52 protein-coding genes and 1 tRNA gene are annotated in these 50,693 nt (G+C 64.6%); 16 read left to right on the top strand and 37 right to left on the bottom strand.

Annotated elements, in window-relative coordinates:
* The 5 genes from VK92_RS43180 to VK92_RS31045 form a co-directional block, all read left to right on the top strand.
* Positions 1-341 (top strand): hypothetical protein (locus VK92_RS43180; RefSeq protein WP_231600473.1); only part of this gene is annotated, 341 nt, incomplete at its 5' end.
* Positions 342-464: 123 nt separating this feature from the next.
* A complete protein-coding gene (locus VK92_RS31060) occupies positions 465-1,682 on the top strand; it encodes a DUF2863 family protein (RefSeq protein ID WP_048020523.1) in 1,218 nt (405 codons plus the stop codon).
* 211 nt (positions 1,683-1,893) lie between these two features.
* Positions 1,894-2,730 (top strand): response regulator transcription factor, encoded by an 837-nt coding sequence (locus VK92_RS31055; RefSeq protein ID WP_021162834.1) that lies wholly within the window; start codon positions 1,894-1,896, stop codon positions 2,728-2,730.
* Between the two features lie 75 nt (positions 2,731-2,805).
* Positions 2,806-3,480, top strand: coding sequence for an energy-coupling factor ABC transporter permease (locus VK92_RS31050; RefSeq protein WP_048020521.1), 675 nt, complete (start codon positions 2,806-2,808; stop codon positions 3,478-3,480).
* Between the two features lie 139 nt (positions 3,481-3,619).
* On the top strand, positions 3,620-4,273 hold the full coding sequence (locus tag VK92_RS31045) for a BspC domain-containing protein (RefSeq protein WP_042977384.1): 654 nt from the start codon (positions 3,620-3,622) through the stop codon (positions 4,271-4,273).
* Positions 4,274-4,355: 82 nt separating this feature from the next.
* On the opposite strand, the gene VK92_RS31040 is transcribed toward VK92_RS31045, so the two are convergent.
* Positions 4,356-5,510, bottom strand: coding sequence for a M14 family metallopeptidase (locus tag VK92_RS31040; RefSeq protein ID WP_048020519.1), 1,155 nt, complete (start codon positions 5,508-5,510; stop codon positions 4,356-4,358).
* 137 nt (positions 5,511-5,647) lie between these two features.
* Positions 5,648-6,430 (bottom strand): peroxide stress protein YaaA, encoded by a 783-nt coding sequence (yaaA, locus tag VK92_RS31035; RefSeq protein WP_048020517.1) that lies wholly within the window; start codon positions 6,428-6,430, stop codon positions 5,648-5,650.
* 57 nt (positions 6,431-6,487) lie between these two features.
* On the opposite strand from yaaA, the gene VK92_RS31030 reads away from it, so the two are divergent.
* Positions 6,488-6,967 carry a putative toxin-antitoxin system toxin component, PIN family gene (locus VK92_RS31030; RefSeq protein WP_021162828.1) on the top strand — a complete coding sequence of 160 codons (480 nt, stop codon included), beginning with the start codon at positions 6,488-6,490 and terminating at the stop codon, positions 6,965-6,967.
* A 33-nt stretch (positions 6,968-7,000) separates the two neighbouring features.
* Positions 7,001-8,173 (top strand): pyridoxal phosphate-dependent aminotransferase, encoded by a 1,173-nt coding sequence (locus VK92_RS31025; RefSeq protein WP_027786880.1) that lies wholly within the window; start codon positions 7,001-7,003, stop codon positions 8,171-8,173.
* Between the two features lie 42 nt (positions 8,174-8,215).
* Here the strand turns inward: VK92_RS31025 and VK92_RS31020 are convergent, their stop codons facing one another.
* On the bottom strand, positions 8,216-8,872 hold the full coding sequence (locus tag VK92_RS31020) for a glutathione S-transferase family protein (RefSeq protein ID WP_048020515.1): 657 nt from the start codon (positions 8,870-8,872) through the stop codon (positions 8,216-8,218).
* A 203-nt stretch (positions 8,873-9,075) separates the two neighbouring features.
* Between VK92_RS31020 and VK92_RS31015 the strand changes: the two genes are divergently transcribed.
* A complete protein-coding gene (locus VK92_RS31015) occupies positions 9,076-9,867 on the top strand; it encodes an oxepin-CoA hydrolase, alternative type (protein ID WP_048020513.1) in 792 nt (263 codons plus the stop codon).
* 203 nt (positions 9,868-10,070) lie between these two features.
* On the top strand, positions 10,071-10,763 hold the full coding sequence (locus VK92_RS31010; protein ID WP_048020511.1) for a glutathione binding-like protein: 693 nt from the start codon (positions 10,071-10,073) through the stop codon (positions 10,761-10,763).
* 47 nt (positions 10,764-10,810) lie between these two features.
* On the opposite strand, the gene VK92_RS31005 is transcribed toward VK92_RS31010, so the two are convergent.
* The 28 genes from VK92_RS31005 to VK92_RS30870 form a co-directional block, all read right to left on the bottom strand.
* The gene (locus VK92_RS31005) at positions 10,811-11,287 is read right to left on the bottom strand and encodes a MaoC family dehydratase (protein WP_048020509.1); all 477 of its coding nucleotides are present in this window, start codon (positions 11,285-11,287) and stop codon (positions 10,811-10,813) included.
* Positions 11,284-11,745: a MaoC family dehydratase gene (locus tag VK92_RS31000; protein WP_042977379.1), complete on the bottom strand. Its 462-nt coding sequence runs from the start codon at positions 11,743-11,745 to the stop codon at positions 11,284-11,286. Before VK92_RS31000 ends, VK92_RS31005 begins: the two co-directional genes overlap by 4 nt.
* 37 nt (positions 11,746-11,782) lie before the next feature.
* Positions 11,783-12,916, bottom strand: a complete 1,134-nt coding sequence (locus VK92_RS30995; RefSeq protein ID WP_048020507.1) for an acyl-CoA dehydrogenase family protein — start codon at positions 12,914-12,916, stop codon at positions 11,783-11,785.
* A 19-nt stretch (positions 12,917-12,935) separates the two neighbouring features.
* The gene (locus tag VK92_RS30990) at positions 12,936-14,132 is read right to left on the bottom strand and encodes an acyl-CoA dehydrogenase family protein (protein ID WP_048020505.1); all 1,197 of its coding nucleotides are present in this window, start codon (positions 14,130-14,132) and stop codon (positions 12,936-12,938) included.
* Positions 14,133-14,235: 103 nt separating this feature from the next.
* Positions 14,236-14,658 carry a DUF1178 family protein gene (locus tag VK92_RS30985; RefSeq protein WP_048020504.1) on the bottom strand — a complete coding sequence of 141 codons (423 nt, stop codon included), beginning with the start codon at positions 14,656-14,658 and terminating at the stop codon, positions 14,236-14,238.
* Between the two features lie 133 nt (positions 14,659-14,791).
* Positions 14,792-15,382 carry an NUDIX domain-containing protein gene (locus VK92_RS30980; protein ID WP_021162820.1) on the bottom strand — a complete coding sequence of 197 codons (591 nt, stop codon included), beginning with the start codon at positions 15,380-15,382 and terminating at the stop codon, positions 14,792-14,794.
* A 36-nt stretch (positions 15,383-15,418) separates the two neighbouring features.
* Positions 15,419-15,715 carry a DUF2818 family protein gene (locus VK92_RS30975; RefSeq protein WP_021162819.1) on the bottom strand — a complete coding sequence of 99 codons (297 nt, stop codon included), beginning with the start codon at positions 15,713-15,715 and terminating at the stop codon, positions 15,419-15,421.
* On the bottom strand, positions 15,715-17,169 hold the full coding sequence (gene nuoN / locus VK92_RS30970) for an NADH-quinone oxidoreductase subunit NuoN (protein WP_027786870.1): 1,455 nt from the start codon (positions 17,167-17,169) through the stop codon (positions 15,715-15,717). The genes VK92_RS30975 and nuoN overlap by 1 nt, the downstream gene beginning before the upstream one ends.
* Positions 17,170-17,205: 36 nt before the next feature.
* Positions 17,206-18,696: an NADH-quinone oxidoreductase subunit M gene (locus VK92_RS30965; protein ID WP_048020502.1), complete on the bottom strand. Its 1,491-nt coding sequence runs from the start codon at positions 18,694-18,696 to the stop codon at positions 17,206-17,208.
* Between the two features lie 16 nt (positions 18,697-18,712).
* The gene (gene nuoL / locus VK92_RS30960) at positions 18,713-20,767 is read right to left on the bottom strand and encodes an NADH-quinone oxidoreductase subunit L (protein ID WP_021162816.1); all 2,055 of its coding nucleotides are present in this window, start codon (positions 20,765-20,767) and stop codon (positions 18,713-18,715) included.
* 17 nt (positions 20,768-20,784) lie between these two features.
* Complete coding sequence (gene nuoK, locus VK92_RS30955) at positions 20,785-21,090, bottom strand: NADH-quinone oxidoreductase subunit NuoK (protein WP_006478272.1); 306 nt, start codon at positions 21,088-21,090, stop codon at positions 20,785-20,787.
* A gap of 18 nt (positions 21,091-21,108) precedes the next feature.
* The gene (locus VK92_RS30950) at positions 21,109-21,759 is read right to left on the bottom strand and encodes an NADH-quinone oxidoreductase subunit J (RefSeq protein WP_021162815.1); all 651 of its coding nucleotides are present in this window, start codon (positions 21,757-21,759) and stop codon (positions 21,109-21,111) included.
* Positions 21,760-21,871: 112 nt separating this feature from the next.
* Entirely contained in the window at positions 21,872-22,360 is a 489-nt protein-coding gene (gene nuoI / locus VK92_RS30945; protein ID WP_009691265.1) for an NADH-quinone oxidoreductase subunit NuoI, read from the bottom strand.
* Positions 22,361-22,370: 10 nt separating this feature from the next.
* Positions 22,371-23,438: an NADH-quinone oxidoreductase subunit NuoH gene (gene nuoH / locus VK92_RS30940; protein ID WP_021162814.1), complete on the bottom strand. Its 1,068-nt coding sequence runs from the start codon at positions 23,436-23,438 to the stop codon at positions 22,371-22,373.
* Positions 23,439-25,769 (bottom strand): NADH-quinone oxidoreductase subunit NuoG, encoded by a 2,331-nt coding sequence (nuoG, locus tag VK92_RS30935; RefSeq protein WP_048020499.1) that lies wholly within the window; start codon positions 25,767-25,769, stop codon positions 23,439-23,441. It abuts the gene before it with no gap.
* A gap of 82 nt (positions 25,770-25,851) precedes the next feature.
* The gene (nuoF, locus tag VK92_RS30930; RefSeq protein WP_006478267.1) at positions 25,852-27,162 is read right to left on the bottom strand and encodes an NADH-quinone oxidoreductase subunit NuoF; all 1,311 of its coding nucleotides are present in this window, start codon (positions 27,160-27,162) and stop codon (positions 25,852-25,854) included.
* Positions 27,159-27,644 carry an NADH-quinone oxidoreductase subunit NuoE gene (gene nuoE / locus VK92_RS30925; RefSeq protein WP_006756903.1) on the bottom strand — a complete coding sequence of 162 codons (486 nt, stop codon included), beginning with the start codon at positions 27,642-27,644 and terminating at the stop codon, positions 27,159-27,161. The genes nuoF and nuoE overlap by 4 nt, the downstream gene beginning before the upstream one ends.
* A 185-nt stretch (positions 27,645-27,829) precedes the next feature.
* Positions 27,830-29,083: an NADH-quinone oxidoreductase subunit D gene (locus VK92_RS30920; protein WP_006478265.1), complete on the bottom strand. Its 1,254-nt coding sequence runs from the start codon at positions 29,081-29,083 to the stop codon at positions 27,830-27,832.
* A 9-nt stretch (positions 29,084-29,092) separates the two neighbouring features.
* Positions 29,093-29,695, bottom strand: a complete 603-nt coding sequence (locus VK92_RS30915; RefSeq protein WP_006478264.1) for an NADH-quinone oxidoreductase subunit C — start codon at positions 29,693-29,695, stop codon at positions 29,093-29,095.
* 21 nt (positions 29,696-29,716) lie between these two features.
* Positions 29,717-30,196: a NuoB/complex I 20 kDa subunit family protein gene (locus VK92_RS30910; RefSeq protein WP_006398799.1), complete on the bottom strand. Its 480-nt coding sequence runs from the start codon at positions 30,194-30,196 to the stop codon at positions 29,717-29,719.
* A gap of 62 nt (positions 30,197-30,258) precedes the next feature.
* Positions 30,259-30,618, bottom strand: coding sequence for an NADH-quinone oxidoreductase subunit A (locus VK92_RS30905; protein WP_006398798.1), 360 nt, complete (start codon positions 30,616-30,618; stop codon positions 30,259-30,261).
* A gap of 153 nt (positions 30,619-30,771) precedes the next feature.
* Positions 30,772-30,856, bottom strand: a tRNA-Leu gene (locus tag VK92_RS30900).
* A gap of 112 nt (positions 30,857-30,968) precedes the next feature.
* On the bottom strand, positions 30,969-31,349 hold the full coding sequence (gene secG / locus VK92_RS30895) for a preprotein translocase subunit SecG (protein ID WP_042977371.1): 381 nt from the start codon (positions 31,347-31,349) through the stop codon (positions 30,969-30,971).
* A 72-nt stretch (positions 31,350-31,421) separates the two neighbouring features.
* Positions 31,422-32,177 (bottom strand): triose-phosphate isomerase, encoded by a 756-nt coding sequence (tpiA, locus tag VK92_RS30890; protein WP_021162811.1) that lies wholly within the window; start codon positions 32,175-32,177, stop codon positions 31,422-31,424.
* Positions 32,178-32,318: 141 nt separating this feature from the next.
* Positions 32,319-33,362 (bottom strand): NAD(P)H-quinone oxidoreductase, encoded by a 1,044-nt coding sequence (locus tag VK92_RS30885; protein ID WP_048020533.1) that lies wholly within the window; start codon positions 33,360-33,362, stop codon positions 32,319-32,321.
* A 152-nt stretch (positions 33,363-33,514) separates the two neighbouring features.
* The gene (pnp, locus tag VK92_RS30880) at positions 33,515-35,662 is read right to left on the bottom strand and encodes a polyribonucleotide nucleotidyltransferase (protein ID WP_048020531.1); all 2,148 of its coding nucleotides are present in this window, start codon (positions 35,660-35,662) and stop codon (positions 33,515-33,517) included.
* A 290-nt stretch (positions 35,663-35,952) separates the two neighbouring features.
* Entirely contained in the window at positions 35,953-36,222 is a 270-nt protein-coding gene (gene rpsO / locus VK92_RS30875) for a 30S ribosomal protein S15 (RefSeq protein ID WP_006398792.1), read from the bottom strand.
* 118 nt (positions 36,223-36,340) lie between these two features.
* On the bottom strand, positions 36,341-37,600 hold the full coding sequence (locus VK92_RS30870; RefSeq protein WP_048020496.1) for a branched-chain amino acid ABC transporter substrate-binding protein: 1,260 nt from the start codon (positions 37,598-37,600) through the stop codon (positions 36,341-36,343).
* Positions 37,601-37,769: 169 nt separating this feature from the next.
* Here VK92_RS30870 and VK92_RS30865 point away from each other — a divergent pair, with 169 nt between their 5' ends.
* The 3 genes from VK92_RS30865 to VK92_RS30855 all read left to right on the top strand — a co-directional run bounded on the left by VK92_RS30865 (position 37,770) and on the right by VK92_RS30855 (position 40,890).
* The gene (locus VK92_RS30865; protein WP_048020494.1) at positions 37,770-38,282 is read left to right on the top strand and encodes a hypothetical protein; all 513 of its coding nucleotides are present in this window, start codon (positions 37,770-37,772) and stop codon (positions 38,280-38,282) included.
* 382 nt (positions 38,283-38,664) lie between these two features.
* On the top strand, positions 38,665-39,306 hold the full coding sequence (locus VK92_RS30860) for a carbonic anhydrase (protein ID WP_048020493.1): 642 nt from the start codon (positions 38,665-38,667) through the stop codon (positions 39,304-39,306).
* Positions 39,307-39,339: 33 nt separating this feature from the next.
* Complete coding sequence (locus tag VK92_RS30855) at positions 39,340-40,890, top strand: SulP family inorganic anion transporter (protein WP_027786862.1); 1,551 nt, start codon at positions 39,340-39,342, stop codon at positions 40,888-40,890.
* A gap of 71 nt (positions 40,891-40,961) precedes the next feature.
* Here the strand turns inward: VK92_RS30855 and VK92_RS30850 are convergent, their stop codons facing one another.
* From VK92_RS30850 to VK92_RS30825, 6 genes are all read right to left on the bottom strand, one after another.
* Complete coding sequence (locus tag VK92_RS30850) at positions 40,962-42,506, bottom strand: 2-isopropylmalate synthase (RefSeq protein WP_021162803.1); 1,545 nt, start codon at positions 42,504-42,506, stop codon at positions 40,962-40,964.
* 315 nt (positions 42,507-42,821) lie between these two features.
* The gene (pssA, locus tag VK92_RS30845) at positions 42,822-43,694 is read right to left on the bottom strand and encodes a CDP-diacylglycerol--serine O-phosphatidyltransferase (RefSeq protein ID WP_021162801.1); all 873 of its coding nucleotides are present in this window, start codon (positions 43,692-43,694) and stop codon (positions 42,822-42,824) included.
* A 15-nt stretch (positions 43,695-43,709) separates the two neighbouring features.
* Positions 43,710-44,354 carry a phosphatidylserine decarboxylase gene (locus tag VK92_RS30840; protein ID WP_027784995.1) on the bottom strand — a complete coding sequence of 215 codons (645 nt, stop codon included), beginning with the start codon at positions 44,352-44,354 and terminating at the stop codon, positions 43,710-43,712.
* A 127-nt stretch (positions 44,355-44,481) separates the two neighbouring features.
* On the bottom strand, positions 44,482-45,498 hold the full coding sequence (gene ilvC / locus VK92_RS30835; protein WP_021162800.1) for a ketol-acid reductoisomerase: 1,017 nt from the start codon (positions 45,496-45,498) through the stop codon (positions 44,482-44,484).
* A gap of 104 nt (positions 45,499-45,602) precedes the next feature.
* Positions 45,603-46,094, bottom strand: coding sequence for an acetolactate synthase small subunit (gene ilvN / locus VK92_RS30830; protein WP_011352712.1), 492 nt, complete (start codon positions 46,092-46,094; stop codon positions 45,603-45,605).
* Between the two features lie 111 nt (positions 46,095-46,205).
* Entirely contained in the window at positions 46,206-47,969 is a 1,764-nt protein-coding gene (locus tag VK92_RS30825; protein WP_048020490.1) for an acetolactate synthase 3 catalytic subunit, read from the bottom strand.
* A gap of 355 nt (positions 47,970-48,324) precedes the next feature.
* Between VK92_RS30825 and VK92_RS30820 the strand changes: the two genes are divergently transcribed.
* The 4 genes from VK92_RS30820 to VK92_RS30805 are packed head-to-tail and all read left to right on the top strand — an operon-like array spanning position 48,325 to position 50,623.
* Entirely contained in the window at positions 48,325-48,888 is a 564-nt protein-coding gene (locus VK92_RS30820) for an RNA polymerase sigma factor (protein ID WP_048020489.1), read from the top strand.
* Entirely contained in the window at positions 48,885-49,325 is a 441-nt protein-coding gene (locus tag VK92_RS30815) for a DUF3619 family protein (protein ID WP_048020487.1), read from the top strand. The genes VK92_RS30820 and VK92_RS30815 overlap by 4 nt, the downstream gene beginning before the upstream one ends.
* Before the next feature lie 26 nt (positions 49,326-49,351).
* Positions 49,352-50,110 (top strand): DUF3106 domain-containing protein, encoded by a 759-nt coding sequence (locus VK92_RS30810; protein WP_048020486.1) that lies wholly within the window; start codon positions 49,352-49,354, stop codon positions 50,108-50,110.
* A 6-nt stretch (positions 50,111-50,116) separates the two neighbouring features.
* Positions 50,117-50,623, top strand: a complete 507-nt coding sequence (locus tag VK92_RS30805; RefSeq protein WP_048020484.1) for an RDD family protein — start codon at positions 50,117-50,119, stop codon at positions 50,621-50,623.
* Positions 50,624-50,693 lie beyond the last annotated feature (70 nt).

Genomic DNA, 50,693 nt, shown 5'->3' with positions numbered 1-50,693 from the left:
TGATACTTTTGCTATCTGATCCGAAGATCAGCTCGCGTCCATCAAGCGCCCACACTTATCGGCTGTTAATTTTTAAAGAGCAATCTGCGAGGAACTTCGTGTTTCTCAGCAGCGCTGCGTTTTCAGCAGCAGAGAAGCGAGATTATGAACCGCGTTTCGCAGCTCGTCAACAACTTTTTACACTACATCGTTGCGACTGCGGGGTTCAACTTTCTTCGCCAGCCGCGCGCCCAAGACTGCAACACACCACCAGCTTTGCTTCCCTCTCCCGCGCCGCGTTTCCGTTAGCGCGAAAGAGGCGTGATTCTAAGCACCCTCTTCGAACTGCGCAAGGGGTTTGACGCAACTTTTTTACAAAGGCTGCGATCCGGCCGATCTGCCATGCCTCGGCACGAGACCGCTTATGGTGCAAAGAACGGACTAGAATGTGAGGTTCTTCGCCTCTTTCTATATACGTCTTTAATATGCGCCAGCGAATCGCCAAACGCCTCCCCCCCGATGCCGACAAACTGGTCGGTCTGTCGCTTGCGCTCTTCGCGTCGGGCAGCCGCATCGAGGATCGCTTCTGGGAAGCGAAGCTCGACGCGCTGCTCGCCAAGATTGTCCGCAACGGCAACCAGACCACGCTCGACGCAGCGCTCGACCATCTTCAGCAGAATCATCCCGACGCCTATGGCGCGCTCGCCGACATGGCCGAGACGCACAGCGAGTCGATGGTGATCGAGCACGACGGCCAACCGTTCGACGCGCTGCTGGTCGCCGTCCCGGTTCTCGCATGGACGCGCTACATGATTCCGTCCGGCCCGCTCAAGGGTGACGTTGCCGACGCGCTGCGAACGCACTTGCAGGCTCACGTCCTCGCGAACGGCACCCTCGTCGGCCTTGCACCGTTCCTTTACAGCATTGACCAGTTGCCGCGGCACCACGTCGAGACCTACCGGCTGGCCCAGCAGCTCGCTCATGCAGCGATCACCCAGCACCCCCCCAAGCTCAGCTTCGGCGACCTGCCTGAAACTTCGCCGATCCTGGCCGACCCGCGCTTCCTGCTCGCCGTCGTCGCCGCGCCCGCCGGCGCGCCGCTGTTCCGATGGCAGGAAGAGGAAAACGGCAGCCGGATCGAGCGTGGCCAGTGCCTCGAGCAATGGACGGCCCAGGGCGGCCCGAACCTGTCGATCGCCCTGCCCGGCTGCGAGTTCGAATGCCTGCTTCCGGACGCGTACTATTCGGCTTGCCGGGATGCGGACGAACGGGTGCGTCCGCACACGGTGCGAACCGCCATTCGTTATCTTTTCGACACACTTGGTGCGGCACCGCAAGAGCTGCGCGCGGTGGTCGCCGGCTTCGGCGAACGCCGTATCGACGAGTATCGTGTCGGCTTCACGCGGCGTGCCAGCAACGACGTAATCTACGGCGTCGTATGGCCGCTCTACGGTCGTGAAAACGGCGACGTGTCGATCGACAGCGCGACGCTCGAAGGCGAAGCGCCGATCGAAGGACCGCTCGAGGAAATCGTGAGCCTGCTGAAGGAATGCGGTGTAACCGACGTCCGGCGGCACGCAGGCCGCTTCGAACCCGAATACTGCGACGACTGCGGCGTACCGCTTTACGCAGACCCGCTCGGCGAAATCGTCCACGCGGAAATGCCGGAAGACGCATCACCCGCCCAACCGCACTTTCACTGACCCACACAGCAGTACCCTGACGGCCTGCCCGTCCGAAGCCGCTCACGGTTCCCGCCGGAGCGGCTTTTTTCTTGTCCGCCATCCCTCCGTCCGAAATTTCATACTTTTCCTAAGCCTTTCAGCCAAGCAGACATCGTGTAAGGTCTTTGTCATCATCAGACCCAAGGCATGCCAGACGGCAGATCAATGGCTCACATTACGGAGGTTGAATATGCGGTTCCTGATGCTCAATTCAGACGCCGAGCGGCGTGACGGACTGAAGGCCCTGTTGCGACAGATCGACCGTCACGCCAGCATCAACGATGCGCCCGACAGTTTTCAGGCGCGCAGGCTGCTGCGCAACCAGCGTTTCGACCTCGTCGCGATCGACTGGCTCGACGTCGGCCGACTCAGCGAGCTTCAGGCGCTCTGCAGCGCGTGCTCGCCGACACCCGTCGCCGTCCTGGTCGACGAAACATCGCCGGAAGCCATCCAGCGCTTCTTCAACTATGGTGTCGCCGGCGTGATCCCGCATTCCACGCGGCCGCACCTGATCGTGCGTGCGCTCGAGATCGTCCTGCTGGGCGGGCACTACATCCCGCCGATCGCGCTCCGTCTGCTGCCTTCCGCTGCTGCGGCGCGCTACGATGCCCATTTCCAGACACTCGCCGGGTCGCTTCCCCGCCGGCCGCCGAGCGGCCTCTTGTCGCCACGCCAAGCTCAGATCATGCGCTTCGTCCACATGGGCAGCACCAACAAGATGATCGCCCGTACGCTCGGCATCAGCGAAGGCACCGTCAAGATCCACCTCGCCAGCATCTTCCAGCAACTCGGTGCCGCCAACCGCGCCGCCGCGGTCGCGATCTACAACGGCTGGCTGTCGCCCCACCTCGAGGTGCTGCTGGCGAATCGCAACCGCACGCGCAAGCCGCCCATCGGCCAACAGGGCCCGGTTCCGCTGCGTACGCAACGGAAGGACCGCCCGTACCCGGTGCCTGCCTCGATCGACAGCACACAGGACCTGCCGATCGCCGCCGAACCGCCGGCGCGGTTTCGGCGCGAACGCTAGCCAGACAGTCTCGATATTGCGACGGTCGGCGTGTGTGGATTCCCACCTTTGATGCTCAACGAGTAATATGGACGAATGGGTTTTCTCTTCACACCGCTTCCGCTCTGGGTTGGCATCGGTGGCTGGATCGCCGCCGTGGCCCTGCTCGCGCTCGCGATCTGGAATCGCCCCTTCGTGCGCCTGCAGGACGCCACGCTCCAGCACGTGTGGCTCGCGCTCGTCACCGCCATTACGGTTCTCTGGGCCTCGAATGCGTGGCTCGAAGACGGCATCGTCATGCATCTGCTTGGCGCGACGCTGCTCGTCACACTGTTCGACTGGACACTCGCATTGATCGCGATGGGCGCCGTCACGGCGGTTGCCGCGATCATTTTCGACGCGCCCTGGCAGGGCATTGGCCTGACCTATCTGATCTACGGCGCGCTGCCGGTCGCCGTGTCGGCATTGCTGCAGCGCGCCGCACTCGCATGGTTGCCGCACAATCTCGCATCGTTCATCACCGGCCAGGGATTCCTGTCGCCGGCCATCGCAATCATCGCAGTCGCTGCTGCCGCGGCCGGGGTCCAGCTCGCGCTGGCGGACGGCGTGCCTGTCGTGATTCCGGCCGGCTACCTGCTGAACACTGCGCTGCTCGCACTCGGCGAAGCGTGGTTCACCGGTATGGCAACGGCACTCATCGCGGTCTATCGTCCCGCGTGGGTCACGACCTTCGACGTCCGGCGCTATCGCCTCGGCGGCCCGCGCGCCTGAATCGCCCTCCGGCGGCGACACCGCCATCACCCGCCGGCAGGGCATCGCGCGGTGCGGCAGAATGCGACATCTACTGCCGCACAACTTTTTTACGCTAAGATTGAACTCCGGTTCTTCATCGGGCATCTATACGTGCCCGATGTCTCATTCGCTCCTCACCAATAACCAGATGGACAGCTCTCCTGCGTCGCTCCGGATTTTCCGGGCGCTCGGCAAGCTGGCAGCCTGTATTGCGGGCCTGTCGCTTGCGCTTCCGACACCGGCATTCGCCGACCTGCTCGACCAGCGCTCCGAACTGATCAACAAATTCGTCAACGAAATGCATGCCGATCCGCTCGCCGCCGATTGTGCGGCGCACGGCAGCTTCATCGCCAGCACGTCGTCGGCGTTCGACCGCGTCGACTTCGCGCCGAACACATTCGACAGCGGCAACGCGACAATCACGCCATGGAACGACTCGTTCGACCAAGGCAAGCAGCGTGTGAAGGTCGACAATATCGTCACTGTCGACGGACTCGGCATCCACAGCGACGGCAGCGACCCGACGCCGCTGAAATTCCGATGCGGCTATGTCGGTCAGCAAATGCTCGCGTTCAGCTGGAACGACCCGGTTCCGCCGCTGAAGCCGCGCGTCGAGCGCTCCACGTCCTCGACGAAGAAGTTCAAGGGCAAGTCGCACCGAGGCAAGGTCAAGGCGAAAGCATCGGGCCGCACGGGCAGCAAGAAGGCCGCCGCAACGAAAAAGTCGAGCGGACAGAAGAAGGTCGTGAAGAAGAGCGCGAAGAAGTCCTGATTCGACGAAGCGACCTCGACAGAAGCGAAAAAGCCGGAGCATCCTGAGATGCCCCGGCTTTTTTCATACGGCGACGCTGCGCTTACGCGAACGTGTCGACGTGCACCAGGATCGCGGCCAGCATCGCCGCGCCAAGCGCCGCGCTTCGCTCGCCGTTCCAGCCGACTCGCTCGTCGGGCAGGTTCGCGTTGTCCTTGAACGGCATCTCGAGCGTCAGCGACAGGCAGCCGAACTGGTGGCCGATGTACTTCGACGCGAGCTTGAGCGCGTCCTCCTTGTACTTGCTCGCCGCATAGCCATGCTCAGTCTGGAAGTCGGGGCTCGCAACCTTGAACGCCTCGATGAACGCAGCCTGCTCCTTGCCCTGCTGCTCGGTAAAGCTCGGCAGCATTTCCGACCCGGCAACGAACACGTACGGCAGATCCTCGTCGCCATGAATGTCGAAGAACATGTCGCAGCCGATCGCATGGATCGCATCGCGCACGGCCAGCACCTCGGGACTGCGCTCGGCATCGGGCGCCATCCACTCGCGGTTCAGGTTCGCGCCCGCCGCATTGGTGCGCAGGTTGCCATGCACGCTGCCGTCCGGATTCATGTTCGGGACGATGTGGAACGTCACGCGATCGTAGAGCTTGCGCGCAACCGGATCGCCGGCCCAGTCGCCCCATCCGGCCAGCCGCTTGACGAGACCTTCGACGAACCACTCGGCCATCGACTCGCCGGGATGCTGGCGCGCGATGATCCACACCTTCTTCTTCGGTGCGCCGTCGGTCTCCGGCGTACCGAGCGTCAGCAGCGACATCGGACGACCTTCGACCGTGCGACCGAGTTCGACGACGCTCGCCTGCGGCAACTGCTGGACCGCACCGAGAAATGCCGCATGACGCTCTTCCGAGTACGGTTCGAAATACGCGTAGTAGATGCTGTCGAATTCCGGCGTATGGTCGATGGTCATCGTCTTGCCGTCGAACGTCGTCGGCACGCGGAACCAGTCGACCCGGTCATAGCTCGCCACCGCGCTGTAATTGCGCCAGCCCGACGGATACGCGCATTCGGCCGCATTCTCGAACGTCATCACGCAGCGCTCGCCGCGCGCGCCCGTCAAGCGGTAGTAAAACCATTGCGCGAATTCCGAGCGGTTGTCGCCGCGCACGCGCAACCGAATCGCATCGGGGCTGTCGCACGACACGACGTCGATTGCGCCTGCGTCGAAATTGCTGGTGATCGAAAGGGCCATCTGTCTCTCCTTTGTCGACCGGAGTTGGCGCTTTAGCGCTGACACCGGTCTAATGTAAAGCTGGCGACCGGAACAGGCGGTGTAGCGCTTGCCCGGCCTCATGCATGCGCCGGCCGTCTCGTGAACGGCCGGCAGGGTCACTCGCCGACTCGCCGGCGATATACGTAAGTCGAATCGTTCGAAGCAGCCGCATCGAACGCATAGCCTTCCGTCGCGAATTCCTTCAGCGCCTTCGGGTCGGCAATCCTGTTCTCGACGATATAACGCGCCATCAGGCCGCGCGCACGCTTCGCATGGAAGCTGATGATCTTGTAGCGGCCACCCTTCCAGTCCTCGAACACCGGCGTGACGACGGGCGCGGCCAGCAGTTTCGGCTTGACCGACTTGAAGTATTCGGTCGATGCGCAGTTGACGAGCACGCGCGCCGCGCCGCTGCGCGTTTCGAGCTGCTCGTTCAGCGCCCGCGTGATGCGGTCGCCCCAGAACGCGTACAGATCCTTGCCGCGTGCGTTCGCGAAACGCGTACCCATCTCGAGACGGTACGGCTGCAGCAGATCGAGGGGACGCAGCAGCCCGTACAGCCCCGACAGCACGCGCACGTGCTGCTGCGCATAGTCGAGATCGGCGGACGACAGCGATTTGGCGTCGAATCCTTCATATACGTCGCCGTTGAATGCGAGCACGGCCTGCTTCGCGTTGGCCGGCGTAAAGGTCGGCGACCAGTCCGCGTAGCGCTGGAAATTCAGGCGTGCAAGCGGATCGGAGATATCCATCAGCGTCGCGATGTCCTGCGGCGAAAGCTTGCGCAGGCCGTCAATCAGCTCGGACGCGTCGTCGACGAATGCAGGCTTCGTGTAAGACTGGACGTGCGCGGGCGTATCGTAGTCGAGGGATTTGGCGGGAGAGAGAACGATTATCATAGAGGCTCGCTGGCACGCCGTGCCTTGCGGTCAGACGAAAACCACCGATTGTAACGAATGACCCGCTCTCCCGCCCCGCATGCCGCACATCGCGTCGTGCTCGACTCGAACGTCTGGATCGACATCCTCGTATTCGACGACCCCGCTACGCGCCCGATCCGCGCCGCGCTCGAACGCGGCACGCTTGCCGCCGTGATCGACGGCCGCTGCCTGACCGAACTCGAGTACGTGCTCGATTATCCGCAGTTCCAGGCGCGCGCCGTCGACAAGGCGGCCGCGCTCGCAACCGTCGCCCGCCTGGCGAGCCTCGTCGAGCCGCCGGCCGTCGACGCCGACGCGCCGCCGCTGCCGAAGTGCAAGGACCGCGACGACCAGAAGTTTCTTGAACTCGCCCGCGCCGCCCAGGCCGATTGGCTCGTGTCGAAAGACCGCGCGCTGCTGAAGCTCGCGAAGCGCACCGCGCGCGATTTCGGCTTCCGGATCGCGCAACCCGCCCCCTTTGCCGAGGCCTGCGCGCTCGACGCCACGCCGGCTTGACGCACGCAACACCACCCGATTTCGACCGTCTCGATGAACGCTCCTTCAGACATGCCAACGACTCCCGTTTTCCCTTCGCGCCTGCCGAACGTCGGCACGACGATCTTCACGGTCATGAGCGCGCTTGCAGCAGAAAAAGGCGCCGTGAACCTCGGCCAGGGCTTTCCGGATTTCGACTGCGATCCGCGCATCGTCGATGCAGTTGCCGCCGCGATGCGCAACGGGCACAACCAGTATCCGCCGATGGCCGGTGTCGCGCCGCTGCGCGAGGCAATCGCAGACAAGATCGCGCAGGTCTACGGCCGGCGTTACGATCCGGCGACCGAAATCACCGTCACGGCCGGCGCGACGCAGGCACTGCTGACCGCGATCCTGTGCACGGTGCATCCGGGTGATGAGGTGATCGTCGTCGAACCGACCTACGACAGCTACCTGCCGTCGATCGAACTCGCGGGCGGCACACCGGTGTTCGTCACGCTGGAAGCGCCCGACTACGCGATTCCGTTCGACCGCCTGGCGGCCGCCATCACGCCGAAAACGCGCATGATCCTGATCAACACGCCGCATAACCCGACGGGTACCGTGTGGCGCGAGGCGGACATGCGCAAGCTCGAAGAGATCGTGCGTGGCACCAACGTGCTGATCCTGTCCGACGAGGTCTACGAGCACATGGTCTATGACGGCGCGCGCCATGAGAGCGTCGCGCGTTATCCGGAACTCGCCGCGCGCAGCTTCATCGTGTCGAGCTTCGGCAAGACCTATCACGTGACGGGCTGGAAGGTCGGTTATGTCGCAGCCCCTGCCGCGCTGACCGCGGAATTCCGCAAGGTCCACCAGTTCAACGTGTTCACGGTGAACACACCGATGCAGGTCGGGCTCGCCGACTACCTGCGCGACCCGGCACCGTACCTGACGCTTGCCGACTTCTACCAGAAGAAGCGCGACTTCTTCCGGGCCGGCCTCGAGCGCACGCGCTTCAAGCTGCTGCCCTGCACGGGTACGTACTTCCAGTGCGTCGATTATTCGGCGATCAGCGACCTGCCGGAAGCGGAATTCTCGAAGTGGCTCACGTCGGAGATCGGCGTGGCCGCCATTCCGGTGTCGGCGTTCTATCACGAGCCGCACGAATCGGGCGTCGTCCGCTTCTGCTTCGCGAAGCAGGAAAGCACGCTCGCATCCGCGCTCGAACGGCTCGCCCGCCTGTAAGTCCTGCACGGGCGGCCTGAAGCCGCCCTGCAGGAACCGCGCTTACGAACGCGCGACGCTCGTCGCCTCGATATACGCCTTGCGCTCGGCTGCCACGCGCTGCGCGGCCGGACGTTCGCCGACGATCTTCGCGTGCGCCTTCCAGTCGATGCCCGCGTCGAGCAGGAAATCGCGTCCGAAAATGGCCTTCGTCGCCATCCCGATGACCGGCAGATGGACCCATGCGGCGATGTCGGCAAGGCCGAACGACTCGCCGAGCACATACGGCGAAAATTGCGTCATCTGTTTGAACGCATCGATCGCGCGCGGCAGGCGCTTCTCGACGTGCGCCTTCGTCCCGTCGCTGACCTTGCCGCCGAAAAAAGCTTCCGTATAGACTTCGCGCGCCATCCATTCGAGATACAGCTCGAGCGTCTCGACCAGTTCGCGCACCTTCGCAGCCGCGAACGGGCTCGTCGGGAAAATGCCTTTCTCGGGATAACGCGCCGCCAGGTATTCGATGATCACCTGCGACTCGAACAATGCGCCTTCTTCGGTCTTCAGGAACGGAATCTTGCCGAGCGGCGAATCGGCGAGCCGGGCCGGGTCGCTGATCGGCAAACCGCACACCGACTCCTCGAACGGAATGTCGTGCTCGAGCAGGACGAACTTCACCTTGTTGTAATAGTTGGACAACGGAATACCGCACAGCTGTAGCATCGGAGTCTCCTTCGTTGCTGGAACGCGGCCGCAACGGTGCCGGCCGCAGCGAGATTCATCGCGCCGAAAAGCACGTTCGTGCTAGTCTAAAGCAAGTATTGCGTTCGTCACGACAACATTACATCCGCTGCGGGCATCGGTCGCATCCGCGTGCGCGGCGCGCACGGCGCCGCAGCCCCGCCATCCGATGGAGACACGCTCGCATGAGTGCTGAACTGCTGGCCTCGCGCCCGCCCGAGAGCGACTCGACGCTCGTCCTCACGCTATCCAATCCCGGCGCACGCAATGCGCTGCATCCCGACATGTACGCAGCCGGCATCGAGGCGCTCGCCACCGCCGAGCGCGATCCCGGGATTCGCGCTGTCGTGCTGACCGGTGCCGATCGCTTCTTCTGCGCGGGCGGCAACCTGAACCGGCTGCTCGACAACCGCTCGAAGGATCCTTCCTACCAGGCCGACAGCATCGATCAGCTCGCCGCATGGGTAACGGCGATCCACGCTTCAACGAAGCCGGTGATCGCGGCGGTCGAAGGCGCGGCGGCCGGCGCGGGCTTTTCGCTCGCGCTCGCGTGCGACCTGATCGTCGCCGCGCACGATGCGAAATTCGTGATGTCATACGCGCGTGTCGGCCTGACACCCGACGGGGGCGGTTCGTGGTTCATCGCCCGCGCACTGCCGCGCGCGTTCGCGGCCGAAATCCTGTTCGAAGGCAAACCCGTCGCGGCCGAACGTCTGCACGCGCTCGGCGTCGTCAACCGGCTCGCCGTGCCGGGCGCGGCGTTGACCGACGCGCTGGCATGGGCCGATGCACTCGCCGGTATCTCGCCGAACGCGCTCACGCGCATCAAGTCGCTGCTCGACGACGCGACGACGCAACCGCTCGACGCGCACCTCGGCACCGAACGCGATCATTTCGTCGCGTCGCTGCATCATGCGGACGGGCTCGAGGGCATCACCGCATTTCTCGAGAAGCGCCCGCCCCGCTACAAGCGCTGAGCCGCCACGCCTGCGTTCCGCCTGCCTGACCGCATCACCAGGAAACGCCGCGCGCGATGGCGGCGGCGAGCGCTCGCACGCCCGCGCACACGTATCGGCACGCGCGTTTGCGTCGCCAGCAGCGCGCATCGATCCATGCTCTAATGACCGCCTGTCGCGGCGCTGCCAGCGCCGTTTTCGCGCACGCAACAAAGGAGTTCACGATGATCGACGTCTATAGCTGGGCGACCCCGAACGGCCACAAGGTGCACATCATGCTCGAGGAAACGGGCCTCGCCTATCGTGTCCATCCGGTCGATATCGGCGCAGGCGACCAGTTCAAGCCGGAATTCCTGAAGATCAGCCCGAACAACAAGATCCCCGCGATCGTCGATCCGGACGGCCCCGGCGGCAAGCCGATCTCGCTGTTCGAATCGGGCGCGATCCTGATCTACCTCGCGGAGAAGACCGGCAAGTTCCTGCCGACCGATCCGGCCGCACGCTATGCCACGCTCGAATGGCTGATGTTCCAGATGGGCGGCGTCGGGCCGATGCTCGGGCAGGCGCACCACTTCCGCCTGTATGCGCCGGAGAAGATCGAGTATGCGGTCAACCGCTACACGAACGAAGCGAAACGCCTGTACAACGTGATGGACAAGCGACTCGGCGAATCCGAGTATCTCGCGGGCGACACGTACACGATCGCGGACATTGCGACGTTCCCGTGGACGCGCTCATGGCAGAACCAGGGCATCGTGCTCGACGAATTGCCGAACGTGAAGCGCTGGTACGACACGATCGCCGCTCGACCGGCCGTGCAGCGCGGTGTCGAAGTGCTCGCGTCGATGCGCAAGGCGCTGCAGGACGACAAGGCACGCGAGGTGCTGTTCGGCGCAACGCAATACGCGAAGCACTGACACGCAAGTGACGGGCGGAGCGGCATCCACGCATGCCGCTCCCCGCTTCAGAAGTAATGCAGCGTGATGAATTCCGCCGCGCAAACCGGCAGTGGCGCATCGGGACGCTCGACCTGCATCGTCACCGACCACGTCACCTGCACGCCGTCCCGCGCGGCCTCGGCGGTTTCCTTTACCGCAAACAGCGCACGCACGCGCGCGCCGACCGGCACCGGCTTCAGGAACCGCACGCGGTTCAGTCCGTAGTTCACGCCCATCTTCTGCTCGAAACGCATCGCGTCGGTCATCAACGCCGGAATCAGCGACAGCGTCAGGAACCCGTGGGCGATCGGCCCGCCGAATGGCGACTCGCGTTGCGCGCGCTCGGGATCGACGTGAATCCATTGATGATCGCCGGTCGCGTCGGCAAACCCGTCGACGCGCTTCTGATCGATCACGATCCAGTCGCTCGCGAGCGGCTCCGCGCCGACGCGTGCCTGCAGCGCCTGCGCCGACGCGATCAGCGGCAAGGTCATTTCCGTCATGCCTGCACGCCTCCCGGATGGCGCAGCCCGAAGATCACTTTCGTGTGCACGGTAATCACCGTCTCGCCGGCCTCGTTCACGCCGACCCATTCCGTCGACACGATGCCGCGGTCGGGCTTGCTCTCGGACACACGCTTGTCGTGGACCTTCTGGTACATCGTGATCGTATCGCCCGCACGCACCGGCTTGAGCCAGCGGATCGAGTCGATGCCCGGCGAGCCCATGCTGGTCGAGTCCCGGCCGAGCTTCTTGACGAGCAGGCTCATGAACACCGAACACGTATGCCAGCCGCTCGCGACCAGCCCACCGAAATGCGATGCCTTCCCGGCTTCTTCGTCGAGATGGAACGGCTGCGGATCGTAACGTTGCGCGAACGTCTTGATGTCGTCGGGTTCGAACGTGTAACGGCCCACTTCGGTGGTGCTGCCGACCACCAGGTCTTCATAACTGATGCCCACTAGATGTCTCCTTGTCTGGCGCGCTCGCGCGTCGCCGTCATGCCGCGTCGGCCTGCGCGAAATCGGGCAGTGCCGCAATGCGCGCAAGATGGTGATCGGTGTCGCCGAGCGTCGTCTCGATGATCGTCAGCCGCTTGAACAGGTGCGCAGCGGCGACCTCGTTGGTCACGCCCATGCCGCCGTGCAGTTGAACGGCCTGCTGGCCGACGAAACGCGCGGCTGCGCCGACACGCGCTTTCGCGGCTGACACCGCCTTGCGCCGCGCGTCCGCATCGCCGCTCGCGTAGCGTACGGCTGCCAGGTAGGTCAGCGAACGTGCCTGCTCGGCATGGATCAGCATGTCGACCATCCGGTGCTGCAGTGCCTGGAAACGCGCGATCGGCACTCCGAACTGTTCGCGCGTCTTCGTGTATTCGACCGTGGCGCGGTTAAGTTCGTCGAGCGCGCCGACCGCCTCCGCGCACAGCAGGAACGTCGCGTAATCGGCAACCTGCTCGAGGGCGGCGGCGTCGCGCGCACCGCCCGTCAGCAGTCGCGCCGGCGTTTCATTGAAACCGATAGTCGCGGCACGCTGGCCGTCGATCGTCCGGTAGTCGGCCACCTTCGCATTCGCGGCATCCCGTTCGACGACGAACAGGCCGATGCCGCCGCCGTCGACGCGCGCAGGCACGATCCACGCATGCGCCTGCGCGCCGTGCTGAACGACCGACTTCGTGCCCGTCAGGCGGTATGTGCCGCCCTGCTCGCGCGCATGCGTATCGAGTTCGAACAGGTCGTAGCGCGCATGCGGCTCGTGGAAAGCAACCGCGACTCGTTTCTGCCCCTGCGCGATCGCCTCCAGCAACGCGGCATCCTCACCGGCACCGGAGCCGGCGATGCGCAAGGCCTCGACGCCCACCGCCGTCGCCCAGTACGGCTCGATCACGAGCGCGCGGCCGAGTTCCTGCATCACGACCAGCATGTCGACCGGGCCGCCGCCGAAGCCGCCCTGTGCGTCCGGCACGGGCAGCGCGGTCAACCCCAGTTCGGCGAACGCGCTCCATTGCGTGTCCGACACGCCCGCGTCGCTGCGCACGATGGCCTGGCGCGCTTCGAAGCCGTATTGCTCGCCGAGATAACGGCGCAGCGCGTCGGCGAACTGCTGCTGCTCATCGGTAAAGCTGAAATCCATGGTTGTCTCCGTTCCCTGATCACAGCCCCAGAATCATCTGCGCGATGATGTTCTTCTGGATCTCGTTCGAACCGCCGTAGATCGACGTCTTCCGGTAATTGAAGTAGTACGCGGCCAGCGGCGCCGCGTCGTCGTCGCCGGCGATGCTGTGCTCGCGCTGGCCGTCGAGGAACGGAACGTCGAACGGTGCGGCGAGCGGGCCGATCGCTTCGACCATCAGCTCGGTGAGCGCCTGCTGCACTTCCGTGCCCTTGATCTTCAGCATGGACGCCTCGGGGCCCGGCCCCTTCCCGCTCGTCTCGCGGCTGACGACCCGCAGCACCGTCACCTCGAGCGCCATCAGCTCGACCTCGAGCGCCGCGACCTTGGCGGCGAACACGGGATCGGCAAGCAACGGCTTGCCGTTCTTGCGCTGGTTCGACGCCACGCGCTTCAGGAACGCGAGCTCGCGCTTCGACGCGCCGACGCGCGCGATCCCGGTGCGCTCATGGCCAAGCAGGTATTTCGCGTAGGTCCAGCCGCGATTCTCGTCGCCGACGAGATTTTCGACCGGCACCTTCACGTCCTCGAAGAACACCTCGTTGACCTCGTGATCCTCGTCGAGCATGACGATCGGCCGCACAGTGATGCCGGGCGTCTTCATGTCGATCAGCAGGAACGAGATGCCCTCCTGCTTCTTCGCGGCCGGATCGGTGCGCACGAGGCAGAACATCATGTCGGCGTACTGGCCGAGCGTCGTCCAGGTCTTCTGGCCATTGACGACATAGTGATCGCCCTGGCGCTCGGCGCGCGTGCGCAACGAGGCGAGGTCGGATCCCGAACCCGGCTCCGAATAGCCCTGGCACCACCAGTCCGAGCCGTCGAGAATCCGCGGCAGATAATGACGCTTCTGCGCTTCGCTGCCGTATTTCATCAACACCGGCGCGACCATCGAGACGCCGAACGGCAGCACGGTGGGTGCGCCGATCCGCGCGCACTCCTCATCCCAGATGTGCCGTTGCGTCGCGTTCCAGCCCGGCCCGCCGTATTCAACCGGCCAGGCGGGCGCGGACCAGCCGCGCTGGCCGAGAATCCGGTGCCAGCTCGCGAAATCCTCGCGGTCGAGTCGTTTGTGATCGAGTACTTTGGCGCGCAGTGCGTGAGGCAGGTTGGCCTCGAGCCAGGCGCGGACGTCGACGCGGAACGCGTCGTCGGCGGGGGAATAATCCAGATCCATGCGCAGTGTCTCCTGTCGACCGGAGTTTGCGCTTCAGCGCTTACTCAGGTCCCATGCAAGGCTGACCGCAGCCGTCCAGCCCGGCAAGGACCCACTGCATACGTCATTGCAGCGGTTCTTTCAGCGCGGCAGGAATCGGCAGCGGCATCACGTCGATGCCTTCTTCGGCCAAGGATTGCGCATCTTCGGGCGTCGTGACGCCGCGAATGCTGCGTGCCGGCGCCTCGTTGTAATGGATGCGCCGCGCTTCCTCGGCGAAGCGCTCGCCCACATTCTCGGTTTTCTCCAGCACCTCGCGCAGTGCACGCATCACCTGCGCCTGCATTGCGCGCGGATCGGCCGGCTGTGCCTGCGTCGCACCCGACAGATTCAGGCGCGGCGCCGACGGCAGACGGTTGACCTCCGTCGTTCCGCACACCGGGCATTCGACCAGCTTGCGGGACAACTGCGCTTCGAATTCATCGGCGGAAGCGAACCAGCCTTCGAACCGATGACCGTGCGGGCACTGCAAATCGAGGACCTTCATGCTGAATCAGGGCGTGTGGCGAGTGTAGCGCAAAAAGCGGTTTTGTGAACGATCGTGCTAATTACCGATCGCGCGACGTGGAGGCGTCGCGTCACCGGATTGTAACGCGGCGCCCCACCCGCTGACGCCGCACTCAGGGCGTCAGGACCGGCCCGAGCGGCCACGTACCGGACAGCACCTTGTCGAGCCACATCGTACCGATGATCGTCTTCACGTCGGAAATCTGGCCCGTGCGCACCCATTCCTGCAGATCGGCCTGCGTCGCGGTGAAGGTCTCGAGGAATTCGCCCTCATCGAGCTTGCGCTCGCCGGCCGTCAGCCCGCGCGCCAGGTACAGGTCGATGAATTCGGTCGAGTAGGAAATGATCGGATGAATGCGGGCCAGGAACACGTACTCGCGTGCCGTGTAACCCGTTTCCTCGCGCAGTTCGCGCACCGCGCAGGCGAGCGCGCCTTCGTTCGGGTCGAGCTTGCCGGCCGGGAATTCGGCCATCACCTTGCCGATCGGGTAGCGAAACTGGTTTTCCATCAGCACGCGGCCGTCGTCGAACAGCGGGATCACCATCACCGCGCCCGGATGCTGGACGTATTCGCGCGTGGCCTTCTTGCCATCCGGCAGGCGGACGATATCGCGCTTGAGCTTGAGGAACGCGCCGTCGAAAATCGCCTCGCTCTCGAGGCAGGTTTCGGTCAGTGCGGCGTCGTGATTGGGTAGTTCGGCCATCGGCGGCTCCGGGAATGAGCGCGACGGCCGAAGCCGTCAGCGTCGTTTGACGAGATACTGGAACGTGAAGCCGGGAAACGCGAACACGACGAAAAGACTGAACGTGATCGCGTAGAACTGCCAGCCCTGTTCGAAGCGGTTGCCGGCGCGCGACTCGAGCCAGAAGCCGAGCGCGCCGACGATGAAGTACAGCACGATCAGCTCGCCGATCCGCACCCACCCGCCCTTCTTCGTCGCGCCGAACGGCACGACGGCGAAGAGGCGTTGGTTCAGGAACGGCAGGTTGGCGCAGACGAACGCCAACAGCACGATAAACCAGCCGGCTGCCGACATTACAGCGGCAGCGTGTGGCGAATTGCCTGCAGGCAGGCCGTCAGCAGCGGGCTCGGGATCAGGCCGAGCACGACGACCGCCAGGCCGTTCAGCACGAGGATCGTGCGCTTGCAGAAATCGCCCGTGATCGGCGTTGCATCCTGCGGTGCATCGAAGTACATCAGCTTCACGATGCGCAGGTAGTAGAACGCGCCGAACAGCGACGTGATCACGGCCAGCACGGCCAGCCACGTGAGACCCGCGTTGACGGTCGCCTCGAGCACGGCGAGCTTCGCGTAGAAGCCGACGGTCGGCGGGATGCCTGCCAGCGAGAACATCATGACCATCATCACGAACGCGAACACCGGGCTGCGCTTGTTGAGGCCCTTGAAGTCGTCGATCGTGTCGGCTTCGAAATCGCGGCGTGCGAGCAGCATCACCACGCCGAACGAGCCGAGCGTCGTGATCAGGTAGACGATCGCGTAGAACATCGCCGAGCTGTATGCATTCGCCGGCGCCGACGCGTCGCCCTTCACGATGCCCGCGAGCAGGCCGAGCAGCACGAAGCCCATGTTCGAGATTGCCGAGTACGCGAGCATCCGCTTGATGTTGCGCTGGACGATACCGGTGATGTTGCCGACGATCAGCGACAGCGCGGCGAGGATCACGAGCGCGGTCTGCCAGTTCTGCGCGAGCGGCAGCAGGCCCATCACCAGGAAGCGCAGGCCCCACGCGAACGCGGCAACCTTCGGGCCGCCGCCGACGAACAGCGTCATCGCGGTCGGTGCGCCCTGGTAGACGTCCGGCACCCACATGTGGAACGGCACGGCGCCGAGCTTGAACGCGATACCGGCGACGATGAAGACCACGCCGAACATCAGCACGGCTGCGTCGGTGTTGCCGCCGACCGCCTTGTACACCTCGCCCAGCTCGAGCGAGCCGGTCGCGCCGTACAGCATCGAGATGCCGTACAGCACGAAGCCCGACGCAAGCGCGCCCAGCACGTAGTACTTCATCGCGGCTTCGCTCGACTGCGCGGCGTCGCGGCGCAGTGCGATGACTGCGTACAGCGACAGCGACATCAGTTCGAGACCGAGGTACAGCGTCAGGAAGTTGTTGCCCGACACCATGACCAGCTGGCCGAGCAGCGAGAACATGCCGAGCAGGAACACGTCGCCGCGGAACATGTCGCGATCCTCGAGGTACTTGCGCGAATAAACGAGCGAGACCGCGAAACCGAACGACACGACGGCCTTCATCGTGCTCGCGAACGAGTCGACGACGACCATCTTCGAGAAGAAGTAGTACTGCTGCGGGTCGAGTGCCTGCACCGCGAACCACACGCCGGCGACGACCGACGAAACAACCGCGATCAGGTAAGTCAGGCGGCGGCCGGAAGCACCGGTAAAGGTGTCGTTCAGCCATGCGACGACGATGGCGGCCATCACCAGCGCGTCAGGCAACAGGACATTCATAGGAGCGTTCATGATCTTGATTTCCTCCGCTCGCGATTACTGCGCCAGCGGCAGCTTGGACTGCGCGACATGGGAGAGGAGGTTTTCCACGGAAACGTGCATCACGTCGGTGAAAGGCTTCGGATACAGGCCCATCAGCAGCGTGAACGCGGCGAGCACGGCCAGCATCAGGAATTCGCGACGGCCGATGTCCTTCAGCTTGGCAACGTGATCGTTCGCCACCGCGCCGAAGTACACGCGCTTGTACATCCACAGCGTGTAAGCAGCGCCGAGGATCAGCGTGAACGCCGCGCCGAATGCGATCCAGAAGTTGTACTGGACGGCCGCGAGAATCACCATGAACTCGCCGACGAAACCCGACGTGCCCGGCAGGCCGCAGTTGGCCATCGAGAACAGCATCGCGAACGCCGCGAACTTCGGCATCACGTTGACGACGCCACCGTAATCGGCGATCTGGCGCGAGTGCACGCGGTCGTACAGCACGCCGATGCAGAGGAACATCGCGCCCGACACGAAGCCGTGCGAGATCATCTGGACGATCGCGCCTTCGACGCCGAGCTGGTTGAAGATGAAGAAGCCGAGCGTGACGAAGCCCATGTGCGCGATCGACGAATACGCGACCAGCTTCTTCATGTCGGCCTGCACCATCGCGACGAGGCCGATGTAGATCACCGCGATCAGCGACAGCGTGATCACGACGGGGGCCAGGAAGTGGCTCGCGTCAGGCGTGATCGGCAGCGAGAAGCGCAGGAAACCGTACGCGCCGAGCTTCAGCATGATCGCGGCCAGCACGACCGAGCCGCCCGTCGGCGCTTCCACGTGCGCATCCGGCAGCCACGTGTGCACCGGCCACATCGGCACCTTCACCGCGAACGCGAGGAAGAACGCGATGAACAGCAGGATCTGTGGCGTCATCGCGATCTTGGCGTTCTGCCACGTCGCGAGGTCGAACGAATGCGTTTCCGTATACAGGTAGATCAGCGCGACCAGCATCAGCAGCGAGCCGGCCAGCGTGTACAGGAAGAACTTGAATGCCGCATACACGCGGTTCGGGCCGCCCCACACGCCGATGATGATGTACATCGGGATCAGGGTCGCTTCGAAGAACACGTAGAACAGCAGGCCGTCGGCCGCCGAGAAGACGCCGATCATGATCCCGGACAGGATCAGGAACGCCGCGAGGTACTGCGCGACATTCTCGGTGATGACTTCCCATGCGGCGATCACGACGATCACCGTGATCAGCGCGGTCAGCACGACGAACCACATCGAGATGCCGTCGACGCCGAGGTGATACGCGATGTCGAAGCGCTCGATCCAGGTCGACTTCTCGACGAACTGCAGCGCAGCCGTGCTCGAATCGAAGCCCGTGATCAGCGGGATCGTGACCGCGAGGCCGAGCAGCGAACCGATCAGCGCGATCCAGCGGGCCGTCCCCGGATTTTTGTCATTACCCACCGCAAGCACGAGGAGGCCGAAAACGATCGGCAGCCAGATCGCGGTACTGAGAATCGGAAAAGCGTGCATTAAGTTGTCCCCCGCCTTATTTGCCGCCGAGCGTTACAAACAGGGTCAGGAGCCCCAGCATGCCGATGATCATGGCGAACGCGTAGTGATAGATGTAACCGGATTGGAGGAAGCGGATCACGCTGGCGAACCAGCCGATGAACCGGGCGCTGCCGTTGACGAGGCCGTCGATCACGACGACGTCACCTTCCTTCCACAGGCCGCGGCCGATCGCCACCGAACCACGGGCGAACACCACTTCGTTGATCTTGTCCATGTAGTACTTGTTGTCCAGCAGCGTGTAGATCGGGCCGAACGCGCGGCGGATCGACGCCGGCAGATCCGGACGCTTCAGGTACAGGAACCAGGCGACAACGACACCGGCGAGCGCGAGCCAGACCGGCAGACCCGACACCGAGTGCAGGCCCATGCCCACCCAGCCGTGGAACTCCTCGGCCATCTCGGCCAGCGCCGGGTGGTTCTCGCCGATGAAGATCACCTTGTCGAATGCAACGCCGTGCTGGAAGAAGTCGCCGAACAGCATCGGGCCGACCGCGATCGCACCGATGATCACCGACGGGATCGCCAGCAGGACCAGCGGCACCCACACGACCCACGGGGTCTCGTGCGGCTCGTGCGCATGGTCGTCGTGACCATGGCCATGGCCGTGGTCGTCGTGGCCGTGCGCGGCCGCCATGCCCATCGGCGATTCCGGATGCTTCGGCTTGCGGAAGCGCTCTTCACCGTGGAACACCAGGAAATACATGCGGAACGAGTACAGCGCCGTGACGAACACGCTCGCGACGACCGCGAAGTACGCGAAGCCCGAACCCGGCAGGTGCGAAAGCTTCACCGCGTCGATGATCGAGTCCTTCGAGTAGAAGCCCGAGAAGAACGGCGTACCGATCAGCGCGAGCGAACCGATGAGCGACGTGATCCACGTGATCGGCATGTACTTGCGCAGGCCGCCCATGTTGCGGATGTCCTGGTCGTGGTGCATGCCCATGATGACCGAGCCGGCGCCGAGGAACAGCAGCGCCTTGAAGAACGCGTGCGTCATCAGGTGGAACAACGCGACCGGGTACGCGGACACGCCGAGCGCGACCGTCATGTAGCCGAGCTGCGACAGCGTCGAATAGGCGACCACCCGCTTGATGTCGTTCTGGATGATGCCGAGGAAGCCCATGAACAGCGCCGTGATCGCGCCGATCACCGTGACGAACGACAGCGCGGTATCCGACAGTTCGAACAGCGGCGACATGCGCGACACCATGAAGATGCCGGCCGTCACCATCGTCGCCGCGTGAATCAGCGCCGAGATCGGGGTCGGGCCTTCCATCGAGTCCGGCAGCCACACGTGCAGCGGGAACTGTGCCGACTTACCCATCGCGCCGATGAACAGGCAGATACAGGCCACGGTCAGCAGGCCCCAGTCGGTGCCCGGGAAGTGCAGGCTTGCGAGTTCCGCGCGCTTCGCGAACACTTCGCCGTAGTTCATCGAGCCGGCGAATGCGAGCAGCAGGCCGATGCCGAGCAGGAAGCCGAAGTCGCCCACGCGGTTCACGAGGAACGCCTTCATGTTCGCGTAGATCGCGCTCTCACGCGTGAAGTAGAAGCCGATCAGCAGGTACGACACCAGACCCACCGCTTCCCAGCCGAAGAACAGCTGCAGGAAGTTGTTGCTCATCACGAGCATCAGCATCGAGAACGTGAACAGCGAGATGTACGAGAAGAAGCGCTGGTAGCCGTCTTCTTCCGCCATGTAGCCGATCGTGTACACGTGCACCATCAGCGAGACGAAGGTCACGACGACCATCATCATCGCGGTCAGCGAATCGACGAGGAAGCCGACTTCGAGCTTCAGCGAGCCGACGTTCATCCATTCGTAGACGGTCGCGTTGAAGCTTGCGCCGCCCATCACGTCGAAGAAGACTTTCGCCGACAGGAGGAACGCGATCATTACGCCGAGGATCGTGATCCGGTGTGCGCCCTTGCGCCCGACTGCGTTCCCGAACAGCCCCGCAATCAGCGAGCCGGCCAGCGGAGCGAGCGGAATCGCCAGCAGCAGGTTTTCATTGAGTGTCGTTGACATAACAGCGTTGCCTGAAATTAACCTTTGAGCTGATCGAGATCCTCGACATTGATCGTGTCGAGCTTACGGAACAGGGTCACCAGAATCGCGAGGCCGATCGCGGCTTCCGCTGCGGCGACCGTCAGCACGAAGAACACGAAGATCTGGCCGTGCACATCGCCGAGATAGTGCGAAAACGCGACGAAGTTGGTATTCACCGCCAGCAGCATCAGTTCGATCGACATCAGGATGATGATGACGTTGCGGCGGTTCAGGAAGATCCCGACGATCGCGATCGCAAAGAGGATCGCGCCGAGCACGAGGTAATGAGCAAGAGTCAGCATGGTTTTCGTTTCCTCCGCTTAGCCGTTGGTGCCCGAACCGGCTTCGCTCTGCGCCGTTTCCGGCTGCGGCTTGTCCGCTTCCATCTTCACGAGGCGCACACGGTCGTTGCGGCGCACCTTGACCTGATCCGACACGCGCTGGCGCTTGCTGTCCTTGCCCTTGCGCTCGGTCAGCCCGATCGCGGCAATGATCGCGACCAGCAGCACCAGGCCGGCGATTTCAAACGCGAAGATGTAGTCGGTGTAGATCACCTTGCCGATCAGTCGCGTGTTCGACCAGTTGGCCATCTCGCCCGTCGCCATCGCATGCACCGTCTGCGTGTCGCCGTAGCCGCGCCACAGGATCAGCGCGGTTTCGATCACGATGATCGCGCCGACCACGGTCGCCATCGGGACGAAGCGCTTGAAGTCGCGGCGCAGGTAGTCGATGTTGATGTCCAGCATCATCACGACGAACAGGAACAGCACCATCACGGCGCCCACGTAGACCAGCACCAGCAGGATCGCGAGGAACTCCGCTTCCAGCAGCATCCAGATCGCGGCGGCGTTGAAGAACGCCAGCACAAGGAAAAGCGCAGACGCCACCGGGTTGCGCGAAGTGATCACCTTCAGCCCTGATACCACCAGGAGCAGCGCGAAGATGTAGAACAGTACGGTCGTGAATTCCATGATTACCGGTTCATCGTTAGGCCATAGTCAGGCGCGGCTTGCGGGACGCTCTCGCGTGCCGCACCCGTCGCGGCGGCTCGGCCCAGGCTTCGGGCCGGCACTGCAAACACAATCAACGATACGGCGCGTCGGCAGCCTTCGCCGCGGCGATGTCCTTCTCGTAGCGATCGCCCACCGCGAGCAGCATTTCCTTCGTGAAATACAGGTCGCCGCGCTTTTCGCCGTGGTACTCGAGAATCTGCGTCTCGACGATCGAATCGACCGGGCAGCTCTCTTCGCAGAAACCGCAGAAGATGCACTTCGTCAGGTCGATGTCGTAGCGCGTCGTGCGGCGCGTGTTGTCCGCGCGCGTTTCCGATTCGATCGTGATCGCCATCGCGGGGCACACGGCCTCGCAGAGCTTGCACGCGATGCAGCGCTCTTCGCCGTTTTCGTAGCGGCGCAGCGCATGCAGCCCGCGGAAGCGCGGCGAAATCGGGGTCTTCTCTTCCGGGAACTGCACGGTGAACTTGCGCTTGAACGTGTAACGACCGGTCAGCGCGAGCCCCTTCAGCAGCTCGGTCAGGAAGAAAGTCTTAAAGAAGTGTTGGATAGCCGTCATGATTTCGTCCTTACTTCACCCAGATGTTCAACGGCGACATCATCCAGCAGCCGACCACGACCACCCAGACCACCGTGACGGGCAGGAACACCTTCCAGCCCAGACGCATGATCTGGTCGTAACGGTAGCGCGGGAACGTCGCGCGGACCCAGATGAACACCGACAGCAGTGCGAAGACCTTCAGCACCAGCCAGAAGATGCCCGGGATGAACGACAGGAATTCGAACGGGGCGTCCCAGCCACCGAGGAACAGCGTCGCAGCCAGCGCCGAGATCACGATCATGTTGATGTACTCGGCGAGGAAGAACAGCGCGAACGCCATGCCCGAGTAATCGATCATGTGACCGGCGACGATTTCCGACTCCCCTTCCACCACGTCGAACGGGTGGCGGTTCGTTTCGGCGATGCCCGAAATGAAGTAGACGACGAACGCCGGCAGCAGCGGCAGCCAGTTCCACGACAGGAAGTTCACGCCGTGGCCGGCGAAGAAACCGTGCTGTTGCGAACCCACGATTTCCGACAGGTTCAGGCTGCCGGCCGTCATCAGCACCAGCACCAGCGCGAAGCCCATCGAGATTTCGTACGACACCATCTGTGCCGCGGCGCGCATCGCGCCGAGGAACGCGTACTTCGAGTTCGATGCCCAGCCCGCGAGAATCACCGCATACACGCCGATCGACGAAATCGCCATCGCGTACAGCAGGCCCGCGTTCACGTTCGCGAGGACCGCTTCGGCCTGGAACGGGATCACGGCCCACACGGCGAATGCCGGCACGACGGTCATCACCGGCGCGATCAGGTACAGCCAGCGGCTGGCGGCGCTCGGCTGAATGACTTCCTTCAGCAGCAGCTTCAGCACGTCGGCGATCGGCTGCAGCAGGCCGCCGGGGCCGACGCGGTTCGGGCCGAGACGCACGTGCATCCAGCCGATCAGCTTGCGTTCCCACAGAATCAGGTACGCGACGCACAGCAGGATGACGACGGAGACGACGAGGATGCGCACGACGGCCCACACCGTCGGCCATGCGAAGCCGAGAAGCTGGGACCCGCCCGCGTTGATCGTATCGAACAAGCTCATTTACGCCTTCTCCACCACCAGTTCACCGGACAGGCTGCCGAGCGCTGCGCCGGCAGGCGTTGCCGCCGACACGCGAACGACCGTCTCCGCAAGATTCGCGTCGCGCACGGCCGGCAACTGCACCGCACGCTCGCCCTGGCGCACGCGCACCGCGTCGCCTTCCTTCAAGCCCAGCTTGTCGAACAGCGCGGCCGGCAGGGCTGCGGCATTCGCCGCCTTCGCGGCGGCCGTCAGGTGCAGCGCACCTGCACGGCGCACGAGCGCGTCGGCGTGATAGATCGGCACATCGGCCAGACGCTCGAAGCCGCCGTTCGCGGCATTCGCGGCGGCGCGCACCGGCGCGACCGACGTCTGGTTCGACAGGCGGCCCGCGACGCCGGCGTCGCCGAGCGCGGCGAGACGCACTTCTTCCGAGGTCTCGTATTCGAAGTTCGGCAGGCCGAGCAGGCTGCCGAGCACGCGCAGCACCTTCCAGCCCGGACGCGTGTCGCCGAGCGGGCGCACGACGCCGTTGAAGCTCTGCACGGTGCCTTCCGCATTCACGTACGTGCCGGCCGTTTCCGTGAACGGCGCAACCGGCAGCAGCACGTCGGCGTAGTCGAGGCCGTGCTTGAACGGCGACATCACGACGACCATTTCCGCCTGGTTCAGCGCGGCCAGTGCCTGTGCCGGATCAGCGGTGTCGAATTCCGGCTCGACGTTCAGCAGCACGTAGCCCTTGCGCGGCTGCGCGAACGCTTCACGTGCGTTCAGGCCGCCTTCGCCCGGCAGTGCGCCGACGACGTGCGCGCCGACCGTGTTCGCCGCTTCCGTCAGGAAACCGAACGTGGCGCCGGTGTTGTCGGCGATCCACTTGGCGACGGCGTGCAGCTTCGCGAATTCCGGATGGCGGACCGCGACGTTGCCGAGCAGCACCGCACGGCGTTCGCCGTTCGCGAGCGACTGGGCGACAGCCTGCGCGGCCGGCGATGCGGTGACGCCTGCCAGCGCGTCGGGCAACGCGACGCCGCGCAGTTGCGCGACCGCGGCAGCGATGCCGGCCAGCTGGTCGAGCCATGCCGACGGCGCGGCAACGATGCGCTGCGCGGTCGGGATCAGTGCATCGTCACCGGTCGCGTGCAGGAAGTGCAGCTTCGCGCCGTTCTTCGCGGCCTGACGCAGGCGGGCGGCAAACAGCGGGTGGTCGCGGCGCAGGAACGAACCGACGACGAACGCGGCGTCCACGTTCGACAGGTCGGCGATCGGCATGCCGAGCCACGGTGCGCCCTGGACCGGCGCCGAGAAATCCTGCTGACGCAGACGGAAATCGACGTTCGGCGTCTTCAGTTCGTTGGCGAGCTGCTTCACGAGGAACAGCTCTTCAGCGGTGCTGTGCGCGCTCGCGAGCATCGCCAGCGCGTTCGCGCCGTGATCCGCGGCGATGCCCTTCAGGCCCTTCGCGACATATTCGAGCGCGGTCTGCCAGTCGGTTTCGATCCACTGGCCGCCCTGCTTCAGCATCGGCTTCGTCAGGCGCTCTTCGCTGTTGAGGCCTTCATACGAGAAGCGGTCCTTGTCCGAGATCCAGCATTCGTTGATTGCTTCGTTCTCGAACGGCAGCACGCGCATCACGCGGTTGTTCTTCACCTGCACGACGAGGTTCGCGCCGACGGAATCGTGCGGGCTCACCGACTTGCGGCGCGACAGTTCCCACGTACGGGCGCTGTAGCGGAACGGCTTGCTGGTCAGCGCGCCGACCGGGCACAGGTCGATCATGTTGCCCGACATTTCGGAATCGACCGTCTTGCCGACGAACGTCGTGATTTCCGAGTGCTCGCCGCGGCCCAGCATGCCGAACTCCATCACGCCGGCGATTTCCTGGCCGAAGCGGACGCAGCGCGTGCAGTGGATGCAGCGCGACATCTCTTCCATCGAGATCAGCGGGCCCACGTTCTTGTGGAACACCACGCGCTTTTCTTCCGAGTAGCGCGACGACGACTTGCCGTAGCCGACCGCCAGATCCTGCAGCTGGCATTCGCCGCCCTGATCGCAGATCGGGCAGTCGAGCGGATGGTTGATGAGGAGGAATTCCATCACCGACTGCTGCGCCTTCACGGCCTTGTCGGATTGCGTGTGGACGATCATGCCGGCCGACACGGGAGTCGCGCAGGCAGGCACGGCCTTCGGCATCTTCTCGACTTCGACGAGACACATCCGGCAGTTGGCCGCAACCGACAGTTTCTTGTGATAGCAGAAGTGAGGAATGTACGTATCCGCCTTGTGCGCAGCCTGGATCACCATGCTGCCTTCGGGCACCTCGACCTTCTTGCCGTCTATTTCAAGTTCAACCATGATGGTGAATGGTCCTTAACCTATTTCCGCCCGTTCGCGCCTTCGCCCGACCGTGCGCTCAAATTCCGCAACCGGGTTCGCTTCAGGCTGCCGCCGCGTGCGCGTGGCCGCCGACCATGCAGTGCTTGTGCTCGACGTGGTACGCGAATTCGTCCCAGTAGTGCTTGAGCATCCCGCGTACCGGCATCGCCGCCGCATCGCCGAGTGCACAGATCGTACGGCCCATGATGTTCTCGGCCACCGAGTTCAGCAGGTCCAGATCTTCCTGGCGCCCTTCGCCGTGCTCGATACGGTTCACGACGCGATACAGCCAGCCGGTGCCTTCGCGGCACGGCGTGCACTGGCCGCACGATTCCTCGTAGTAGAAGTACGACAGGCGCAGCAGCGATCGCACCATGCAGCGCGTCTCGTCCATCACGATCACCGCGCCGGAACCGAGCATCGAGCCCGCCTTCGCGATCGAATCGTAGTCGAGATCCGTCTGCATCATGATGTCGCCCGGGATCACCGGTGCCGACGACCCGCCCGGAATCACGGCCTTGATCTTCTTGCCGCCGCGCATCCCGCCGGCGAGCTCCATCAGCGTCGCGAACGGCGTGCCGAGCGGCACTTCGTAGTTGCCCGGACGCTCGACGTCGCCCGACACCGAGAAAATCTTCGTGCCGCCGTTGTTCGGCTTGCCGATCTCGAGGTAATTCTGCGGCCCGATGGACAGCAGGAACGGCACCGCGGCGAACGTCTCGGTGTTGTTGATCGTGGTCGGCTTGCCGTACACGCCGAAGCTCGCCGGGAACGGCGGCTTGAAGCGCGGCTGGCCCTTCTTGCCTTCGAGCGACTCGAGCAGCGCCGTTTCCTCGCCGCAGATGTACGCGCCGTAACCGTGGTGCGCGTGCAGCTGGAACGAGAATTCCGAGCCCATGATGTTGTCGCCGAGGAAACCCGCTGCGCGCGCTTCATCGAGCGCGGCCTCGAAGCGTCGATACACTTCGAAGATTTCGCCGTGGATGTAGTTGTAGCCGACGGTGATGCCCATCGCATACGCGCCGATGGCCATGCCTTCGATCAGCGCGTGCGGGTTCCAGCGCAGGATGTCGCGATCCTTGAACGTACCCGGCTCGCCTTCGTCCGAGTTGCAGACGAGGTACTTCTGCCCCGGGAACTGGCGCGGCATGAAGCTCCACTTCAGGCCGGTCGGAAAACCCGCACCGCCGCGGCCGCGCAGGCCCGACGCCTTGACGTCGGCGATCACCTGCTCGGGCGGAATCTTTTCTTCGAGAATGCGGCGCAGCTGCTTGTAGCCGCCGCGCGCGACGTAATCTTCGAGATGCCAGTTCTCGCCGTTCAGACCAGCGAGGATCAGCGGTTTGATGTGACGGTCGTGGAGGGACGTCATTTCGAGAGCTCCTCAAGCAGCTGGTCGATCTTCTCGCGGCTCATGAAGCTGCACATTCTGTGATTGTTCACCAGCAGCACCGGCGCATCGCCGCACGAGCCCATGCATTCGCCTTCCTTCAGCGTGAACTTGCCGTCAGGCGTGGTCTCGCCGAAGCCGATGCCCAGCTTCTGTTTCAGGTAGTCGGCAGTCGCTTCCGCGCCGCCGTGCGGGCCAAGCTGGCACGGCAGGTTCGTACAGAGCGTGATCTTGTGCTTGCCGACCGGGTTGAGCTCGTACATCGTGTAGAACGTCGCGACTTCCTGCACGGCAACGGCCGGCATGCCGAGATAGTCCGCGACGAACTGCATCAGTTCGGGCGACAGCCAGCCGTGCTCTTCCTGAGCAACGGCCAACGCCGACATCACGGCGGACTGTTTCTGATCGGCGGGATACTTCGTCAACGCTCGATCGATTTCCTTCAGGCCTTCAGCTGAGATCATTTTCAGACACGACTCTTTCAATTCCTACCGAACGAACAACCTGCCGCACACTGGGGTGCATGGACGGCAGACCTGGCGCTCACTCTGTTGACAGCTTGCGAAGCCGCGCCGGTTCAGCGCATGCAGCATGTGACTTCGCGTGTGACTTACCGCTCGCCGCCCGCGACAAACGGGCGGCGCAACCATTAGCGATCGATTTCGCCGAACACGATGTCCTGCGTACCGATGATCGTGACGGCGTCGGCGATCATGTGACCGCGCGCCATTTCGTCGAGCGACGCCAGGTGCGCGAAACCCGGTGCGCGAATCTTGAGGCGATACGGCTTGTTGGCACCGTCCGACACGAGGTAGATGCCGAACTCGCCCTTCGGATGCTCGACCGCCGCGTACGCTTCGCCTTCCGGCACATGGAAACCTTCGGTGAAGAGCTTGAAGTGGTGAATCAAGTCTTCCATGTTGGTCTTCATGCCGACGCGCGACGGCGGTGCAACCTTGTGATTGTCGGTCATCACCGGGCCCGGATTCTTGCGGAGCCACTCAATACACTGTTTCGCGATGCGGATCGACTGGCGCATTTCTTCGACGCGAACCAGGTAGCGGTCGTAGCAATCGCCGTTCACGCCGACCGGCACGTCGAAATCCATGCGATCGTACACTTCGTACGGCTGCTTCTTGCGCAGGTCCCAGGCGATGCCCGAACCGCGCAGCATCGGGCCCGTCAGGCCCATCTGCAGTGCACGCTCCGGGCTGACCACGCCGATCCCGACCAGACGCTGCTTCCAGATCCGGTTGTCGGTGAGCAGCGTTTCGTATTCGTCGACGCACTTCGGGAAGCGCGTGAAGAAGTCGTCGATGAAATCGAGCACCGAGCCGCTGCGCGCTTCGTTCATCTTCGCGAGCGCCTTCTCGTTGCGAATCTTCGACGCCTTGTATTGCGGCATTGCGTCAGGCAGGTCGCGGTAGACGCCGCCCGGACGGTAGTACGCCGCGTGCATCCGGGCACCGGACACCGCTTCGTACACGTCCATCAGGTCTTCGCGTTCGCGGAATGCGTACAGGAACACCGCCATCGCGCCGACGTCGAGTGCGTGCGCGCCGATCCACATCAGGTGGTTCAGCACGCGCGTGATCTCGTCGAACAGCACGCGGATATACTGCGCGCGCTCAGGCACTTCGATGCCGAGCAGCTTTTCGATCGCGAGCACGTAGCCGTGCTCGTTGACCATCATCGACACGTAGTCGAGACGGTCCATGTACGGCACGGACTGGATGAAAGTCTTGGATTCCGCGAGCTTTTCCGTCGCGCGGTGCAGCAGGCCGATGTGCGGATCGGCACGCTGAATGACTTCGCCGTCGAGCTCGAGCACGAGGCGCAGCACGCCGTGCGCTGCCGGGTGCTGCGGGCCGAAGTTGAGCGTGTAGTTCTTGATTTCTGCCATGACGCCCCCTTAATGTTTCAGACCGCCATAGCGATCCTCGCGGATCACGCGCGGCGTGATTTCGCGCGGCTCGATCGTCACCGGCTGGTACACGACCCGCTTCTCTTCCGGGTCGTAACGCATTTCGACGTAACCCGACACCGGGAAGTCCTTGCGGAACGGGTGACCGATGAAGCCGTAGTCGGTGAGGATGCGGCGCAGGTCGGGGTGGCCTTCGAACACGATGCCGTACAGGTCGAACGCTTCGCGCTCGTACCAGTTCGCGGACGTCCAGATGTCGACCAGCGATGCCACGATCGGCAGGTCGTCGTCCGGCGCGAATGCGCGCAGGCGCAGACGCCAGTTGTTCGTGACCGACAGCAGGTGCGACACGGCCGCGAAACGCGGGCCGTCGTAGGCGCCGTCGCCGAAGGTCTGGTAGTCGACGCCGCACAGGTCGATCAGCTGCTCGAAACGGAGCTTCGGATCGTCGCGCAGCGTCTTTGCGACTTCGAGGTAATCGCTCGCCTTCACGACGAGCGTAAGTTCACCGATCGCTTCGGTGAGGCTCACCACGCGCGCGCCGAGCGCGGCTTCGAGGTTTGCCTTGAGGGTCTCGATTTTGCTTGCCATATTGAGGGGACGCTCGGGGCTTTATTGACGGGCGATGGTATTGGTGCGGCGGATCTTCGCCTGAAGCTGGATCACGCCGTAGACCAGCGCCTCGGCCGTGGGCGGACAGCCCGGCACGTAGACGTCGACCGGTACGATCCGGTCGCAGCCGCGAACCACCGAGTACGAGTAGTGGTAGTAGCCACCGCCGTTCGCGCACGATCCCATCGAGATCACCCAGCGCGGCTCGGCCATCTGGTCGTACACGCGGCGCAGCGCGGGCGCCATCTTGTTGCAGAGCGTGCCGGCGACGATCATCACGTCCGACTGGCGCGGGCTCGGGCGGAACACGACGCCGAACCGGTCCAGGTCGTAACGGGCCGCGCCCGCATGCATCATTTCGACGGCGCAACACGCGAGCCCGAACGTCATCGGCCACAGCGAGCCGGTACGCGTCCAGTTGATCAGCTTGTCAGCCGTCGTGGTGACAAACCCTTCCTTCAAGACCCCTTCGATACTCATTTGCTTTCCACTCCAGACGAGCGACCGAGCGTGGCCGCCCATGCAAACCGGCGATTAACCCATCACTCCCAGTCGAGGCCGCCTTTCTTCCAGATATAGGCAAAGCCCAGCAGGAATTCGAGCAGAAAAATCATCATTGCGATGAAACCCGGCCAGCCGATATCCCGGAGCGCGACGCCCCACGGAAACAGGAATGCGGTTTCGAGATCGAAGATGATGAACAGGATGGCGACGAGGTAGTACCGGACGTCGAATTTCATCCGGGCGTCTTCAAAGGCTTCGAAGCCGCACTCGTACGGTGCGTTCTTCTCGACGTCCGGCTTGTTGGGACCAAGGAGCTTGCCGATGCTGACCAGCGCTATACCTAAACCAGTGCCCACGAGGAGGAACAACAAGACGGGGTAATAGGCTGCGAGGTTCAAGGCAATCCTCTATCGGTTGGTTCTGAGCGTCCGGAGAATACCACTTCCGGCGGAAGGAATCATTTCGGAGTGCACGCGATCGCAAGACAACCGCAAGCACACCCCAGAAATGAAAAATGCCAGCCACTAGAAGCGGCTGGCATTGAGTAACTTTGGTGCCGACGGCGAGACTCGAACTCGCACAGCTTTCGCCACTACCCCCTCAAGATAGCGTGTCTACCAATTTCACCACGTCGGCACTGCATGCAACCGGGGTTGTAACTACTTGTTTCCCGCGAATCGCTTCAAGAATTAAATTCTAACCTGAGTCCCGGAATTGTTCAACGCACAATCGCAAAAATTTTAACTTTTTATTTCGGGACATCCTGGCCCGGCGCGCTCGCAGCCGAACCCGCAACGGCGGCGGATGCCGCGACTGCCGGCGCCGATGCTGCAGGTGCCGATGCCGGCGCGGTCGCTGCCGTGCCGAGCACACCGGCCGACGGCGTCGACTTGTACGAACCGAGATACGTCAGCGCCAGCGTCGCGACGAAGAAGATCGTTGCGAGAATGCCCGTGGTACGCGACAGGAAGTTCGCCGACCCCGTGGCACCGAACAGGCTGCCCGACGCGCCGCTGCCGAACGCAGCGCCCATGTCGGCACCCTTGCCGTGCTGCAGCAGCACGAGACCAATCACACCGAGTGCAGACAGCACCTGCACCACAATAATCAGCGTCTTGAATAACAGCATCACACCCACCCGATTGGATCGGGCGACCGGAACGACCGGCCGCCCTCATGGTTCAATTCGATCCCGGACCGCTTATCGCGCGGCCCGGCAGATCGCCAGGAAATCTTCCGCCTTCAGCGACGCGCCGCCGATCAGGCCACCGTCGATGTCCGGCTGCGCGAACAACTCTTCCGCGTTGTCCGGCTTCACGCTGCCGCCGTACAGCACGGACACGTCCGCCGCACCCTTTGCCGCGAGACGCCCACGCAGGAACGCATGCACGTCCTGTGCCTGCGCCGACGTCGCGCTCTTGCCCGTGCCGATCGCCCAGACCGGCTCGTACGCGACGACGATGCGCGCAGCCTCGTCGGCCGTCAGCACGGCCAGCACCGCGTCGAGCTGCGCACCGACCACCTGCTCGGTCGCACCCGACTCGCGCTCGTCGAGCGTCTCGCCGACGCACACGACCGGCGTGAGCCCCGCCGCGAGCGCGCGCTGCGTCTTCGCTGCGACCGTCTCGTTGCGCTCGCCGTGATACGCGCGACGCTCCGAATGACCGACGATCGCATAACGTGCGCCGAACTCCGCGACCATCGCGGCCGCCACTTCGCCGGTGAACGCGCCCTGCTCGTGCGCCGACACGTCCTGCGCACCCCAAGCGACACGGCCGCCGTCGAGCTGCGCCTGAACCTGCGCGAGATACGGGAACGGCACGCACACGCCGACCGACGTTTCGGCCGCCACCGCGCCCGCACCCTGCACCACTTCGTTCAGCAACGCCTGGTTGCCGGCCAGCCGGCCGTGCATCTTCCAGTTGCCGATCACACGCTTAGTTCTCTGTTTCGACATCGTGTCTGTCTCGTCACCGCTTGGTCATTAACGTGCCATTTACGTGCCATTGACGCGCCGGAAACCGGCCGTCAGGTTTGATCTGGCGAAGCAAACCCGCGATTTTACTGCGCACGGCTTGAACCGGTCAAACCGCGTATGTCAAGCCCGGCCACACGGGCCGTCAGGCGTTCGCCCCCCCCAATCCAGGACGATCTTGCCGGTGTGCTCGCTGCTTTCCATCAGCGCATGCGCCTGCGCGGCATCCGCGGCCGGCAATACACGATAGATCACCGGCTTGATGCGGCCATCGGCAATCAGCGGCCACACGCGCGCCTTCAGTTGCGCGGCGATCCGCGCCTTGAACTCGACCGGACGCGGGCGCAGCGTCGAGCCCGTGATCGTCAGCCGGCGACGCAGGATCTCGCCGAGGTTGATGTCGGCCTTCGCGCCGCCGAGCAGCGCGATCAGCACGAGACGGCCGCCATCCGCGAGTGCGGACAGTTCGCGCGGCACGTACGAGCCCGCCACCATGTCGAGGATCACGTCGACGCCGCGATCGTGCGTCAGCGACTTCACGACCTCGACGAAGTCTTCCGTCTTGTAGTTGATCGCGCGTTCGGCGCCGAGCACCTCGCACGCGCGGCACTTGTCGGCGGTACCGGCCGTCGCGAACACGCGAAAGCCGAGCGCATGCGCGATCTGGATCGCCGTCACGCCGATGCCGCTCGAGCCGCCCTGCACGAGCAGCGTCTCCTGCTCGCCGCCCTCGCCCGCGCCGAGCTGCGCACGGTCGAACACGTTGCTCCATACGGTGAAGAACGTTTCGGGCAGCGACGCGGCCTCGATATCCGTAAGCCCGTCGGGTACCGGCAGGCATTGCGGCAGCGGCGCGACCGCATACTCGGCATAACCACCGCCCGCGAGCAGCGCACACACACGATCGCCCAGCTTCAGGCCGAACGGGTTCAGCGCCGCGTCGGACAAATCGCCGCCGACGATCTCACCCGCGACCTCGAGGCCCGGCAGATCCGACGCGCCCGGCGGCGGCGCATACGCACCCTTGCGCTGAAACACGTCGGGCCGGTTCACGCCGGAAGCCGCCACCTTGATCAGCACTTCGCCGCGCTTCGGTTCGGGGCGCGGACGCTCCGCGAGCTTCAGCACGTCGGGGGCGCCGAATTCGGTGATTTCGATGGCTTTCATGGTGATGGTCGCTCCGGGATCAGGATCGGAATCGGATGGCGCGCCCGCGCGCGGCTCGGACGCGTAGCCGGCGCTGCTGCGCCGCACAACGATGCTACAGAAAAAACGGCCGGCACGCTTTCGCACTGCCGGCCGTTGGTCCGCCTGCCCGCTTACTGCTGCGGCGGCGTATCCGACTGCGCCGCTGCCGCTGCTTCATTCAGCAGCGCCTTCGCCGACAGGCGCACGCGACCCTTTTCGTCCGTCTGGATGACCTTGACCTTCACTTGCTGGCCTTCCTTCAGGTAGTCGTTGATGTCCTTCACACGCTCGTTGACGATTTCCGAGATGTGCAGCAGGCCATCCTTGCCCGGCAGCAGGTTCACGATCGCGCCGAAATCGAGCAGCTTCAGAACCGTGCCTTCGTACACCTGACCGACTTCGATCTCGGCCGTGATTTGCTCGATGCGCTTCTTCGCTTCGGCCATGCCGTCGCTGTTCGTGCTCGCGATGGTCACGACGCCGTCGTCCGAGATGTCGATGGTCGTGCCCGTTTCTTCCGTCAGCGCGCGGATCACCGAACCGCCCTTGCCGATCACGTCGCGGATCTTTTCCGGGTTGATCTTGATCGTGATCATGCGCGGCGCGAATTCCGACAGCTGCGTGTTCGCACCCGAAACCGCCGACGTCATCTTGCCGAGGATGTGCATGCGGCCTTCCTTCGCCTGCGCGAGCGCGACCTGCATGATTTCCTTCGTGATGCCCTGGATCTTGATGTCCATCTGCAGCGCTGTCACACCCTGCTCCGTGCCGGCTACCTTGAAGTCCATGTCGCCGAGGTGATCTTCGTCGCCAAGGATGTCGGTCAGCACCGCGAACTTGTTGCCTTCGAGGATCAGGCCCATCGCGATACCCGCGACGTGCGCCTTCATCGGCACGCCGGCGTCCATCAGCGCGAGGCAGCCGCCGCACACCGATGCCATCGACGACGAACCGTTCGATTCGGTGATTTCCGACACGACGCGGATCGAGTAGCCGAACTCGTCGGCGCTCGGCAGGCACTTCACCAGCGCGCGCTTCGCGAGGCGGCCGTGGCCGATTTCGCGACGCTTCGGCGAGCCGACGCGGCCCGTTTCGCCGGTCGCGAACGGGGGCATGTTGTAGTGGAGCATGAAGCGCTCGCGGTATTCGCCTTCGAGCGCGTCGATGATCTGCTCGTCACCCTTCGTGCCGAGCGTCGCGACGACCAGCGCCTGCGTTTCGCCGCGCGTGAACAGCGCCGAGCCGTGGGTACGCGGCAGCACGCCGGTACGGATCTCGATCGGGCGCACGGTGCGCGTGTCGCGGCCGTCGATACGCGGCTCGCCGTTCAGGATCTGCGAACGGACGATCTTCGCTTCGATGTCGAACAGCACGTTGCCGACGGTGGCCTTGTCGGCCGCTGCCGTACCGGCTGCCTGTGCGTCTTCCTCGAGCTTCGCCGAGGTCGCTGCGTAAACTTCCTTCAGCTTCGTCGAACGCGCTTGCTTGTCGCGCAGCTGGTAAGCGGCGAGCAGGTCGTTCTGTGCCAGCTCGGTCACGCGGGCGATCAGCGCTTCGTTCTTCGGCGCCGGCTGCCAGTCCCACTCGGGCTTGCCGCCTTCGCGCACCAGTTCGTGGATCGCGTCGATCGCGACTTGCATCTGCTCGTGGCCGAACACCACGGCGCCCAGCATCACGTCTTCCGACAGCTGGTCGGCTTCCGATTCGACCATCAGCACCGCACGCTCCGTACCCGCGACGACGAGGTCGAGGCTCGATGCCTTGATCTGGTCACGCGTCGGGTTCAGCACGTATGCGTTGTCGATGTAGGCAACGCGCGCGGCACCGACCGGGCCGTTGAACGGCAGGCCCGACACGGCGAGCGCAGCCGATGCGCCGATCAGCGCGGGGATGTCCGCCGGGATTTCCGGGTTCACGGACAGCACGTGGATCACGACCTGGACTTCGTTGTAGAAGCCTTCCGGGAACAGCGGGCGCAGCGGACGGTCGATCAGGCGCGACGTCAGCGTCTCGTGCTCCGACGGACGGCCTTCGCGACGGAAGAAGCCGCCCGGGATCTTGCCGGCCGAGTAGGTCTTCTCGAGGTAGTCGACGGTCAGCGGGAAGAAGTCCTGGCCCGGCTTCGCCGACTTCGCGCCGACGACGGTTGCCAGCACGACGGTGTCTTCGACGTCGACGATCACGGCGCCGCTTGCCTGGCGAGCGACTTCACCGGTTTCGAGGCGCACCTTGTGCTGGCCCCACTGGAATTCCTTCACGACCTTGTTGAACATGGACATGGTTGCTCCTTTGAATTCATGCATTTCATTCGCCGCGCCGGCCATCCCGCGCGGCGGCGTCCCGACCGAATCACCCGGAGCAAGGTGTGTTTTTTATGCCATTCCAGCGCGGCACTCATGCAGCGACGCGCTGGAATGACACAAATCCTGCCCCGGTATCAGTCGTTGCGGCGGCCCCGCACAGTCGTGCCGGACAGCCTGCGATGCGTGTGACGCTACGCACCGCGCAAAAACAAAATGCCTGTATCAGCGGACTGACACAGGCATCTTGCTGGCGGCAATCGCCTCGATTACTTACGCAGACCCAGCTTCTCGATCAGTGCGCGGTAACGGTCGGCATCCTTGCCCTTGAGGTAGTCGAGCAGCTTGCGGCGGCGGCTCACCATGCGCAGCAGGCCGCGGCGGCTGTGGTGGTCCTTCGCATGGGTCTTGAAGTGACCCGTCAGTTCGACGATACGTGCGGTCAGCAGTGCGACCTGGACTTCGGGCGACCCCGTGTCGTTCGTACCGCGGGCGAACTGAGCAACGACTTCCGACTTCTTGATATCTGCAACAGACATGAGATTTCCTTGGTTTCTACTTTCTAACTGAACAGGCGGACACGGAAGAATGGCCGTGCCGTGACTTACAACCGGCGGGCATTGTAGCACAACTCCACGCCGTTCTTACCGCCCCCTGTCACGGGCGCGTCATCGAGCAGGCGGACGGCATCTCCGTGCGCTGCGCCGGCACCGCGAGCACCGTCCGGAAGCCATAACCCGACCCCTCGTTGTCGAAGCGCACGCCCGGCGTGCCGGCCTTGTCCATCTCCATCACGTAAAGGGGCTGGATCAACTGATGGTCCTGCGCGCGCATCCTCGATGCGTGGAAGCCGTCGTCGAACGACAGCCCCTCGAGCGCACGCGCGACCGCGACGGGGTCGGCCGACCCCGCACGGTTCATCGCGGCGGCCAGCATCTCGATCATCAGGCTCATGCGCCGCACCGGATAGTCGTCCTGGGCGGCCGGAAAACGGTTCCGGAACGCCCGGTAGAACGCGTCGGATTTCGCGCCGCCTGCGTTCGGGTGCCAGTCCGCCACGGCGACGACCCGCCCGACACCGGCGTCGCCGAGGGCTGCCGGCGCACCGAGGCTGTTGCCGTAGAACGTGTAGAACTTCGCATTCAGCCCCTGCTCCCGCGCCGCCTTCACGAGCAGCGTGAGGTCGTTGCCCCAGTTGCCGGTCACGACGGCGTCGGCGCCGCTCGCGCGGATCTTCGCGATGTACGGCGAGAAATCCTTGATCCGGCCGATCGGGTGGAACTCGTCGCCGGCGATCGTCACGTCCGGGCGCCGCGCGGCCAGCGCCTGCCGTGCGAGCGCGCTGACGTCGTGGCCGAAACTGTAGTCCTGGTTCAGCAGGTAGACCTTGCGCAGCGCGCGGTCGCGTGCCATCACGTCCGCGAGTGCGGCCATCCGCATGCCGGCGTGCGCATCGAAGCGGAAATGCCAGAAACTGCAGCGCGCGCCGGTCAGCGCCGGATCGTCGGCCGAATAGTTGAGGAACAGCATCCGGTTGTCCGGATCGCGCGCGTTCAGCTTGTCGAGCGCCGCGACGAGCGCGGCCGCGACGGCCGAGCTGTTGCCCTGCGTGACGAAGCCGATGTGGCGATCCGCGGCCGCGCGCAGCTGCACGAGCGCCTCCTCGGGGCTGCCCTTGCTGTCGAGCACGACGAGTTCGAGCGGGTGCGCACCGTCGCGCAGCTTCACGCCGCCCGCCGCGTTCACCTGCTCGACGCCGAAGCGCAGGTTGCGCTCGACCGCCGCGCCCGCGTTCGCGAACGGGCCCGACATCCCTTCGATCAGCGCGATCCGCACCGGCTCGCCGCCGGCAAATGCGGACGACACCAGCATCCACCCCGCGCTCAACGCGAGCGCGCACCGCTTCCACCCCTGCATCGGCCACCTGCCCTTCAATCAGCCCGAGAAGCGCGGATCATAGGCCGGCGCCCCCGCCGCCCGCAAGCGTGACTATGCAGGCGATCCGCACCGATTTTTTCCGCGCGATGCGCGATCGGTTGCCGTCCGTGATAAAACGGGACTTGTTTCCGTGTTCAGGAGAATCCCCATGCGCATTCGCATTTCCGCGCGCCTGCCGGTGCTGCTCGCCAGCGCCGCCGCGCTGCTGACCGGTTGCGCGCAACCGTGGCAGCAATACCAGGCCGGCCAGGACGAGTCGGCGATCGTCGCACGCATGGGCCCGCCGCGCGAGATCTACGACCTGCCCGGCGGCGGCAAGCGCCTGATGTGGCCGACCCAGCCGATGGGCGAGATCACCGTCGCGGCCGACGTCGACGCGACCCACAAGATCGTCAACGTGCGCCAGGTCCTGCAGCCGAGCGAGTTCTATCGCGCGGAGATCGGCAAGTGGACGAAGACCGACGTCCTCGTCAACTTCGGACGCCCCGTCGAGACGTCCTACTTCCCGCTGATGAAGCGCGAGGTATGGACGTACCGGTATCTCGAGGACAACGTCTGGTACATGATGTACAGCTTCTACTTCGACCCGCAGGGCATCCTGCGCATCACGCAGAAAACACCCGACCCGTTGCACGACCCCGACCGCCGCAACCTGTTCTGACCGATTACGCATTTACGCGCAATTTTCTCGATGGCCATTCACGAATCATTGCGTGAATGGCCATTTCCTTTTTTCCGCCGGCTTATTAATTCGGCAAATGCGACGGAAATCCTTTCCGATCGATGACATGCCGATGGCAATTCGCTGACATCCCCGTCATGCGGGCCTTTGCCTGAAAACAGGCACGCGCAGTGCATATCATGCGGTGGATTGGTGCATGCAATGCACTACGCCAAATCAATTTGAAACAATTTGTTTCAACACCCCCGAAGCGCTAGGGCATACCCCTAATATCAGTCGAAACTCAACCTTTCAATTTAGAAAGCATGCCATTTCGTCATTTTTGCCGATATTCGATTGCCTTTATCTCAAAGGAGTCCTCATGAATCGCCCCAAGAGCATGCTGGTTGCCAACATCGCCTGGGCCCGCGAAACGCGTGAACACACGCCCGGTTTCTTCGACGCGCTCGCGCGCGGCCAGAACCCGCGCGTGCTGTGGATCGGCTGCGCCGACAGCCGCGTGCCGGCCGAAACCATCACGCACTGCGCGCCCGGCGAGCTGTTCGTCCATCGCAACATCGCGAACCTGTTCCATCCCGACGACGACAATTCCGCCAGCGTGCTCGAGTACGCGGTGCGCGTGCTGCAGGTCGACCACGTGATCGTGTGCGGGCACTACGGATGCGGCGGCGTACGCGCGTCGCTGCTGCCGCCGCCGTCCGACCTGCCGCACGTCGCACGCCGCATCGCGCCGCTGTGCGCGCTCGCGCGACGCCATCGTGACACGCTGGACGGGCTCGACGACACGGCCGCCGCCGACCGCCTCGCCGAGCTCAACGTGCTCGAGCAGGTACGGCTGCTGCGCGCGTCCCCGATCGTGCGGGGCCGCGAACGGCCACCGCTCGTGCACGGCTGGATCTTTTCGCTCGCGGACGGCCGCCTGAAGGAACTCGATTCCGGCTACACCACCCCGCCCGTCGACGTCGAACCCGCGCAGGCCGTCGCAGCCTGCGCGCTCGGCTGACCTGCCCCCAAAGCCAATGAAATCATCCCGACCATGAAACTGAACCAGCGCCTGTCCACCCTGCCGCGCGACATCGTCGCCGGCGTCGTCGTGTTCCTCGTCGCGCTGCCGCTGTGTCTCGGCATCGCCAACGCATCCGGCGTCGAACCGTTTGCCGGGCTCGTATCCGGCATCGTCGGCGGCATCGTCGTCGCGCTGCTGAGCGGCTCGTCGCTGTCCGTCAGCGGGCCGGCCGCCGGCCTCGTCGTGATCGTCGTCGAAGGTATCGCACAACTCGGCAGCTTCTCCGCGTTCCTGCTCGCGGTGCTGCTGTCCGGCGTCCTGCAGTTCGGGTTCGGCATGCTGCGCGCCGGCCGGTTCGCCGCCTACGTTCCGTCACCCGTCATCAAGGGCATGCTCGCCGCGATCGGCCTGCTGCTGATCGTGAAGCAGATTCCGTTCGCGTTCGGTATCGGCGGTTCGGCCGCGCAATCGTTTGCGAACTGGCCCGGCCTGCCGGTCGCGTGGGCCGCCACGGCCATCGCGCTTGCGTCGCTCGCGCTGCTGATCGCGTGGGACACGTCCGCGCTGCGCCGCTTCGCGCTGGTGCGCTCGGTGCCGGCTCCGCTTGCGGTCGTCGTGCTGGGTATCGGCGCCACGCTCGTGCTGAGCATCGTCGCACCGTCGGTCGCGCCGGGCGCCGCCCATCGCGTGACGCTGCCCGAACTCGGCTCGTTCGCGGCCTTTGCGGCGTCGCTCAAGCATGCGGAGCTCGGCCCCAACTTCGCGCAGCTCGTCAATCCGGACGTGTGGCGCGTCGCGATCACGCTAGCGGTCGTCGCGAGCCTCGAGACGCTGCTGAGCCTCGAAGCCGTCGAGCAGATCGATCCGAAGCGCCGGCCGACCCAGCCCGATCGCGAACTCAAGGCCCAGGGCGTCGGCAATCTCGTCGCGGGCGCGGTCGGCGGGCTGCCGATCACGTCGGTGATCGTGCGCAGTTCGGTGAACGTCAACGCGGGCGCGCAAAGCCGGATGTCGGCGATCGTGCACGGGATGCTGCTGCTCGCGAGCGTGTTCGCGCTCACCGGCCTGATCAACCTGATCCCGCTCGCGAGCCTGGCCGCGATCCTGATCCATACCGGCTTCAAGCTGGCGAAACCGGCGCTGTTCCGCTCGGTGATGAAACAGGGGCCGGCCGCCTTCGTGCCGTTCGCCGCGACGATCGCCGGCGTGCTCGCGGTCGACCTGCTGTTCGGCATCGCGCTCGGCCTCGCGTGCAGCGTGCTGGCCGTCGCCGTCGCGAACCTGAAAAGCCCCGTGACGCTCGCGCAGCACGACGACCACTTCCTGCTGTCGTTCCGCAAGGACGTGTCGTTTCTCGGCAAGGTGCAGGTCAAGCATCATCTGCGGCACATCCCCGACCGGGCCGCGGTGATCATCGACGCGACGCGCGCCGATTACATCGATCACGACGTGCTCGAACTGCTCGACGCGTTCGTCGCCGATGCGCCGCGACGCGGCATCGCCGTCGAGTTCCGGCGCCGCAGCCCGGTGCCGCGCACGGCCGCGCGCCGCTGGCTGTTCCGTGCGCCGGCCGCCGAATGAGCGGCGCATGAAAAACGCCCCGGCGGCGCAGGGCCGCACGGGGCGTTTCGGTGATGCGCGACGCGCAGCGCTTACGAGCGCTGCGGATTGAGCTTGTCGTCCTTCGAATGCAGCTTGTTCAGCGCGGAGATGTACGCCTTCGCGGATGCGGCGACGATGTCCGGATCGGTGCCGACGCCGTTGACGATCCGCCCGCTCTTCGACAGCCGGACAGTCACTTCACCCTGCGCCTGCGTACCGGTCGTGATCGCGTTCACCGAGTACAGCAGCAGTTCGGACCCGCTGCCGACTTCGCTCTCGATCGCATTGAACGTCGCGTCGACCGGGCCGTTGCCGCGCGCCTCGCCGGTCACTTCCTTGCCTTCGACCCCGAACACGACCTTCGCGTGCGGCTGCTCGCCCGTTTCCGAGTGCTGCGACAGCGACACGAACTTGAAGTGCTCCTGCTCGTGTGCGAGCGCCGATTCCTCGGACACGATCGCGATGATGTCCTCGTCGAAGATCTCGGCCTTGCGATCGGCCAGATCCTTGAAGCGCATGAACGCCGCGTTCAGTTCGCTTTCGCTGTCGAGCGACACGCCGAGCTCCTGCAGGCGCTGCTTGAACGCGTTACGGCCCGACAGCTTGCCGAGCACGATCTTGTTCGCGGTCCAGCCCACGTCTTCCGCGCGCATGATCTCGTAGGTGTCGCGCGCCTTCAGCACGCCGTCCTGGTGGATGCCCGACGCGTGCGCGAACGCATTCGCGCCGACCACCGCCTTGTTCGGCTGCACGACGAAACCGGTGATCTGCGACACGAGCTTCGACGTCGGCACGATCTGCGTCGTGTCGATGCCGACGTCGAGGCCGAAGTAGTCCTTGCGGGTCTTCACGGCCATCACGATTTCCTCGAGCGACGTGTTGCCCGCGCGCTCGCCGAGACCGTTGATCGTGCACTCGATCTGGCGCGCGCCGCCGATCTTCACGCCGGCGAGCGAGTTCGCCACCGCCATCCCGAGGTCGTTGTGGCAATGCACGGAGAAGATCGCCTTGTCCGAGTTCGGAATGCGTTCGCGCAGCGTCTTCACGAGGTTGCCGTAGAGCTCGGGCACGCCGTAGCCGACCGTGTCGGCGATGTTGATGGTCGTCGCCCCTTCGGCGATCACGGCTTCCAGCACGCGGCACAGGAAGTCGAGGTCCGAGCGGCTGCCGTCTTCCGGCGAGAATTCGACGTTGTCGGTGAACTTGCGTGCGAACCGCACTGCGAGACGCGCCTGCTCGAACACCTGGTCCGGCGTCATGCGCAGCTTCTTCTCCATGTGCAGCGGCGACGTCGCGATGAACGTGTGGATCCGCGAGCTGTTGGCCGGCTTCAGCGCGTCGGCCGCACGCTGGATGTCCTTGTCGTTGGCCCGCGCCAGCGAGCAGATCGTGCTGTCCTTCACGAGACCGGCGATCGTGTGGATCGCGTCGAAGTCGCCGTTCGAGCTGGCCGCGAAGCCAGCCTCGATCACGTCGACCTTCATCCGCTCGAGATGCTTCGCGATGCGGATTTTCTCTTCCTTCGTCATCGACGCGCCGGGCGATTGTTCGCCGTCACGCAACGTCGTATCGAAAATGATCAGCTTGTCTGTCATGGGGAGGCTCCAGGGGGCTTTATACGGAAGTCAAACGTAACGAGATCGCGCCACCGTTGGCGACGCTCAACAACAGACGAGGCTTGACGGAGGGCGAGAACGGTCAGCGCGGCAGGCACGCCGAAGCTGGCGCGCGTAGCGGCGCACCGGCTAGAAGGAGGGAGAGGCGGGGAAATGCAGTCATGCCGAAGACTATAGCGACATTCCGTTGGGTGCGCAATCGGACGGCACCCGGGAACCGACGCGGCCCGACTGGAAAAAGGGGCCAATGAAAACGGCGGCCCCGAGGCCGCCGTTTCCGGGCAAAAACGCGCGTCAGTGATCGCGCTGCGACGAGCGCGCGGGGTTTGCCCGCCCGCGCACGGCCATGTAGGCCCAGAACACGTAGCCGGACAGCCCGTACAGCACGAACAGGCAGAACAGCATCAGCGGCGGGTCGGACGACACGAGCACGAACGCGACGACGACCAGCAGGATCGCCGCGAACGGCACGCGGTGCCGCACGTCGAGCGCCTTGCCGCTGTAGAACGGCGCGTTCGACACCATCGTCACGCCCGCATAGATCGTCAGCACGAATGCGACCCACGGCAGCCAGCCGAGCTTCATCGGCACGCGGTTGTCGGTCGCGAGCCACACGAAGCCCGCGATCAGCGCGGCGGCGGCCGGGCTCGGCAGCCCCTGGAAGAAACGCTTGTCGACGACGCCGATGTTCGTGTTGAAGCGCGCGAGGCGCAGCGCGGCGCCCGAGCAGTAGACGAACGCGGCGAGCCAGCCCCAGCGGCCGAGATCCTTCAGCACCCACTCGTACATCACGAGCGCGGGCGCGACACCGAACGACACCATGTCCGACAGGCTGTCGAACTGCTCGCCGAACGCGCTCTGCGTATGCGTCATGCGCGCGACGCGCCCGTCCATCCCGTCGAGCACCATCGCCACGAAAATCGCGATTGCGGCGATCTCGAAGCGCACGTTCATCGCCTGCACGACCGCGAAGAAGCCGCAGAACAGCGCGGCGGTCGTGAACGCGTTCGGCAGCAGGTAGATGCCGCGCGTCTTCAGGAACCGCTGGCGCGCGGCGCGGCGGCTCTCGATAGGCACCGGATCGGCGGCCATCCCCTTGTTGCGGCGGAACGGGCGTGGCGTCTGGCCGGCGCCGTTGCGCGGCCGACGCGGTTTGAATGCGGCCATCGTGCGCCTCGCCGCTTACTGCTCGAGCTCGGCGAGGATCGTCGACGACGCGTAGACCTTCTCGCCGATCGACACCTTCGCGCGGCTGCCGAGCGGCAGGTACACGTCGACGCGCGAACCGAAGCGGATGAAACCGTAGCGCTGGCCGCGCGACAGCGGCTCGCCGGCGCGCACGTAGCAGAGAATCCGGCGTGCGACGAGGCCGGCGATCTGCACGGCGGTCACGGTCTTGCCGCTCGCCGTCTGGATCACGACCGCGTTACGCTCGTTCTCGGTGGACGCCTTGTCGATCGCCGCGTTCAGGAACGCACCCGGGAAGTACTCGACCTTCGAGATCGCGCCATCGACCGGCGAACGCTGCGAATGGACGTTGAAGACATTCATGAACACGCTGATCTTCAGCGCTTCGCGGTTCGCGTACGGGTCCTGCGCGGTCTCGACCGCGACGATGCGGCCGTCCGCCGGGCACAGCACCGCGTTCGGCTGCGCCGGGATCGGGCGCTGCGGATCACGGAAGAACTGGACGACGAAAGCGAGCAGCAGCCAGAACGGCCACGCGAAGCCGAAGCCCCCGACGGCGTGGATCAACAGCGCGATGACGGCAGCAATCGCGATGAACGGCCAGCCTTCGCGCGCGATGATCGGATGAGGATAGTTCATGGATTCGTTCTGTGTTCGGTGAATTGCAAAGCCCGTAGCATAACAAAAGCCGCCCGGGGCACTGCTGCCTTCGGGCGGCTTTTTGGTACCGGCCCTCTATTCGAGGGGCCGGAACAGCACGCGGTGCTTAGTTCTTCGTCTGGTCGACGAGCTTGTTCTTCGCGATCCACGGCATCATCGCGCGCAGCTTCGCACCGACCTGCTCGATCTGGTGCTCGGCCGTCAGGCGACGGCGCGACTGCAGCGTCGGTGCGCCTGCCTTGTTCTCGAGGATGAAGCTCTTCGCGTACTCGCCGGTCTGGATGTCGGTCAGGCACTGCTTCATCGCCTTCTTCGTCTCTTCCGTGACGATGCGCGGGCCCGTCACGTACTCGCCGTACTCGGCGTTGTTCGAGATCGAGTAGTTCATGTTCGCGATGCCGCCTTCGTAGATCAGGTCGACGATCAGCTTCAGTTCGTGCAGGCACTCGAAGTACGCCATTTCCGGCGCGTAACCTGCCTCGACCAGCGTTTCGAAACCGGCCTTGATCAGCTCGACGGTACCGCCGCACAGCACGGCCTGCTCGCCGAACAGGTCGGTTTCGGTTTCTTCACGGAAGTTCGTCTCGATGATGCCGGCACGGCCGCCGCCGTTCGCCGCAGCGTACGACAGCGCGATGTCGCGTGCCGCGCCCGACTTGTTCTGCGCAACCGCGATCAGGTGCGGCACGCCGCCACCTTGCGAGTACGTGCCGCGCACGGTGTGGCCCGGTGCCTTCGGCGCGATCATGATCACGTCGAGGTCGGCGCGCGGGATCACCGCGCCGTAGTGGACGTTGAAGCCGTGCGCGAATGCCAGCGCCGAGCCCTGCTTGATGTTCTCGTGCACTTCCTTCGCGTACACGTCGGCGATCTGCTCGTCCGGCAGCAGCATCATCACGACGTCGGCGCCCTTCACCGCTTCCGCGACTTCCTTGACCGACAGGCCTGCGTTCTCGGCCTTGCTCCACGACGCGCCGCCCTTGCGCAGGCCGACCGTCACGTTGACACCGCTGTCCTTCAGGTTCAGCGCGTGTGCATGGCCTTGCGAGCCGTAGCCGATGATCGTGACTTGCTTGCCCTTGATGAGGGAGAGGTCAGCGTCTTTGTCGTAGAAAACGTTCATGATGGTTCCTTCGCTAATTCAAAAATTCAACAATTCGTTCGGATGGAGTACTGCGGGCCGGGACATGACGGCGCACCCGGCGTGCCACTTTGGCAATGTCGGCATCACACCTTCAGGATGCGCTCGCCGCGTCCGATGCCGGAGCTGCCGGTGCGCACGGTCTCGAGGATCGCGCCCGCGTCCAGCCCCTGGATGAATGCGTCGAGCTTGTCGCTCGCGCCCGTCAATTCGATCGTGTAGGTCTTTTCGGTCACGTCGATGATGCGGCCGCGGAAAATGTCCGCCATCCGCTTCATTTCTTCGCGCTCCTTGCCCACTGCACGTACCTTGATCAGCATCAGCTCGCGTTCGATGTGTGCACCGTCGGTCAGGTCCACCACTTTCACCACCTCGATCAGGCGGTTCAGATGCTTCGTGATCTGTTCGATCACGTCGTCGGAGCCAATGGAAACGATGGTGAGCCGCGACAGCGATTGGTCTTCGGTCGGCGCCACCGTCAAGGTTTCGATGTTGTAGCCGCGTGCGGAAAACAGACCGACCACGCGCGACAGCGCGCCCGGTTCGTTCTCCAGCAGGACGGAAATGATGTGTCTCATGTTCGCTTCTTCCAGAATGTGTCCGTGTCGATTCACTCGCGCCGCGCGCCGCCGCGTGCCGCACCGCCTTTCGTGAAGGCGGCCGCTTCGGCCCAGGCGCGCGTCGCGCCGTTACAGGTCTTCCGATCCGAGCAGCATCTCGGTGATGCCCTTGCCGGCCTGTACCATCGGCCAGACGTTTTCGGTCGGATCGGTCTGGAAGTCGAGAAACACGGTGCGGTCCTTCAGGCGCAGCGCTTCCTTCAGCGCCGGCTCCACATCCGAGGTCTTTTCGATCCGCAAGCCGACATGGCCGTACGCTTCGGCGAGCTTCACGAAGTCAGGCAGCGCATCCATGTACGAATGCGAATAGCGCTTGCTGTATTCGATCTGCTGCCACTGGCGAACCATGCCGAGATAGCGGTTGTTCAGCGAAATGATCTTCACGGGCGTGTCGTACTGCAGGCAGGTCGACAGCTCCTGGATGCACATCTGGATCGAGCCTTCGCCCGTGATGCACAGCACGTCGTCGTCCGGGTGCGCCATCTTGACGCCCATCGCTGCCGGCAGGCCGAAGCCCATCGTGCCGAGGCCGCCGGAGTTGATCCAGCGACGCGGCTTGTTGAAACGGTAGAACTGCGCCGCCCACATCTGGTGCTGGCCGACGTCCGAGCACACGAACGCATTGCCGTCCGTCAGCTCCCACGCCTTCTCGACCACGTACTGCGGCTTGATGATCTCGCTTTCGCGGTCGTACTTCAGGCAGTCCTTCGAGCGCCAGCCCTCGATATCCTTCCACCATTGCGCGAGGGCTTCGGTGTCGGGGCCATGCTCGGCCGTCTGCAGCTGCTCGATCAGCTCCTTCAGCACCTCCTTCACGTCGCCGACGATCGGGATGTCGACCTTCACGCGCTTCGAGATCGACGACGGGTCGATGTCGATGTGGATGATCTTGCGCGGACGCGACGCGAAGTGCGCCGGATCGCCGATCACGCGGTCGTCGAAGCGGGCACCGATCGCGATCAGCACGTCGCAGTGCTGCATCGCCATGTTCGCTTCGTAGGTGCCGTGCATGCCGAGCATGCCGAGGAATTTCTTGTCCGACGCGCGATAGCCGCCGAGGCCCATCAGCGTGTTCGTGACCGGGTAGCCGAGCAGGTCCGCGAACTGGTTCAGTTCACGCGACGCGTCGGCGAGGATGATGCCGCCGCCCGTGTAGATGTACGGACGCTTCGCCGTCAGCAGCAGCGACACGGCCTTGCGGATCTGGCCCGAATGGCCCTTCGTGACCGGGTTGTACGAACGCAGCGACACGCTCTTGACGGGCTCGTACTGGCACGGCGTCTTCGAGATGTCCTTCGGGATGTCGATCAGCACGGGGCCCGGACGGCCGGTGCGGGCGATGTAGAACGCCCTCTTGACGGTTTCCGCGAGGTCGCGCACGTCCTTCACAAGGAAGTTGTGCTTCACGCACGGACGCGTGATGCCGACGGTGTCGCACTCCTGGAACGCATCCTGGCCGATCGCTGCCGTGGGCACCTGGCCGCTGATCACGACCATCGGGATCGAATCCATGTACGCCGTGGCGATGCCGGTCACCGCGTTGGTGACACCGGGGCCCGACGTCACGAGGCAGACGCCGACATTGCCGGTGGAACGCGCATACGCATCGGCTGCGTGCACGGCCGCCTGTTCGTGGCGCACCAGCACGTGCTGAATCTTGTCCTGCTTGTAAAGCTCGTCGTAGATGTAGAGTACCGAGCCGCCGGGGTAGCCCCAGATGAATTCGACGTTTTCATCGGCCAGTGCCTTCATGAGCACGGTACCGCCGATGGAGTCGCTATCGGGAGGGGAAAGGGGTTCCGACGTGGAGAATTCCGCGCTGGGCATGTTCATTTTGACCTTTCGAATTTTCGGCAAAAAATTGATCGGGTGCTCTCTGCCGGGCTTGTGGCTCGGGTTCAAGCGGCGCGTCCAGTTTGAAGGGCAGGCTTCTTGGGCCAGCCTCAAATGAGACCATCACTTCATGTTGCGAATCGCTGACGATAGCGGGTCGCGAATGGGTCGTCAAGCAAAATATCCCGCAGCGCATCATGGGCGCCGTCCGGCACCCCGCCGCCGCGGCTCGCGCGCAACGTGCGGCGCCCGCCCCGGTGCCAAGCGGCACGAAAATTTGATAGCATCCGCGGGTTTTACGAAATTTTTCGACCTTTTTCACCACGCAGCGGTCCGCAGCGCATACCTTCACGGAATGGCATCAGACAAGGAACTCGCCGACTTTCTGGCGGGCGTCGAAAGGCGCGCGTTCAAGCAGGCTGCGTACGCCGTGCGTGACGACGATGCGTCGCTCGACATCGTGCAGGACGCGATGATCAAGCTTGCGGAGAAGTACGGCGACCGGCCGGCGGCAGAACTGCCGCTGCTTTTTCAGCGGATCCTGCAGAACACGATCCACGACTGGTTTCGCCGGCAGAAAGTCCGCAACACGTGGGTCACGCTCTTCTCGTCGCTGAACAACACCGACGACGACGACTTCGACCCGCTCGAAACACTCGAATCCGCGAACGACAACGTGGGCGTCGAGAGCAGCGAGCACCGCCTCGAACGAGAGCAGGTTCTGGCCCTGATCGACGAAGAAATCCAGAAACTTCCGGCGCGTCAACGGGAAGCGTTCCTGATGCGTTATTGGGAAGATATGGATGTCGCCGAGACTGCCGCCGCAATGGGGTGCTCCGAGGGCAGCGTGAAGACGCACTGCTCACGAGCCACCCACACGCTGGCGCACGCGCTCAAGGCCAAAGGAATCACGCTATGAGCTCCGCTCCCGTAAATCGAGAACACGAATTCGCGCTGAAGGTGCGCCGCGCACTGGACGAGCGCGCGGCCGACCTGCCTGCCGCGACCACCGACCGACTGGCCGCCGCCCGCCGGGCTGCGCTCGCGCGCAAGAAGCCCGAAGCCGCGACCGTGCCGGTGTTCGTGCCGGCCTTCGCCGGCGCGGCCGGTGCGTACGGCACGACGCCCGCGAGCCGCCCGCAGGCCGGCCGCCCGTACGCGTCGTTCGCGCGCCGCCTGCTGCGCGCGTGGCCGCTGGCGCTGCTGCTCGCGGGGCTCGTCGGCATCGCCTACTGGGAAGACATGCAGCGCACCGCCGAACTCGCCGACATCGATGCGGCGATGCTCAGCGACGACCTGCCGCTCAACGCGTATCTCGATCACGGGTTCAACGCGTATCTGTCGCGTGCGCACTAACAGACAATAACGAGGGGATCGCACGGGTGAGTCAGAAGCGCGGCCTGGCCGTATTTTTCGGATGCGTAATCGCGATCGCCGTTTCCTACGTCGCCACTTACCCACGATTCCACCCGGCCCCCGCGACGTCAACCGCCGCGGCCAACAGCCCTGCCGCGCCCGCGTCGGCCGCGACCGGGCTGACCACCGAACTCCCCCCGCTGCCCCTGCCGCTGCCGGCCGCGTCCGGCCCGCTGTCCTGGGCGCGCCTCACGCCGGCGCAACACGCGGCACTCGCGCCGTTCGCCGACCAGTGGGACGGCTTCAGCGACGCGCGCAAGCGCAAATGGCTGAAGATCGCATCGCGTTTCGCGAAGTTGACGCCCGATGATCAAAAGCGCCTGCAGGAGCGGATGACCGAATGGGCGCGGATGACGCCCGAGCAGCGCCGCGTCGCGCGCGAGAACTACCAGAGTGCGAAGGAGCTGTCCGCGCAGGCGCGCGAGCGGGCCTGGAAGGCGTACCAGCAACTCCCCGAGGAGCAGAAGGAACGTCTCGCGGCCGCCGAGCGCCGCCGCCGGCCGAGCGTCGTCAGCGCACCGCCGACCGTCGCCGACCGTGACGTCCGCCGCCTCGTCAATTCGCACGACCACGCCGCAAGCGGCGCAGCCACCGCGCCGGCGCCCGTCCCGGCCGCGGTCACGCCGCCGGTGCCCGCGTCGTCGACGGCCGGCACCGCATCCGCGCCGGCCGCCGTGGCACCGGTGTCGCCCGCCGACGCCCCCTCGCTGTTCAAGGGCTCCTGAGCGGCCGTGGCGAACGCCCGCGCCCCCGAAACCCCGGCCGCCGCGCCGTCCGTGCGGCGGCGTCTCGCCGCGCTGCTCTACGAAGGCGTGCTGCTGTTCGGCGTGGTGTTCTTCGCCGGGCTCGCGTTCAGCCTCGCGACGCAGCAGCGCAACGGCCTCGTCCATCACAACCTGCTCGCCGCCTGGATCGCGCTCGTGGTCGGCGCGTACTTCGTCTGGTTCTGGACCCACGGCGGCCAGACGCTGCCGATGAAGACATGGCGGCTGCGGCTCGAATCGTCGAGCGGCCGGCCGCTGAGCGCGGGCCACGCGCTCGTCCGCTATGCGCTCGGCTGGCTGTGGTTCCTGCCGCCGCTCGCGCTGCACCCGCTCCTCGGCCTGTCGGTACCCGTCACGCTCGCGCTCACCGCCGCGTGGATCGTCGTGTGGGCCGGCGCGGCCCGGCTGCATGCCGGCCGCCAGTTTCCGCACGACCGGATCGCACGCACGCGCATCGTCGCCATTCCGCGCTGATGCGTTGAAGCGTTGAAGCGCTGACGCACCGCATTCACCAGACGAAAGCACGTCGCCGAGGCGCCCACCC

The sequence above is a fragment of the Burkholderia sp. LK4 genome, assembly GCF_001043615.1.
Lineage (GTDB): Bacteria > Pseudomonadota > Gammaproteobacteria > Burkholderiales > Burkholderiaceae > Burkholderia > Burkholderia cepacia.
Note: the sequence above shows the minus strand (reverse complement) of the source record. Positions and strands in the feature narration are given on the sequence as shown.

Excerpts from the sequence above, each read along its gene's own strand:
- VK92_RS31060 (WP_048020523.1), top strand. The coding sequence starts at position 465 with ATGCGCCAGCGAATCGCCAAACGCCTCCCCCCCGATGCCGACAAACTG.
- VK92_RS31055 (WP_021162834.1), top strand. The coding sequence starts at position 1,894 with ATGCGGTTCCTGATGCTCAATTCAGACGCCGAGCGGCGTGACGGACTG.
- VK92_RS31050 (WP_048020521.1), top strand. The coding sequence starts at position 2,806 with ATGGGTTTTCTCTTCACACCGCTTCCGCTCTGGGTTGGCATCGGTGGC.
- VK92_RS31045 (WP_042977384.1), top strand. The coding sequence starts at position 3,620 with ATGTCTCATTCGCTCCTCACCAATAACCAGATGGACAGCTCTCCTGCG.
- VK92_RS31040 (WP_048020519.1), bottom strand. The coding sequence starts at position 5,510 with ATGGCCCTTTCGATCACCAGCAATTTCGACGCAGGCGCAATCGACGTC.
- yaaA (WP_048020517.1), bottom strand. The coding sequence starts at position 6,430 with ATGATAATCGTTCTCTCTCCCGCCAAATCCCTCGACTACGATACGCCC.
- VK92_RS31030 (WP_021162828.1), top strand. The coding sequence starts at position 6,488 with ATGACCCGCTCTCCCGCCCCGCATGCCGCACATCGCGTCGTGCTCGAC.
- VK92_RS31025 (WP_027786880.1), top strand. The coding sequence starts at position 7,001 with ATGAACGCTCCTTCAGACATGCCAACGACTCCCGTTTTCCCTTCGCGC.
- VK92_RS31020 (WP_048020515.1), bottom strand. The coding sequence starts at position 8,872 with ATGCTACAGCTGTGCGGTATTCCGTTGTCCAACTATTACAACAAGGTG.
- VK92_RS31015 (WP_048020513.1), top strand. The coding sequence starts at position 9,076 with ATGAGTGCTGAACTGCTGGCCTCGCGCCCGCCCGAGAGCGACTCGACG.
- VK92_RS31010 (WP_048020511.1), top strand. The coding sequence starts at position 10,071 with ATGATCGACGTCTATAGCTGGGCGACCCCGAACGGCCACAAGGTGCAC.
- VK92_RS31005 (WP_048020509.1), bottom strand. The coding sequence starts at position 11,287 with ATGACGGAAATGACCTTGCCGCTGATCGCGTCGGCGCAGGCGCTGCAG.
- VK92_RS30995 (WP_048020507.1), bottom strand. The coding sequence starts at position 12,916 with ATGGATTTCAGCTTTACCGATGAGCAGCAGCAGTTCGCCGACGCGCTG.
- VK92_RS30990 (WP_048020505.1), bottom strand. The coding sequence starts at position 14,132 with ATGGATCTGGATTATTCCCCCGCCGACGACGCGTTCCGCGTCGACGTC.
- VK92_RS30985 (WP_048020504.1), bottom strand. The coding sequence starts at position 14,658 with ATGAAGGTCCTCGATTTGCAGTGCCCGCACGGTCATCGGTTCGAAGGC.
- VK92_RS30980 (WP_021162820.1), bottom strand. The coding sequence starts at position 15,382 with ATGGCCGAACTACCCAATCACGACGCCGCACTGACCGAAACCTGCCTC.
- VK92_RS30975 (WP_021162819.1), bottom strand. The coding sequence starts at position 15,715 with ATGTCGGCAGCCGGCTGGTTTATCGTGCTGTTGGCGTTCGTCTGCGCC.
- nuoN (WP_027786870.1), bottom strand. The coding sequence starts at position 17,169 with ATGAATGTCCTGTTGCCTGACGCGCTGGTGATGGCCGCCATCGTCGTC.
- VK92_RS30965 (WP_048020502.1), bottom strand. The coding sequence starts at position 18,696 with ATGCACGCTTTTCCGATTCTCAGTACCGCGATCTGGCTGCCGATCGTT.
- nuoL (WP_021162816.1), bottom strand. The coding sequence starts at position 20,767 with ATGTCAACGACACTCAATGAAAACCTGCTGCTGGCGATTCCGCTCGCT.
- nuoK (WP_006478272.1), bottom strand. The coding sequence starts at position 21,090 with ATGCTGACTCTTGCTCATTACCTCGTGCTCGGCGCGATCCTCTTTGCG.
- VK92_RS30950 (WP_021162815.1), bottom strand. The coding sequence starts at position 21,759 with ATGGAATTCACGACCGTACTGTTCTACATCTTCGCGCTGCTCCTGGTG.
- nuoI (WP_009691265.1), bottom strand. The coding sequence starts at position 22,360 with ATGACGGCTATCCAACACTTCTTTAAGACTTTCTTCCTGACCGAGCTG.
- nuoH (WP_021162814.1), bottom strand. The coding sequence starts at position 23,438 with ATGAGCTTGTTCGATACGATCAACGCGGGCGGGTCCCAGCTTCTCGGC.
- nuoG (WP_048020499.1), bottom strand. The coding sequence starts at position 25,769 with ATGGTTGAACTTGAAATAGACGGCAAGAAGGTCGAGGTGCCCGAAGGC.
- nuoF (WP_006478267.1), bottom strand. The coding sequence starts at position 27,162 with ATGACGTCCCTCCACGACCGTCACATCAAACCGCTGATCCTCGCTGGT.
- nuoE (WP_006756903.1), bottom strand. The coding sequence starts at position 27,644 with ATGATCTCAGCTGAAGGCCTGAAGGAAATCGATCGAGCGTTGACGAAG.
- VK92_RS30920 (WP_006478265.1), bottom strand. The coding sequence starts at position 29,083 with ATGGCAGAAATCAAGAACTACACGCTCAACTTCGGCCCGCAGCACCCG.
- VK92_RS30915 (WP_006478264.1), bottom strand. The coding sequence starts at position 29,695 with ATGGCAAGCAAAATCGAGACCCTCAAGGCAAACCTCGAAGCCGCGCTC.
- VK92_RS30910 (WP_006398799.1), bottom strand. The coding sequence starts at position 30,196 with ATGAGTATCGAAGGGGTCTTGAAGGAAGGGTTTGTCACCACGACGGCT.
- secG (WP_042977371.1), bottom strand. The coding sequence starts at position 31,349 with ATGCTGTTATTCAAGACGCTGATTATTGTGGTGCAGGTGCTGTCTGCA.
- tpiA (WP_021162811.1), bottom strand. The coding sequence starts at position 32,177 with ATGTCGAAACAGAGAACTAAGCGTGTGATCGGCAACTGGAAGATGCAC.
- VK92_RS30885 (WP_048020533.1), bottom strand. The coding sequence starts at position 33,362 with ATGAAAGCCATCGAAATCACCGAATTCGGCGCCCCCGACGTGCTGAAG.
- pnp (WP_048020531.1), bottom strand. The coding sequence starts at position 35,662 with ATGTCCATGTTCAACAAGGTCGTGAAGGAATTCCAGTGGGGCCAGCAC.
- rpsO (WP_006398792.1), bottom strand. The coding sequence starts at position 36,222 with ATGTCTGTTGCAGATATCAAGAAGTCGGAAGTCGTTGCTCAGTTCGCC.
- VK92_RS30870 (WP_048020496.1), bottom strand. The coding sequence starts at position 37,600 with ATGCAGGGGTGGAAGCGGTGCGCGCTCGCGTTGAGCGCGGGGTGGATG.
- VK92_RS30865 (WP_048020494.1), top strand. The coding sequence starts at position 37,770 with ATGCGCATTCGCATTTCCGCGCGCCTGCCGGTGCTGCTCGCCAGCGCC.
- VK92_RS30860 (WP_048020493.1), top strand. The coding sequence starts at position 38,665 with ATGAATCGCCCCAAGAGCATGCTGGTTGCCAACATCGCCTGGGCCCGC.
- VK92_RS30855 (WP_027786862.1), top strand. The coding sequence starts at position 39,340 with ATGAAACTGAACCAGCGCCTGTCCACCCTGCCGCGCGACATCGTCGCC.
- VK92_RS30850 (WP_021162803.1), bottom strand. The coding sequence starts at position 42,506 with ATGACAGACAAGCTGATCATTTTCGATACGACGTTGCGTGACGGCGAA.
- pssA (WP_021162801.1), bottom strand. The coding sequence starts at position 43,694 with ATGGCCGCATTCAAACCGCGTCGGCCGCGCAACGGCGCCGGCCAGACG.
- VK92_RS30840 (WP_027784995.1), bottom strand. The coding sequence starts at position 44,354 with ATGAACTATCCTCATCCGATCATCGCGCGCGAAGGCTGGCCGTTCATC.
- ilvC (WP_021162800.1), bottom strand. The coding sequence starts at position 45,498 with ATGAACGTTTTCTACGACAAAGACGCTGACCTCTCCCTCATCAAGGGC.
- ilvN (WP_011352712.1), bottom strand. The coding sequence starts at position 46,094 with ATGAGACACATCATTTCCGTCCTGCTGGAGAACGAACCGGGCGCGCTG.
- VK92_RS30825 (WP_048020490.1), bottom strand. The coding sequence starts at position 47,969 with ATGAACATGCCCAGCGCGGAATTCTCCACGTCGGAACCCCTTTCCCCT.
- VK92_RS30820 (WP_048020489.1), top strand. The coding sequence starts at position 48,325 with ATGGCATCAGACAAGGAACTCGCCGACTTTCTGGCGGGCGTCGAAAGG.
- VK92_RS30815 (WP_048020487.1), top strand. The coding sequence starts at position 48,885 with ATGAGCTCCGCTCCCGTAAATCGAGAACACGAATTCGCGCTGAAGGTG.